The sequence below is a fragment of the Pseudomonas sp. NPDC099000 genome (genome assembly GCF_044759925.1).
In the GTDB taxonomy this organism is placed as follows: domain Bacteria; phylum Pseudomonadota; class Gammaproteobacteria; order Pseudomonadales; family Pseudomonadaceae; genus Aquipseudomonas.
In genome coordinates, this window is sequence record NZ_JBIWAF010000010.1 from 56,251 (window position 1) to 112,611 (window position 56,361).

The 56,361-nt window shown below is 60.5% G+C and carries 54 protein-coding genes and 1 pseudogene (2 of these 55 cut by a window edge); 25 read left to right on the plus strand and 30 right to left on the minus strand.

The window, feature by feature from the left end; all coding sequences use genetic code 11:
• A protein-coding gene (locus ACIQV9_RS14645) for an alpha/beta fold hydrolase (RefSeq protein WP_403102506.1) crosses the window boundary here: on the plus strand, window positions 1-348 show its 3' end. It extends 612 nt beyond the left edge of the window; 348 of the gene's 960 nt are visible here — the last part of the coding sequence; the start codon falls outside the window, past its left edge; the stop codon is at window positions 346-348.
• Between the two features lie 125 nt (window positions 349-473).
• Here ACIQV9_RS14645 and ACIQV9_RS14650 read toward each other — a convergent pair whose 3' ends face one another.
• The 3 genes from ACIQV9_RS14650 to ACIQV9_RS14660 form a co-directional block, all read right to left on the minus strand.
• On the minus strand, window positions 474-1,067 hold the full coding sequence (locus tag ACIQV9_RS14650; protein ID WP_403102508.1) for an HAD family hydrolase: 594 nt from the start codon (window positions 1,065-1,067) through the stop codon (window positions 474-476).
• On the minus strand, window positions 1,064-1,933 hold the full coding sequence (tesB, locus tag ACIQV9_RS14655; protein ID WP_403102510.1) for an acyl-CoA thioesterase II: 870 nt from the start codon (window positions 1,931-1,933) through the stop codon (window positions 1,064-1,066). The genes ACIQV9_RS14650 and tesB overlap by 4 nt, the downstream gene beginning before the upstream one ends.
• A 103-nt stretch (window positions 1,934-2,036) precedes the next feature.
• A complete protein-coding gene (locus ACIQV9_RS14660; protein WP_403102512.1) occupies window positions 2,037-2,606 on the minus strand; it encodes a GNAT family N-acetyltransferase in 570 nt (189 codons plus the stop codon).
• 75 nt (window positions 2,607-2,681) lie between these two features.
• Between ACIQV9_RS14660 and ACIQV9_RS14665 the strand changes: the two genes are divergently transcribed.
• Entirely contained in the window at window positions 2,682-3,602 is a 921-nt protein-coding gene (locus tag ACIQV9_RS14665) for a histone deacetylase (RefSeq protein WP_403102515.1), read from the plus strand.
• 280 nt (window positions 3,603-3,882) lie between these two features.
• A complete protein-coding gene (locus ACIQV9_RS14670; protein ID WP_403102518.1) occupies window positions 3,883-5,124 on the plus strand; it encodes a TIGR03862 family flavoprotein in 1,242 nt (413 codons plus the stop codon).
• A 111-nt stretch (window positions 5,125-5,235) separates the two neighbouring features.
• On the opposite strand, the gene ACIQV9_RS14675 is transcribed toward ACIQV9_RS14670, so the two are convergent.
• Complete coding sequence (locus tag ACIQV9_RS14675) at window positions 5,236-6,570, minus strand: DEAD/DEAH box helicase (RefSeq protein WP_403102521.1); 1,335 nt, start codon at window positions 6,568-6,570, stop codon at window positions 5,236-5,238.
• Between the two features lie 78 nt (window positions 6,571-6,648).
• The gene (yedA, locus tag ACIQV9_RS14680; protein ID WP_403102523.1) at window positions 6,649-7,575 is read right to left on the minus strand and encodes a drug/metabolite exporter YedA; all 927 of its coding nucleotides are present in this window, start codon (window positions 7,573-7,575) and stop codon (window positions 6,649-6,651) included.
• A 163-nt stretch (window positions 7,576-7,738) separates the two neighbouring features.
• Here yedA and ACIQV9_RS14685 point away from each other — a divergent pair, with 163 nt between their 5' ends.
• Window positions 7,739-8,194 carry an Lrp/AsnC family transcriptional regulator gene (locus ACIQV9_RS14685; protein ID WP_403102526.1) on the plus strand — a complete coding sequence of 152 codons (456 nt, stop codon included), beginning with the start codon at window positions 7,739-7,741 and terminating at the stop codon, window positions 8,192-8,194.
• Window positions 8,195-8,326: 132 nt separating this feature from the next.
• Here ACIQV9_RS14685 and ACIQV9_RS14690 read toward each other — a convergent pair whose 3' ends face one another.
• From ACIQV9_RS14690 to ACIQV9_RS14700, 3 genes are all read right to left on the minus strand, one after another.
• Window positions 8,327-8,938, minus strand: a complete 612-nt coding sequence (locus tag ACIQV9_RS14690) for a PolC-type DNA polymerase III (RefSeq protein WP_109635068.1) — start codon at window positions 8,936-8,938, stop codon at window positions 8,327-8,329.
• Window positions 8,939-8,960: 22 nt separating this feature from the next.
• Complete coding sequence (locus tag ACIQV9_RS14695; protein WP_010467410.1) at window positions 8,961-9,440, minus strand: NYN domain-containing protein; 480 nt, start codon at window positions 9,438-9,440, stop codon at window positions 8,961-8,963.
• A 141-nt stretch (window positions 9,441-9,581) separates the two neighbouring features.
• Window positions 9,582-10,334, minus strand: coding sequence for a DUF2076 domain-containing protein (locus ACIQV9_RS14700; protein ID WP_403102529.1), 753 nt, complete (start codon window positions 10,332-10,334; stop codon window positions 9,582-9,584).
• A gap of 177 nt (window positions 10,335-10,511) precedes the next feature.
• On the opposite strand from ACIQV9_RS14700, the gene ACIQV9_RS14705 reads away from it, so the two are divergent.
• Both ACIQV9_RS14705 and ACIQV9_RS14710 read left to right on the plus strand, forming a co-directional pair.
• Window positions 10,512-11,186 carry a YciC family protein gene (locus ACIQV9_RS14705; protein WP_403102532.1) on the plus strand — a complete coding sequence of 225 codons (675 nt, stop codon included), beginning with the start codon at window positions 10,512-10,514 and terminating at the stop codon, window positions 11,184-11,186.
• A 67-nt stretch (window positions 11,187-11,253) separates the two neighbouring features.
• Complete coding sequence (locus tag ACIQV9_RS14710) at window positions 11,254-12,330, plus strand: endonuclease/exonuclease/phosphatase family protein (RefSeq protein WP_403102534.1); 1,077 nt, start codon at window positions 11,254-11,256, stop codon at window positions 12,328-12,330.
• Window positions 12,331-12,452: 122 nt separating this feature from the next.
• On the opposite strand, the gene ACIQV9_RS14715 is transcribed toward ACIQV9_RS14710, so the two are convergent.
• The 5 genes from ACIQV9_RS14715 to ACIQV9_RS14735 form a co-directional block, all read right to left on the minus strand.
• Complete coding sequence (locus ACIQV9_RS14715) at window positions 12,453-13,289, minus strand: ABC transporter ATP-binding protein (RefSeq protein ID WP_403102537.1); 837 nt, start codon at window positions 13,287-13,289, stop codon at window positions 12,453-12,455.
• Window positions 13,277-14,080, minus strand: a complete 804-nt coding sequence (locus ACIQV9_RS14720) for an ABC transporter permease (RefSeq protein WP_010467403.1) — start codon at window positions 14,078-14,080, stop codon at window positions 13,277-13,279. The genes ACIQV9_RS14715 and ACIQV9_RS14720 overlap by 13 nt, the downstream gene beginning before the upstream one ends.
• A 9-nt stretch (window positions 14,081-14,089) precedes the next feature.
• Window positions 14,090-15,076, minus strand: a complete 987-nt coding sequence (locus ACIQV9_RS14725) for an ABC transporter substrate-binding protein (protein ID WP_403102540.1) — start codon at window positions 15,074-15,076, stop codon at window positions 14,090-14,092.
• Between the two features lie 395 nt (window positions 15,077-15,471).
• On the minus strand, window positions 15,472-16,842 hold the full coding sequence (locus tag ACIQV9_RS14730) for an aspartate aminotransferase family protein (protein ID WP_403102543.1): 1,371 nt from the start codon (window positions 16,840-16,842) through the stop codon (window positions 15,472-15,474).
• A 31-nt stretch (window positions 16,843-16,873) separates the two neighbouring features.
• Window positions 16,874-18,367 carry an aldehyde dehydrogenase gene (locus ACIQV9_RS14735; protein WP_403102546.1) on the minus strand — a complete coding sequence of 498 codons (1,494 nt, stop codon included), beginning with the start codon at window positions 18,365-18,367 and terminating at the stop codon, window positions 16,874-16,876.
• Between the two features lie 225 nt (window positions 18,368-18,592).
• Here ACIQV9_RS14735 and ACIQV9_RS14740 point away from each other — a divergent pair, with 225 nt between their 5' ends.
• Window positions 18,593-19,507, plus strand: a complete 915-nt coding sequence (locus tag ACIQV9_RS14740; RefSeq protein ID WP_109635083.1) for a LysR substrate-binding domain-containing protein — start codon at window positions 18,593-18,595, stop codon at window positions 19,505-19,507.
• A 170-nt stretch (window positions 19,508-19,677) separates the two neighbouring features.
• On the opposite strand, the gene hrpB is transcribed toward ACIQV9_RS14740, so the two are convergent.
• The 4 genes and pseudogenes from hrpB to ACIQV9_RS14760 all read right to left on the minus strand — a co-directional run.
• Window positions 19,678-22,194: an ATP-dependent helicase HrpB gene (gene hrpB, locus ACIQV9_RS14745; RefSeq protein WP_403102549.1), complete on the minus strand. Its 2,517-nt coding sequence runs from the start codon at window positions 22,192-22,194 to the stop codon at window positions 19,678-19,680.
• Between the two features lie 70 nt (window positions 22,195-22,264).
• Window positions 22,265-23,017, minus strand: coding sequence for a hypothetical protein (locus ACIQV9_RS14750; RefSeq protein ID WP_403102551.1), 753 nt, complete (start codon window positions 23,015-23,017; stop codon window positions 22,265-22,267).
• Window positions 23,011-24,012 carry a hypothetical protein gene (locus ACIQV9_RS14755; protein ID WP_403102554.1) on the minus strand — a complete coding sequence of 334 codons (1,002 nt, stop codon included), beginning with the start codon at window positions 24,010-24,012 and terminating at the stop codon, window positions 23,011-23,013. The genes ACIQV9_RS14750 and ACIQV9_RS14755 overlap by 7 nt, the downstream gene beginning before the upstream one ends.
• Before the next feature lie 91 nt (window positions 24,013-24,103).
• Window positions 24,104-24,181 (minus strand): annotated as a pseudogene (locus ACIQV9_RS14760) (ATP-dependent helicase); the annotation flags it as partial.
• 110 nt (window positions 24,182-24,291) lie between these two features.
• Here ACIQV9_RS14760 and ACIQV9_RS14765 point away from each other — a divergent pair.
• Both ACIQV9_RS14765 and ACIQV9_RS14770 read left to right on the plus strand, forming a co-directional pair.
• Window positions 24,292-24,711, plus strand: coding sequence for a polyribonucleotide nucleotidyltransferase (locus ACIQV9_RS14765; RefSeq protein ID WP_403102557.1), 420 nt, complete (start codon window positions 24,292-24,294; stop codon window positions 24,709-24,711).
• Between the two features lie 29 nt (window positions 24,712-24,740).
• On the plus strand, window positions 24,741-25,646 hold the full coding sequence (locus tag ACIQV9_RS14770; protein ID WP_403102560.1) for a cation diffusion facilitator family transporter: 906 nt from the start codon (window positions 24,741-24,743) through the stop codon (window positions 25,644-25,646).
• Here ACIQV9_RS14770 and ACIQV9_RS14775 read toward each other — a convergent pair.
• Window positions 25,631-26,647 carry a DUF6515 family protein gene (locus ACIQV9_RS14775; RefSeq protein ID WP_403102563.1) on the minus strand — a complete coding sequence of 339 codons (1,017 nt, stop codon included), beginning with the start codon at window positions 26,645-26,647 and terminating at the stop codon, window positions 25,631-25,633. The two genes, ACIQV9_RS14770 and ACIQV9_RS14775, sit on opposite strands and share 16 nt — an antisense overlap.
• Before the next feature lie 435 nt (window positions 26,648-27,082).
• Here ACIQV9_RS14775 and ACIQV9_RS14780 point away from each other — a divergent pair, with 435 nt between their 5' ends.
• On the plus strand, window positions 27,083-27,562 hold the full coding sequence (locus ACIQV9_RS14780; protein WP_403102566.1) for an Lrp/AsnC family transcriptional regulator: 480 nt from the start codon (window positions 27,083-27,085) through the stop codon (window positions 27,560-27,562).
• A 237-nt stretch (window positions 27,563-27,799) separates the two neighbouring features.
• Window positions 27,800-28,009: a DUF2788 domain-containing protein gene (locus tag ACIQV9_RS14785; RefSeq protein ID WP_283181783.1), complete on the plus strand. Its 210-nt coding sequence runs from the start codon at window positions 27,800-27,802 to the stop codon at window positions 28,007-28,009.
• Here the strand turns inward: ACIQV9_RS14785 and ACIQV9_RS14790 are convergent.
• The 4 genes from ACIQV9_RS14790 to ACIQV9_RS14805 all read right to left on the minus strand — a co-directional run bounded on the left by ACIQV9_RS14790 (window position 28,004) and on the right by ACIQV9_RS14805 (window position 34,503).
• Window positions 28,004-28,645 (minus strand): pseudouridine synthase, encoded by a 642-nt coding sequence (locus tag ACIQV9_RS14790; protein ID WP_403102570.1) that lies wholly within the window; start codon window positions 28,643-28,645, stop codon window positions 28,004-28,006. The two genes, ACIQV9_RS14785 and ACIQV9_RS14790, sit on opposite strands and share 6 nt — an antisense overlap.
• A gap of 70 nt (window positions 28,646-28,715) precedes the next feature.
• On the minus strand, window positions 28,716-30,215 hold the full coding sequence (gene amn / locus ACIQV9_RS14795) for an AMP nucleosidase (RefSeq protein ID WP_403102573.1): 1,500 nt from the start codon (window positions 30,213-30,215) through the stop codon (window positions 28,716-28,718).
• 180 nt (window positions 30,216-30,395) lie between these two features.
• Window positions 30,396-32,045, minus strand: a complete 1,650-nt coding sequence (locus ACIQV9_RS14800; protein ID WP_403102575.1) for an acyl-CoA dehydrogenase family protein — start codon at window positions 32,043-32,045, stop codon at window positions 30,396-30,398.
• A gap of 73 nt (window positions 32,046-32,118) precedes the next feature.
• Window positions 32,119-34,503 (minus strand): 7TM diverse intracellular signaling domain-containing protein, encoded by a 2,385-nt coding sequence (locus tag ACIQV9_RS14805; protein WP_403102578.1) that lies wholly within the window; start codon window positions 34,501-34,503, stop codon window positions 32,119-32,121.
• Between the two features lie 432 nt (window positions 34,504-34,935).
• Between ACIQV9_RS14805 and ACIQV9_RS14810 the strand changes: the two genes are divergently transcribed.
• The 4 genes from ACIQV9_RS14810 (at window position 34,936) to ACIQV9_RS14825 (ending at window position 38,468) form a co-directional block, all read left to right on the plus strand.
• A complete protein-coding gene (locus ACIQV9_RS14810; RefSeq protein WP_403102581.1) occupies window positions 34,936-35,733 on the plus strand; it encodes a hydroxymethylpyrimidine/phosphomethylpyrimidine kinase in 798 nt (265 codons plus the stop codon).
• A 32-nt stretch (window positions 35,734-35,765) separates the two neighbouring features.
• Window positions 35,766-36,389: a thiamine phosphate synthase gene (gene thiE / locus ACIQV9_RS14815; RefSeq protein ID WP_253432425.1), complete on the plus strand. Its 624-nt coding sequence runs from the start codon at window positions 35,766-35,768 to the stop codon at window positions 36,387-36,389.
• Between the two features lie 15 nt (window positions 36,390-36,404).
• Complete coding sequence (hemL, locus tag ACIQV9_RS14820; RefSeq protein ID WP_403102583.1) at window positions 36,405-37,688, plus strand: glutamate-1-semialdehyde 2,1-aminomutase; 1,284 nt, start codon at window positions 36,405-36,407, stop codon at window positions 37,686-37,688.
• A 225-nt stretch (window positions 37,689-37,913) separates the two neighbouring features.
• The gene (locus tag ACIQV9_RS14825; RefSeq protein ID WP_403102585.1) at window positions 37,914-38,468 is read left to right on the plus strand and encodes a tetratricopeptide repeat protein; all 555 of its coding nucleotides are present in this window, start codon (window positions 37,914-37,916) and stop codon (window positions 38,466-38,468) included.
• 126 nt (window positions 38,469-38,594) lie between these two features.
• Here ACIQV9_RS14825 and ACIQV9_RS14830 read toward each other — a convergent pair whose 3' ends face one another.
• Entirely contained in the window at window positions 38,595-38,924 is a 330-nt protein-coding gene (locus ACIQV9_RS14830; protein WP_007894425.1) for a DUF1820 family protein, read from the minus strand.
• Window positions 38,925-39,059: 135 nt separating this feature from the next.
• Here ACIQV9_RS14830 and miaB point away from each other — a divergent pair, with 135 nt between their 5' ends.
• The 5 genes from miaB to lnt all read left to right on the plus strand — a co-directional run bounded on the left by miaB (window position 39,060) and on the right by lnt (window position 44,463).
• The gene (gene miaB, locus ACIQV9_RS14835; RefSeq protein WP_033049358.1) at window positions 39,060-40,388 is read left to right on the plus strand and encodes a tRNA (N6-isopentenyl adenosine(37)-C2)-methylthiotransferase MiaB; all 1,329 of its coding nucleotides are present in this window, start codon (window positions 39,060-39,062) and stop codon (window positions 40,386-40,388) included.
• Window positions 40,389-40,594: 206 nt separating this feature from the next.
• On the plus strand, window positions 40,595-41,599 hold the full coding sequence (locus tag ACIQV9_RS14840; RefSeq protein WP_403102589.1) for a PhoH family protein: 1,005 nt from the start codon (window positions 40,595-40,597) through the stop codon (window positions 41,597-41,599).
• Window positions 41,592-42,086 (plus strand): rRNA maturation RNase YbeY, encoded by a 495-nt coding sequence (gene ybeY, locus ACIQV9_RS14845; protein WP_403102592.1) that lies wholly within the window; start codon window positions 41,592-41,594, stop codon window positions 42,084-42,086. Before ACIQV9_RS14840 ends, ybeY begins: the two co-directional genes overlap by 8 nt.
• 5 nt (window positions 42,087-42,091) lie before the next feature.
• Entirely contained in the window at window positions 42,092-42,931 is an 840-nt protein-coding gene (locus tag ACIQV9_RS14850; protein ID WP_109635113.1) for an HlyC/CorC family transporter, read from the plus strand.
• Between the two features lie 8 nt (window positions 42,932-42,939).
• A complete protein-coding gene (lnt, locus tag ACIQV9_RS14855) occupies window positions 42,940-44,463 on the plus strand; it encodes an apolipoprotein N-acyltransferase (RefSeq protein WP_403102596.1) in 1,524 nt (507 codons plus the stop codon).
• Window positions 44,464-44,594: 131 nt separating this feature from the next.
• On the opposite strand, the gene ACIQV9_RS14860 is transcribed toward lnt, so the two are convergent.
• Complete coding sequence (locus ACIQV9_RS14860; RefSeq protein ID WP_403102598.1) at window positions 44,595-45,362, minus strand: YdcF family protein; 768 nt, start codon at window positions 45,360-45,362, stop codon at window positions 44,595-44,597.
• A 104-nt stretch (window positions 45,363-45,466) separates the two neighbouring features.
• Complete coding sequence (locus ACIQV9_RS14865; RefSeq protein WP_010467377.1) at window positions 45,467-45,787, minus strand: hypothetical protein; 321 nt, start codon at window positions 45,785-45,787, stop codon at window positions 45,467-45,469.
• A 279-nt stretch (window positions 45,788-46,066) separates the two neighbouring features.
• Between ACIQV9_RS14865 and leuS the strand changes: the two genes are divergently transcribed.
• The 5 genes from leuS to ACIQV9_RS14890 all read left to right on the plus strand — a co-directional run bounded on the left by leuS (window position 46,067) and on the right by ACIQV9_RS14890 (window position 52,204).
• Complete coding sequence (leuS, locus tag ACIQV9_RS14870) at window positions 46,067-48,673, plus strand: leucine--tRNA ligase (protein ID WP_403102601.1); 2,607 nt, start codon at window positions 46,067-46,069, stop codon at window positions 48,671-48,673.
• Window positions 48,674-48,762: 89 nt separating this feature from the next.
• Window positions 48,763-49,368 carry an LPS assembly lipoprotein LptE gene (lptE, locus tag ACIQV9_RS14875; protein ID WP_403102603.1) on the plus strand — a complete coding sequence of 202 codons (606 nt, stop codon included), beginning with the start codon at window positions 48,763-48,765 and terminating at the stop codon, window positions 49,366-49,368.
• A 39-nt stretch (window positions 49,369-49,407) separates the two neighbouring features.
• A complete protein-coding gene (holA, locus tag ACIQV9_RS14880; RefSeq protein WP_403102606.1) occupies window positions 49,408-50,445 on the plus strand; it encodes a DNA polymerase III subunit delta in 1,038 nt (345 codons plus the stop codon).
• Window positions 50,446-50,654: 209 nt separating this feature from the next.
• Window positions 50,655-50,819, plus strand: a complete 165-nt coding sequence (gene arfA / locus ACIQV9_RS14885; protein ID WP_403102609.1) for an alternative ribosome rescue factor ArfA — start codon at window positions 50,655-50,657, stop codon at window positions 50,817-50,819.
• Window positions 50,820-50,881: 62 nt separating this feature from the next.
• Window positions 50,882-52,204 carry a lytic murein transglycosylase gene (locus tag ACIQV9_RS14890; protein ID WP_403102612.1) on the plus strand — a complete coding sequence of 441 codons (1,323 nt, stop codon included), beginning with the start codon at window positions 50,882-50,884 and terminating at the stop codon, window positions 52,202-52,204.
• A 122-nt stretch (window positions 52,205-52,326) separates the two neighbouring features.
• On the opposite strand, the gene ACIQV9_RS14895 is transcribed toward ACIQV9_RS14890, so the two are convergent.
• The 5 genes from ACIQV9_RS14895 to ACIQV9_RS14915 form a co-directional block, all read right to left on the minus strand.
• Window positions 52,327-53,277, minus strand: coding sequence for an LD-carboxypeptidase (locus tag ACIQV9_RS14895; protein ID WP_403102615.1), 951 nt, complete (start codon window positions 53,275-53,277; stop codon window positions 52,327-52,329).
• 162 nt (window positions 53,278-53,439) lie between these two features.
• Window positions 53,440-54,465, minus strand: coding sequence for a lipoyl synthase (gene lipA, locus ACIQV9_RS14900; protein ID WP_131063091.1), 1,026 nt, complete (start codon window positions 54,463-54,465; stop codon window positions 53,440-53,442).
• Between the two features lies 1 nt (window position 54,466).
• Complete coding sequence (gene lipB / locus ACIQV9_RS14905; protein WP_010467370.1) at window positions 54,467-55,114, minus strand: lipoyl(octanoyl) transferase LipB; 648 nt, start codon at window positions 55,112-55,114, stop codon at window positions 54,467-54,469.
• Window positions 55,114-55,389 carry a DUF493 domain-containing protein gene (locus tag ACIQV9_RS14910; RefSeq protein ID WP_054052426.1) on the minus strand — a complete coding sequence of 92 codons (276 nt, stop codon included), beginning with the start codon at window positions 55,387-55,389 and terminating at the stop codon, window positions 55,114-55,116. The genes lipB and ACIQV9_RS14910 overlap by 1 nt, the downstream gene beginning before the upstream one ends.
• Before the next feature lie 80 nt (window positions 55,390-55,469).
• Window positions 55,470-56,361, minus strand: the 3' portion of a protein-coding gene (locus ACIQV9_RS14915; RefSeq protein WP_403102620.1) for a D-alanyl-D-alanine carboxypeptidase family protein. It continues 266 nt past the right edge of the window; 892 of the gene's 1,158 nt are visible here — the last part of the coding sequence; its start codon lies beyond the right edge, outside the window — the gene reads right to left on this strand; the stop codon is at window positions 55,470-55,472.

The following is a 56,361-nucleotide window of genomic DNA, read 5'->3' on the forward strand; positions in this document are numbered from 1 at the left end:
GCGGCGTGTCCCGGTTTCAATCGCTGGAAATATGGGCTGACGGATTTACCGGTTTATGCCAGTGGGCAAACGGCACCGCAGATTGAAGGAAACTACGTCAAACGAGACGTGACTTACCTGCTTGGGCAGCAAGACACCGACCCGCAGCATCCGGCGCTGGACAAAGGTTGCGAGGCCCAAGCCCAGGGTGCGAATCGCCTGGCTCGCGGGCAGAAATTTTTCAATTACCTGCTGCGTCGCAACCCCAAAGGGGTGAATCAGCGGCTGGTTGAAGTGCCGGGGGTCGGGCATAACGGGGATGGGATGTTGACGTCGCCGGAGGGGCAGAAAGTGTTGTTTGGTCAGTGAGTTTTGTATTGCCTGATTTGACGCCATCGCGGGCAAGCCCGCTCCCACAGGGATCTTTGGTGAACACACAAATTTGTATTCCATAGAGAACCATTGGAGGAGCGGGCTTGCCCGCGAAGGGGCCCTCAAGCCGAGAGCATTTCCCGCAACACCCCACAATCCGCCGCATGCCAATCCGTCAGCTCCGGCCAAGGGTTATCCGGCAAGTTCACCAACACCGTCCGCGCCCCCGCTGCTCGACCGCAATCCAGATCAAAGCGGTAATCACCGACCATCACCATCTCGCTCGCAGGCACATTCCAGGCCTCGGCCAACTTCAGCAAACCACCGGGATGCGGTTTGGGCGGTGCTTCATCACGCCCCAGCACATCCTCCACGGCAAAGCAGTCCGCCAGGCCGATTGCCTCCAGGGTCACGTGCGCCAGCTCCCGGGCATTGCGCGTGAGGATGCCCAAGCGATAACCGCGCCCGGCCAATTCACGCACCAGCTCCACTGCGCCCGGTGCAGCTTTCGAGCCCAGCGCCAGATCACGTTCGTGTTCCAGCAGCCACGCATGTTTGGCTGCTGCTTCATCGGCCGGCAGCGCTGCGAGGTGGGTCAGGATGTCGTCTTCGGCCGGGATCGCCAATGCCACGCGAATCGCCGCGAAGTCATGCACGGCCACCGTCAGGGTGCCGTCCATGTCGAACACCCAATGCCGCACTTCGGCCAGGCTCATGCCCAATCCTTGCGGTGACGGATCAAGCCTTCCTGCGTCACCGAGGCCACCAGTTGCCCGGCGCGGTTGAACACACTGCCGCGGGAGAAACCGCGCGAGTTGCCCGCCCAGGGACTGTCCATCGCATACAGCAACCAGTCATCGGCGCGCAGATCCGCATGGAACCACAGCGCATGATCGAGGCTGGCGACCTGCATGTCTTTCTGCCAGACCGATTTGCCGTGGGGCTGCATCGAGGTGGTCAGCAGCCCGAAGTCCGACGCGTAGGCCAGCAGGTATTTGTGCAGCGCCGGGGAGTCGGCCAAAGCGCCGTCGGCGCGAAACCAGACATACTTCACCGGATCGGACGGCTGCGGGTTGTAGGGATCTTTCTCGGTGACCGGTCGGAATTCGATCGGTTTGGGGCATAGAAATTTTTCGCGCATGTGCTCGGGAATCAAGTGCGCGCGCTGCTGGGTGAGCTCCAGTTCCGAGGGCAGGTTTTCCGGGCCGACCACGGTCGGCATCTCGGCCTGGTGCTCGAAGCCTTTTTCGTCGTACTGGAACGAGGCGCTGCAGGTAAAGATCGGGTTGCCCTTCTGGATCGCCGTCACCCGGCGCGTACTGAAACTGCCGCCATCACGCACCCGATCAACCTGATACACAACGGGCAATGCAGAATCGCCCGGGCGCAGGAAATAGCCGTGCATCGAATGCACATGGCGCGCTTCTTCGACCGTCTGACTCGCCGCCGACAGCGACTGACCGATCACCTGACCGCCGAACAACTGACGAAAACCCAGGTCCTGACTACGGCCACGGAACAGGTTTTCTTCGATCGGTTCCAGGGTCAGCAAATCGACCAGATCATCCAACACTTGGCTCATTCAGACTCTCCTCACACAAAGCATGCCGCGCAGTCTTGGCTGCGGCGGTCGATTCAGTTTATGGCCAGGGCCCATGGGAGCCATTGTAAACGTCCGTGCCTGCTTATCCATGCAAGGTTTGCAGCCATTGTTCACGGGTGATGCGGTACAGCACATGGTGACGCAGGGGATGATCGGCCGCGAGCTTGGGATGTTCAAAATCATCGGCTGAATCATGGTGCATGCCGATCGCTTGCATGACTTTTTCCGAAGGCAGGTTGTCTTTGGCGGTAAACGACACGATTTCTTGCAGCGCCAACCGGTCAAACCCGCAGCGCAGAGCGGTCCACGCCGCTTCACTGGCATAACCCAGACCCCAATGCTCACGCGCCAGGCGCCAGCCGATTTCGGTCGCCGGGGTGAACGGCGCATCGAAACCGACCACGCCCAGGCCAGTGAAACCGATGAATGCCCCGCTGTCCTTGCGCTCCAGCGCCCAGAGGCCGAAGCCATGTTCGGCAAAATGCCCACGAATCCGTCCGATCAGCGAAGCACTTTCCAGACGACTCAACGGTGCCGGAAAATAGCGCATGACCTGTGGATCGGCACACATCGCCGCAAACTCAGGCAAATCCTCATCGCGCCACTGTCGCAACAACAATCGCGCGCTCTCGAGTTCCAGTATCGGCTCCATCGTGTCCTCCCCTTTCCATGCCGCAAGTCTACATCGCTGGTAGGATCCGTCCTTCATTCACCCATGAAATCACTCATGTCACTGCCGCTGATCTATCACGAAGACTACAGTCCCGAGTTCCCGGCGGATCACCGCTTCCCCATGGACAAGTTTCGCCTGCTGCGCGATCACCTGGTGGACAGCGGCCTGACCCGGGACGCCGACCTGCTGCGCCCGGAACTCTGCCCCCCGGAGATTCTCTCCCTCGCGCATGACGCTGCTTATATCGAACGTTACATGAGCGGCGAGTTGTCCCGCGAAGACCAGCGGCGTCTCGGCCTGCCCTGGAGCGAAGCACTGGCCCGGCGCACGGTGCGGGCGGTCGGCGGATCGTTGCTGGCGGCGGAACAGGCGCTGGAACACGGGCTGGCCTGTCATTTGGCCGGTGGCACCCATCACGCGCATTACGACTATCCGGCGGGTTTCTGCATCTTCAATGACCTGGCGGTGATCAGCCATTTCCTGCTGGAAAGCGGCCGTGTGAATCGGGTGCTGATCTTCGATTGCGACGTGCACCAGGGCGACGGGACTGCACGGATTCTGCACAACACCCCGGACGCGGTGACCGTTTCCCTGCACTGCGAAAAGAATTTTCCTGCACGCAAGGCTGAAAGCGACTGGGACATCCCCTTGCCCAAAGGTATGGGTGATGCCGATTACCTGAAGGTGGTGGACGACGCGCTGAGTTATTTGCTACCGCTCTACCAACCGGATCTGGTGTTGTATGACGCCGGCGTCGACGTGCACAAGGACGACGCCCTCGGTTACCTGAAGCTGACCGACGAAGGCGTTGCCGCTCGCGATGAAAGCGTGATGCGCCATTGCCTGGGGCGGGATATTCCGGTGGTCGGGGTGATTGGCGGCGGCTACAGCAAGGATCGCAAGGCCCTGGCGCGCCGCCACGGAATCCTGCATCACAGTGCGCAGCGGGTCTGGCAGTCATCAGGTTGTCATTGAGGTGTGAGTCTTTACCCACAATGCCTGTGGAACTGCCTGTGGATAACCTGAGTGAAAGGGTCTGCAGGCCAGACCGCATATAGAGTACAGAGCGGTGGTTGTTTTTTAACCAGCTTTCGAATCCACACACGCCCCTTGTGGGAGCGGGCTTGCCCGCGAAGAGGCCGGCAAATTCAACATCTTTGGTGACTGACACTCCGCTATCGCGGGCAAGCCCGCTCCCACAGTTATTGTGTACTGCTAGAATGCGCGGCTATTCCGCCACACCGCAGCGCTCATCATGACTCAGCCCAGCACTCCCCTCCCCCCTCACGTCGCCATCATCGGCGGCGGCCCCGCCGGTTTGATGGCGGCCGAAGTGCTGAGCCAGGCCGGAATCAAAGTCGATCTGTACGACGGCATGCCTTCGGTGGGGCGAAAATTCCTGCTGGCCGGCGTGGGTGGCATGAACATCACCCATTCCGAAGCCTACCCGGCGTTTCTCTCGCGCTATGCCGAACGCGCACCGCAGATTGCACCGCTGCTTCGTTCATTCGGCGCTGATGCGTTGTGCCAATGGATTCATGACCTGGGCATCGAAACCTTTGTCGGCAGCTCCGGGCGAGTCTTTCCTACAGACATGAAAGCCGCCCCCCTGTTGCGTGCATGGCTCAAACGCCTGCGAGACAGCGGCGTCGTTATCCACACCCGCCATCGCTGGCTCGGCTGGGATGACAGCGGTGGATTGCGCATCGACAGCCCCGAGGGCGAAACAATCATCAAGCCCGACGCCACCTTGCTGGCCCTCGGCGGCGGCAGCTGGTCACGCCTCGGTTCAGACGGCGCGTGGATGCTGCCACTGGAACAGCGCGGCGTAGGACTGATGCCTCTGCAACCGAGTAATTGCGGCTTCGAGGTGCAGGCCTGGAGCGACTTGATGGTCAGCAAATTCGCCGGTGCGCCGCTGAAAAACATCGCCATCGGCCTCAATGATGACGTGCCGCGCTTGGGCGAATGCGTGATCACCGCGACCGGGATCGAAGGCAGTTTGATCTACGCCCTCTCGGCGCCGATCCGCGAGGCCATCAACCAGCACGGCTCCGCGACCATTCACCTCGACCTGCTGCCGGGCCGGCCTGTGGATAAAGTTCAGGCGGCGCTGAGCAAACCGCGTGGCTCCCGCTCCATGTCCAAACACCTGCACAGCCAGCTCGGGATCGATGGGGTGAAAGCGGCGTTGTTGCGCGAACTCACGCCGGCGGAATGCTTCGCTGATCCGGCGCTGCTGGCCAAAGCGATCAAGGCGTTGCCTCTGACACTGGTGAAAACCCGCCCACTGGACGAGGCCATCAGCAGCGCGGGCGGCGTGATGTTCGAATCGATGGATGAGCGTTTGATGCTCAAGCAACTGCCCGGCGTGTTCTGCGCGGGGGAAATGCTCGATTGGGAAGCGCCGACGGGCGGCTATCTGCTGACCGCGTGTTTCGCCAGTGGGCGCGCGGCGGGGTTGGGGATGGTGGAGTGGTTGAAACACCGACACTGATCGTTCCGACGCTCCGCGTGGGAATGCAGCCATGGACGCTCTGCGTCCAGCGTGACGCGGAGCGTCACAAGAGGCGTTCCCACGCAGAGCGTGGGAACGATCTTTACGCGATCAAGGCTTACGCTTACGCGGTCCAGTATTAAACACCGGCACCTTTCGCACAGGCTTGATCGAAGGCTCCGGCGCCGAAGCATCACCGCTCTCCACCCACTTACCCAGGTTGCGTTTACCGCCACCGGAGGTCTTCGGCTTCTTCGGTTTTTTCGGCTTCTTCACCACCTGACCGCTGGCATCGGTATCCGGCACCCGGTGCTCAGGCTCGAAGTCATGTTCCATCTGCCGAGGCAATGTCTGACGGGTCAACGTCTCGATGGCCGACAGCAGATTCACTTCATCGGCGCAAACCAGCGAAATGGCCTGCCCGCTGGCACCCGCACGGCCGGTGCGACCGATCCGGTGGATGTAATCCTCCGCCACGATCGGCAGGTCGAAGTTGACCACCAAAGGCAGATCTTCGATGTCCAGACCACGGGCCGCAACGTCGGTGGCCACAAGAATCTGCACCTCACTGGCCTTGAACCGGTCCAGCGCACGCTGACGGGTTGCCTGCGGTTTGTCGCCGTGGATGCCGTCGGCGTTGATGCCCAGACCCTGGAGTTTTTCCACCAGCGCGTCCACGCCATTGCGGGTCTTGGCGAACACCAGCACCTGCTTCCACTTGCCCTTGCGCAGCAGGTGTATGAACAGCTCCGGCTTGCGCTTCTTGTCCACCGTCACCACCCACTGTTTAACGGTGTTGGCGGCGACGTTGCGCGGGCTGACTTCGATGCTCAGCGGATCGTTGAGCATTTGCCCGGCCAGCAAGCGGATCGCGTCGGAGAAAGTCGCGGAGAACAGCAGCGTCTGACGTTGCTTCGGCAGCACGCGGTAGATATTCCCCAGTTCCTCGGAGAAACCCAGATCAAGCATGCGATCCGCTTCGTCCAGAATCAGGGTTTGCAGCTGATTGAACTTGAGGGCCTTCTGGCGATACAGGTCGAGCAAACGACCCGGCGTTGCCACCAGCACGTCAACACCTTTGCGCAGTTTCATCATTTGCGGGTTGATGCTGACGCCGCCGTACACCGCGTAAGTGCTCAACGGCAGATTCTCGGCGTACTGACGCACGGCTTCGTGAACCTGTTCGGCCAATTCGCGGGTCGGCACCAGGATCAGTGCGCGCACCGAGTTAGACGCCACTTTCGGCCCTTCCATGGCCAGCAATTGCAGGAGCGGCAGCGCGAAGCCGGCGGTCTTGCCAGTCCCGGTCTGGGCGGCGGCCATCAGGTCGCGACCGGCCAGCACCGCCGGAATGGCTTGCGCCTGAACCGGCGTCGGGGTCTGGTAGCCGAGCGTCTCGAGAGAGCGCAGCAAGGGTTCGATCAGGCCAAGGGTGGCGAAAGTCATGGGATTACCGTAGGAAAATTCAGCGCGGGTTTTTCAAAACAAGTGTGCAAAACAAGATGCAATGGCGCGCAGTTTACCCTAATTCACGCTCGATTCTGTCTGCACCACGGCAGCCGGTCTTTCCGGAGCCCGGCGCCACTGCGGCAGACCGATCAACACCACGGCGCTGATAATCACCAACATGGCCAGCGCTTCTTCGATCCCGATGGTCTCGCCGACAAACACGATCCCCAGCAACACCGCGACCGCCGGGTTGACGTAGGCATAGCTGGTGGCCGCCGCCGGCCGCACGTTTTTCAACAGATACATATAAGCGTTGAAAGCGATGATCGAACCGAAGAAGGTCAGATAGGCCAGGGCCGCCCAGCCTTCGATCGGCGGCATGGCTTGCAGATGCTCGCCACTCAGCGCACTGCCGATCAGCAACACCACGCCACCCACCAGCATTTCCACGGCACTGGCCATGGCGCCCTGGGGCAGCGGCAAGTGTTTGCTCCAGACCGAACCGAAGGCCCAGGACGCTGCCGCGAATATCAGCAACACGGCACCCAGCGGGCTCGATTGCAAGTTGGAACCAAGGTTGAGCATGGCAATGCCGATCAGCCCGAGCACAATCCCGGCCCATTCGAGACGGGTATTACGCGCGCCCCAGAAATAACCGCAGAGCAAGGTAAACAGCGGCACCGTCGCCACCGCGAGCGCAGCAACCCCGGACGCGACCCCCGTGTGTTCAGCCACGCTGACCGCGCCGTTACCGCACGTCAGCAGCAAGATCCCAATGATCCCCGCGGCTTTCCACTGCGTCCAGGTCGGTGCCGGCGCCCCGCGCCAACGCAGGAACGCGTACATCAGCGTCCCGGCGATCACGAAACGAATACCGGCGAGCAGCAAGGGCGGCCAGTACTCCACGCCGATACGGATCACCAGGTAAGTCGAGCCCCAAATCACGTACAACGCAAAAAAGGCGGCGATCAACGGTAAGGGAAAACGACGTAAGCCAGGCATGGGCAGCTCGATGGCAGGACAATATGAACCGCTATTTTAGAAAGGCCAACGGCGAAAAATAAGTTACAAAACCTGTTTATAGCGCCGGTACACTTTTCAAAACACGGAGATCAGCGCTATAAACCGTGCTTTCGAAAGTCAGTCATTTTTCAGGTATACGACGATGGATAAATACGACCGCATGCTCCTCGGCGCCCTGCTGGAAAACGGTCGTGCGTCCTACGCCGACCTGGCGCGCAAGGTCAACCTGTCCGCCCCGGCCGTGGCCGAGCGCGTGGCCAAACTCGAAGCCTGCGGGGTGATCACCGGCTACCAGGCGAAAGTCGACATGGCCAAGCTTGGATTGCCGATCCAGTGCGTCATCGAACTGCGCCTGAACCAGCACGGAAATCAAAAGGCCTACGACGACCTGATCAAAATCCCACAATTGACGGAATGCCATCGGGTGACCGGGGATCCGTGCGTGATCATGCAAGCGGCGGTGGGCTCGATGCCGGAGCTGGAAGAGTTGATCAATCGTATTGCCAAGTTCGGGTTCAGCAAGACCTCGATTGTGCTGTCGAGCGCGATAGAGAAACGCGTGCCGTTGGGGCAACTGGAAGGGAATGGCAAAGTCTGATCAGATCGTTCCCACGCTCCGCGTGGGAACGCCTCACCGGACGCTCTGCGTCCGCTCTTGGGACGCAGAGCGTCCCGGGCTGCATTCCCACGCGGAGCGTGGGAACGATCAAACAGGGGTTTTGCGGTGTTTTCAGAACCCGCGATGCCGCTTGAGGTGTTCGTTGATCTTCGCCGCCGGCACTTTCTGCAAACTGACCAGCAGATCATGCGACAACTCGCGCAACCCATGCTTCTGCTGCAGCTCCTGAAGCAGATGCCCCGTCAGGTTGGCCGCCATCTCGGCATCGGCCATGGCCCGGTGAGCCTTGCCGGTGTTGGGCAGGCTGGCGAAGGTGGTGAGGGTGCCGAGTTTGTGGTTCGGCGCGGCGGGCATCAGGCGACGGGCGAGTAGCAGCGAGCAGGCGAAATTCTGCAGGCGGGTGCGTTTGATGCGGCTGAGTTCGAAGTCCCAGAATTTCTGGTCGAACGCGGCGTTGTGCGCCAGCAGCGGCGTGATGCCGACGAATTCGTTGACCTCGTTCATCACCTGCTCGGCCGAGGGCGCGGTGCGCAGCATGGCGTTGCTGATGCCGGTGAGTTGTTCGATGAAGGCGGGGACGCGCACGCCGGCGTTCATCAGGCTCTGGTAACGCTCGACGATGCGCCCCTGTTCAAGGATCACCACGGCAATTTCCGTGGCCCGGCAGCTGCTGCTCGGGGAGATCCCGGTGGTTTCAAAGTCGATGACTGCTATGCGTTCCAAACCTGTTTCAACTCCGTAAAAATCAATTCTTGAGCAACAACGCGCCTTCGATTGGCACGTAGCGGCTGGCGGCTCGGATCAGCGAGTTGGCCGTCAGGCCCGGCACGCCGTAGGCCACTGCCTGCACGCCGTGCTTGGTGATGATGCGCTCCAGCAGCATGTCGAAATCACCGTCGCCGGAGGCCAGCACCACTTCGTCGACATGATCGGCGGCGTCCATGATGTCGAGGGTGATGCCCACGTCCCAGTCGCCCTTGGCCGAGCCGTCGCTGCGCTGGATGTAGGGCTTGAGCTTCACGATGAAGCCGAGGTTGCGCAGGATCTGCTGGAATTGCTGCTGTTTGCTGTCGCCGCGATCGATCGCATAGGCATAAGCCTCGACGATCTCGCCCTGTTTGCTGATATCAGCCCACAACGCGGCGTAGTTGAAGTGGCAACCATAGGCCTGACGCACGGTGTAATAGAGGTTTTGAACGTCGGCGAACACTGCGATTTTTTTCACCGTGCATCCTCTTTGGCGCAGTTGCGCGCAGGCTGGGTCAGGCACCAGGCCCGAAAAGTGGCCCAGTATGCCAGCCTGAAGGATTGTTCCGCGAATAATCGGCCATGTGGCGAGGGAGCGTGCGCCCTCGCCACAGGTGAATCAGACGAAGGAATCGTCGTCACCGCCGAAGAACGATGAGTTGTCATCGCTGTAGTCGGCGTCGGTAAAGCCGCCCTGATCACTGGTGTTGTCAGCCACACGCTGATCGTCGCCCGAGCCGTTGTCACCGCTCTGATCGTTGACCTGAGCCGGTTCTTCCTTGATGACTTCGACGATTTCCTGAGGTTGCTGATTGCTGTGGAACAGGCTGCTGATGCCTTGCGCCAGCATCACGCCACCGGCCACACCGGCGGCAGTTTTCAGTGCACCGCCGAGGAAGCCGCCGCCAATCGCAGAAGCTTGCTGTTGCGGCGCGTAATTCTGCTGCGGCGGTGCAGTACCGAAGTTCTGCTGTGGCGGCTGCGAGTTGAACGACGGCCGCCCCGGCTCACGCCATCCGCCATTGGAGGACGGCGCGCTTTGCGTCGGAGCGGGATCACGGGAACCGCCACCGAAGATGCTCGACAGGAAACCACCGCTGGCAGGCGCCGACGGCTGAGCCTTGGTCGATTGCAGTTCGGCCTGCAATTGCTGGACCTGCTGAGCGAGTTGCTTGTTCTGTGCGTCGAGGCTTTTGATGGCCGCTTCCTGAACCAGAATCGCCTGGGTCATGAAATAGCCTGCTGCGGGTTGGCGAGTCAGGTGCTCCTTGATCCGCGCCTCAGCCTGGGCGTCGCGTGGCGCTGAGTCCGTTTCGGCCTGTTGCAGCCGGGAAAACAGTCCATCGATCAGGGTTTGTTCTTCGCTGTTCATGGCGACCTCGTAGATTGCCGGGAATATCGTCGCCCTCGTCCACTGTGGATAAGGTGCTCTCCAGTAATGGGGCTGATACAGGATGTTTCAATGACCTTTACCGAACGTTTACGTTTGCGCCCCAAAGGGCTTCATCGGTTAAAGTGGGCCACTGCTTCCAACCTGCGATACCGACTGATGAATTCGTTCGATGTACTGCGTGACTCTCTATATTTCTTCAAGCGCAATCTGGGCCAGATCGTGCGGTTGTGCCTGCCGCTGGTGATCTTCGAAGCGTTGCTGCAACAAGTGGTCGATCGCTCCACCGAGCCGGACAGTTTCCCCGGTATCAGCGTGATGGTCGGCTTGCTGGTCTATCCGCTGTACACCGCCGCACTGATCCTGTTTCTCGATGCCCGCAGCCGTGGCGAATCGCCAACCAACCGTGAATTGCTGTCGAGGTCGGCCTACCTGTGGCCGCGCTTCGCCCTGCTCACCGCCCTCAATACCTTGCTGATCCTGATCGGCCTGTCGCTGTATTTCCTGCCGGGCATCTGGCTGATGGTGACCCTGGCGTTTGGCGAGTACCTGCTGGTGCTGCGCGGCCTGGCCCCGTTGGCGGCGATGAAGGAAAGCCTGCGCCTGACCCGCGGCCATTTCCTGCGCATTCTGGTGTGCATCCTGTGTGTGATGGGCCCGCTGTGGGTACTCAAGGGCGCGACCCTTGCGATTTACCCGGAGCCGCAGAACCCGGTGATTTCGCTGCTGATCGACAGCGCCCACAGCTTCTTGCAACTGTTCACCAGCGTGGTGTTGTTCCGGTTGTTCATGCTGATTGCCGATACGCCTGAAAAAATTGATGGGCCGCTTTGACCCATGGGCTTAAGCCCGGCGCTCGGTTATGCTCGGGCTCATCTTTTGTAACGCTATAAGCCGAGCCATGACCCGTCTACTGCGCTACACCCTGCTGGGCCTGCTGATCGCGGCGGGCCTGATTGCCTTGTTGATTTACAACCTGACCTGGCGTCCCGGAGCCAAAGAAGCAGCACCGGTCGGCTGCAGCGCTCAGGCGCCTACGCTGGTACCCGGCCAGGCGCTGAAAGTGATGACCTGGAACGTCCAGTACCTGGCGGGCAAGCGCTACGTGTTCTGGAATGACCTGGCGCAAGGCGACGACGAAAGCCCCACCGCCGAAGACATGGCCTTCAGCCTCGATGAGGTGGCGCGGGTGATTCGCGACGAGCAACCGGACGTTGTGCTGTTGCAGGAACTGGATGACGGCGCCAAGGCCAGCGATTACCAGAACCAGTTCAAGTTGCTCCAGGAACGGGTCGCCGACCTTTACCCGTGCAGCGCTCACGCCTTCGACTGGAAAGCCGATTTTGTGCCGCTGCCGCACATCTTTGGCAGCGTCGGCCGGCAACTGGCAACCCTCAGCCGATACCAGATCGATCACGCCGAACGCCTGCAATTGCCGGTCGCGTCGGCCAACATCATCAGCCGTCAGTTCAAACCGAAAAACGCCCTGCTGGTGACTTACCTGCCGTTGAGTGACGGCGGACAGATCGCGGTGCTCAACACCCATCTGGACCGCGTCTTCCAACCTGATGAAACCCTGCAAGCCCAAGTGACCGCCGTGGCCAAGGTGCTCGACAAGCTTGAAAGCCGTGGCACCCCATGGTTGATCGGTGGCGACTTCAACCTGTTGCCGCTGGGCCAGTATCGACGCCTGCCCGACGAACAACGCACGCCCTACTCCGTCGACAGTGCCTTGCATGTGCTGTGGGACAAATACCCGATGATCCCGACCAACAACGAAGCCAGCGGGATCGACCGGGCGCGGTGGCTGACCCACTACCCGAATGACCCGGGCTTGAACGGCCCGGACCGGACGGTTGATTACCTGTTCTATAGCCCGCGGATCAAACGGGTCGAGGCCATGGTGAGGCAGGACGATACCTTGCGGATCTCCGATCATTTGCCGGTGGTCGCCCGTTTCCTTTTACCCGCCAACTAACGACGCACAACCTGTAGGAGTGAGCCTGCTCGCGATTGCGGTGTACCAGTTACATTGATGTCGACTGACACGACGCCATCGCGAGCAGGCTCACTCCTACAGGGATTGGTGTAAGGCCGGCATCAATGCTCCTCCTCCAGCTCATCGTGCAACAGCCCGAAGATCTTGCGCTTCATGTCGATAAACGAGCGCTCCATGACCATGTCCAGGTTGCGCGGGCGTTCGATCGGCACGTCCAGAATCTGCTTGATCCGCCCAGGTTTGGCGCCCATCACGTAAACCCGATCTCCCAACAGAATCGCCTCGTCGATATCGTGAGTCACGAACAACACGGTCTTCTTGCTGTTGCCCCAGACCCGCAACAACAGCTGCTGCATTTGCAGGCGCGTCTGGCTGTCGAGCGCGCCGAAGGGTTCGTCCATCAGCAGGATTTGCGGGTCATTGGCCAACGCCCGGGCAATCGCCACCCGCTGCATCATGCCGCCGGACAACTGCTTGGCGTAGTTGTCGGCGAACCCGGTCAGGCCCACTTCATTGACGTAGTAATCGACGATCTCCTTGCGCTGAGCGGCCGCCATGCCGCGCCGTTTTAGGCCGAACTCGACGTTCTGCCGCACCGTCAGCCACGGGAACAGCGTATAGCTCTGGAACACCATGCCGCGATCCGCACCCGGCCCTTGCACTTGCTGGCCGCCGACGTAGATTTCACCTTCCGTGGGCTCATTCAGACCCGCCGTGAGGTACAGCAAACTCGACTTGCCGCACCCCGAAGGCCCCACCAGCACGGCGAATTGTTGATCCGGCACTTCGAACGACACCTGCTCCAGCGCGGTGAACATACCGCCGTCAGGTTTCTGATAGCGCAGGCTGACCTTGTCCACTTGCAGCCGTGGCGCGGCCTGCACCGGGGCGGCCGTGGGTGTGATGAAACGCGGGTTGACGGCGCTTACTGAGCCCATGCGGCGATCCTCAGACGGAGAAAACGGAACAGTTGATCGGTGACCAGGCCTAGCAGGCCGATGATCGCGATGGCCAGGAAAATCACATCCACTTGAAAGCCGCGCATGGCTTTCAGGCTCAAGTAACCCAGACCACTGGAAGCCGCGACCAGCTCGGCGACCACCAGATAGGTCCAGGCCCAGCCCATGGTCACGCGCAAGGTGTCGAGCACACCCGGCAACGATGCCGGAGCGATCACATGCAGCACCGCATCGCGGCGGGTCGAACCCAAGGTGTAAGACGCGTTGATCAGGTCTTTGGAGATGCCTTTGGACACGTCCGCGATCATTACCAGTTGCTGGAAGAACACGCCGAAGATGATCACCGACACCCGCTGCTCCAGACCGATGCCGATCCACAGAATGAACAGCGGCACGAACGAGGTCACCGGCAGGTAACGGATGAAATTGACCATCGGTTCAAGGAAGGCCTGAACGATGCGGAAGCTGCCCATCAGCAACCCCAACGGCACCGCCACCAGCGACGAGACAATGAAACCGACCATCACCACTTCGAGACTGGCCCACACATGCAGGCCAAGGGTGCCGTCGCGGCTCAGGCGCACGGCGGCTTCGGCCACCGCGCCCGGTGTCGGCAGGAACATGCCCGGCACCACGCCGCCGTAAGACAACCCGGCCCACAGCCCGATCAACAACACCCAGGCCAGGCCGCTCGCGCTCCAGATCACCTGCACGGGCAGACCGGTCTTGGGCGTGATGCAGCGGCTCAGCCATGAATTGCGCTTGAACATGCGAACCTCCTAGAGCGGGCTGACGAAGCGGTTGTCGATCAGGTCGTCATTGCTGACGTTGTAGGGCTTGCCCTGCAATTCGCTGGCGGTTTCGTTCGCCAGTTTGATCAGCTGTGCGCTATCGCCCGGTTTGCCCGGCGAGCCCAGGAGTTTTTCACTCATGGCTTGATCGTAGAAGCGCACGCCTTGCGCGGCGGCGGCCAGCTCCTTCGGATCGGCGAGGTAACCGCCAACGCCCTTGGCCATGATTTTGTAGGCTTCTTCCGGATGGTCCTTGGTGTACTGAACCGCCTTGTACAGACCGGCCACCAACGCCTTGACGTCTTCCGGCTGTTTCTCGATGACCGTGCAGTTGAGCGCGACCACGTCGACAATCACTCCCGGCGTACTGCTGCTGTCGATCAGCACTTTGCCCTGCTGCTTGTTGCGGACCATCGACAGGTGCGGTTCCCACGTTACGGCCGCCGGCACACGACCGGCGATGAACGCGGTGGCGGCGTCGTCAGCCGTCATGTTCTGCACGGTGATGTCGCTCATGCTCATGCCGTGTTTTTTCAGCAGGTACGACAGCCAGAACTGCGAGGTCGACCCTTCGTTCACCGCCACGGCTTTGCCTTTCAGCTCCTGCAGACTTTTGACGTCCTTGCCGACCAGAACACCGTCGCCACCATGGCTGTCATCCAGTGCGGCCACCGCTTTGAAGCAGAATTGCGGACGGTACTTGAGCACTTCGTCGATGGTCGACGCCGAGCCCGACAATTCGCCCGAGGCTTGCGCGGCCATGTACATCGAAGCTTCTTCGACGACGGGCAATTCGACGTTCAAACCGTTTTCCTTGAAATAGCCCAGGTCCCGAGCCAGGTAGAGCGTGCCGTAACCGACCCACGTGGTGTGGCCGATAGAGAGGGTGCCGGCCTGGGCGCTGGTAGCGACCGTCGCGGCGATGGCGGTGACCGCCAGTGGATGTGCGAAACGGGTAAGCAAGGACTTGATCATGGAGCACTCCCAAAGCTGTTGATTTAGTTTTGTCATGGGCAGTACGGCCAGCGGCCTTGGAGAAGAGCTGCCACCTGAGGTCTCTGATGGACCTTTCGGTGAGCAGCGTTTGGCTGACTGGCGAAGTCGATGTTGGACCAGAGGCGGGGATAGGAAAATCAGGAAATATGTCGTTGGGAGTGATGAAAAAACTGGGTAGCGTGCGCCGTAAAAGGGCGGGATTGGCGGGGGTGCACGGGGTGGGTGCAAAACATGAAATGCGTGTTGAATCGGCAATAGCTTTCGCGGGCAAGCCTCGCTCCTACAGGGTTTATGTCGGCCTCAGAATTGGGCACGACACATAACCTGTAGGAGCGAGGCTTGCCCGCGAAGAGGCCAGCAAGAACTCTACAAGATCAAAGTCGGCCGTATTCCTGAGCCGTACGATCAACCGCTTTCAAGGTCTTGCCGACGAGTTCATCAACCTCTTCCCTACTGGCAATCAACGCCGGCGCCATGATCATCCGCCCCAACGTCGAGCGAATGATCACCCCTTCCTCAAAGCCGATCGTGCGGCAACGCCAGGCAATGTCGTTTTCATTGGCAAAGCGCTTGCGACTGGTTTTGTCTTCAGCCAATTGCAGCGCCGCCACCATGCCGACACCCTGAATATCGCCCACCAACGGGTGATTGCCGAACACCTCGCGCAAGCACTGTTGCAGGTACGGCCCGATGTCATCCTTGACCCGCGTTACCACGCCTTCATCGCGCAACGCCGTGAGGTTGGCGATGGCCACCGCCGCCGCCACCGGGTGCCCGGAGTAGGTCAAACCGTGGGCAAACACCCCGCCCTGCTCCACCAGTACCTGAGCCATTTTCTTCGACAGAATCAGACCGCCCATGGGGATGTAACCCGAGGTCAAACCCTTGGCGATCGACAGCGTGTCTGGCTCGAAACCGAAGTGCTCGTGGGCGAACCATTCGCCGGTGCGACCGAAGCCACCGATCACTTCATCGGCGCACAACAGCACGTCGTATTTACGGCAAATCCGCTGAATTTCCGGCCAGTAACTTTCGGGTGGGAAGATCATCCCGCCCGCGCCCTGGAACGGTTCGGCGATAAACCCGGCGACCTTGTCCGCGCCAAGCTCGAGAATCTTCGCTTCCAGTTGCTGCGCCGCCCGCAGGCCGAATTCCGCCGGGGTCAGGTTGCCCTCGTGGGCGAAAAAGTACGGCTCGTCGATGTGCTCAATGTCGGGAATCATGCCGCCCATTTCGTGCATGAACTTCATGCCACCGAGCGCCGTCGCCGCCAGTGTCGAGCCGTGGTAACCGTTCCAGCGACCGATCATGATTTTCTTCTCGGGCTTGCCGAGGATCGTCCAGTAACGGCGCACGGTGCGGATCAGCACTTCGTTGGCCTCGGAGCCTGAATTGGTGTAGATCGCGTGGCTGTAGTGCCCCGGCAACAGGCTGAACAGCAGCTCCGAGAGCTCGATCACCTGCGGGTGGGTGGTGTGGAAAAACATGTTGTAGTACGGCAACTGCTCCAGCTGCCGGGTCGCGGCGGCAGCCAGGTCCTTGCGCCCGTAACCGAGGTTGGTGCACCACAGCCCGGACATGCCGTCGAGGTAACGCCGACCATCGTTGTCCCACAGGTGCAGGCGCTCGCCACGGACCATCACCCGAGGCCCTTCATCGTTGAGCGCTTTTTGATCGACGAATGCGTGGATGTGGTGCGCAGCGTCGGCGGCCTGGTAGTCGCGGGTTTCACGTGGTGTGGTCATCGCCAGTTCTCCGTTTTGTTATGAGCGGCTGTTATGAGCGCAGCTGAAACCAAGTGGTCTTCAACTGGGTGTATTTATCGAATGAATGCAGCGACAGGTCGCGGCCGAAACCGGATTGTTTGCCGCCGCCGAAAGGCACGGTCACGTCCAGCGCATCGACGCTGTTGACCGACACCGTGCCCGCTCGCAATTGTCGCGCCACGCGGTGGGCGCGGTTGAGGTCGTCGGTCCACAGCGAGGCGGCCAATCCGTAGACGCTGTCGTTGGCCAGTTGCAAGGCGTGGGCCTCGTCATCGAACGCCGTGACCGCCAGCACCGGGCCGAACACTTCCTCGCGAAACAGCGGCATGTCCGGGCTCACGCCGGTAAATATCGTCGGCTGAATGAAGTTGTCGGAACCGTTGAAAATCGACTGTCGACCGCCACACACCTTGGTCGCGCCCAGGCGTTCGGACTGCTGGATGAACTTCATGATGCGCGCGGTCTGGCGGCTGTCGACAATCGCCCCGGCGCGGCTCGACGGGTCCAGCGGATCACCCGGTTGCCAGCGCTCGGCTTGTGTCTTGAGGCGTTCCACGAATTCGTCATGGATCGAACGCTGCACCAGCAAACGCGAATTGGCCGAGCAAACTTCGCCCTGATTGAAGAAGATCCCGAACGCGGCTTTCTCGGCGGCCAGGTCCAGGTCCTGGCAATCGGCGAACACCAGATTGGCGCTCTTGCCGCCGCACTCGAGCCACACCTGTTTCAGGTTCGATTGCGCGGAGTACTGCATAAAATATTTGCCCACTTCCGTGGAGCCGGTGAACACCAGGCAATCGACGTCCGGGTGCAAACCGAGGGCTTTGCCGGTCTGCTCGCCGAGGCCCGGCAGCACGTTCAGCACGCCGGGCGGCAGGCCGGCCTCCAGCGCCAGTTCAGCCAGCCGCAGGGCGGAAAACGGTGATTGCTCGGCGGGTTTGAGGATCACCGAATTGCCTGCGGCCAAGGCTGGCGCGAGTTTCCACGCGGCCATGTCCAGCGGGAAATTCCACGGCACCACGGCGGCGACCACACCCAGCGCTTCGCGGGTGATAGTCGCCAATACGTTCTGCGCACTCGGGGCAATCTGGTCGTAGAGTTTGTCGAGGCTTTCGGCGTACCAGCGAAACACCCCGGCCGCGCCCGGCACGTCGATGTTGTAGGCATCCATCACCGGCTTGCCCATGTTCAGCGAGTCGAGCAGCGCCAGTTCTTCGCGGTGGGTCATGATCAGATCCGCCAGACGCAGCAATACTTGCTTGCGTTCACCCGGCGAACGCGCCGACCAGGTTCCGGCCTCGAACACTCCCCGCGCATTGCTTACCGCCGCGTCCACCTCTTCAGCACCGCAAGCGGCCACGTCAGCCAGGCGCTGACCCGTGGCGGGGTTGATCGCCGTGAAGGTCTGCCCCGACTGCGCGGAACGGGGTTTGCCGTCGATCACGGCCAGATCGGGAAACCGCAGCGCAGCGGCTTTGTTTTGCCAATATGCAAGCTCGAACACGTTCAGATGCTCCAAGGGCTTTTCTTGTGTCTGGATGGTGGCCCAGGCCCGAGTCCAGTAAAAATAGTAAAAATGTCTTCGCAGACCATGAAAAAACTGGGCAGCCAATCTCCCCGGTTGTGCGGTATGTGGTTATTGTTCAAACACAACAACACCGTCGTCAGAACGGATGCAGTCGGCGCAAAAATTGCCTGGATGTCGAGTCCATCCACCCCGAGGTTTGCCGTGGCTGCCTACAACCTGCGTCAATTGAAATACTTCATCACCACCGTCGAATGCGGCAGCGTCGCCGAGGCCTCGCGCAAGCTGTACATCGCGCAGCCGGCGATCTCCACGGCGATCAAAGGCCTGGAGGACAGCTTCGGCGTGCAACTGCTGATCCGTCATCACGCCCAGGGCGTGTCCTTGACCCCCAGCGGCGCACGCTTCTACCGCAAGGCCCAGGAACTGTTGCGCATGGCCAAGGAGTTCGAACAGAACGCCCTCGCCGACAACGACGTGGTGGCCGGGCAAATCGATATCGGCTGCTTCGAAACGGTCGCGCCGCTGTACCTGCCGCAGTTGATTGCCGGGTTCTCGGCGCTGTATCCGGGGGTGAAAATCCGTATCCGCGACGGCGAACAGCAAGAGCTGGTGCAAGGTCTGACGTCGGGCACTTTCGACCTGGCGATCCTCTATGAACACGAGCTCGACGCCACCATTCAGACCGAACCGCTGATGCCGGCGCAACGGCCTTATGCGTTGCTGCCGGCGGACCATCGCTTCGCCCAGCTCAAGCAAGTGTCGCTGCGTGACCTGTGCCTGGAACCGATGATTCTGCTGGACGTGCAACCAAGCCGGACCTACTTCGTCAGCCTGTTCGAAGAACTGAACCTGTCGCCGAACATTGCTTTCAGTTCACCGTCGATCGAGATGGTGCGGGGGATGGTCGGGCAAGGGTTCGGCTTCTCGATCCTGGTGACGCGGCCGCATTCGGAATGCACTTACGACGGGAAGAAAGTGGTGTGTGTGGATATTGTCGAGGATGTCACTGGTTCAGGATTGGTGGCGGCGTGGCTCAAGCGCGGGCAGTTGACCAAACCTGCGCAGTTGTTTGCTGACTATTGCCGCGAACAATTGACGGCCAAGGCCGGAACCTGAGCCTGGTGGAATCCTGTGGCGAGGGGGCTTGCCCCCGTTCGGCTGCGCAGCAGTCGTAAAACCAGTGCATGCGGTGTAACTGACACACCTCGGTTGCAGATTTTGGGGCGGCTTCGCCACCCAACGGGGGCAAGCCCCCTCGCCACAGGGTTTGTGTTCAGCCCCTGGAGTTACTTGCGCGGTTTGATCCGCGCCGTCGCCTCAGCCACCAACGGATCATCCGGCCAATAGTGCTTCGGATAACGCCCCTTCAAATCCTTCTTCACCTCGGCATACGTGCTGCGCCAGAAGTTCGCCAAATCCTGCGTCACCTGCACCGGCCGCCGCGCCGGGGACAGCAGATGCAGCTTTACCACTTGCCGGCCCCCGGCAATGCGCGGGGTATCGGACAGGCCGAACAACTCCTGCAACCGCACCGCCAGAATCGGCGGCTGCTCACTGTAATCCAGACGAATCGAAGAACCCGACGGCACGCTCAGGTGATGCGGCGCCTGTTCATCCAGCCGTTGCGGCAGCGGCCATGGCAGCAGGTTGTGGACGATGCTCGACAGGTCCAGATTGGCGAAGTGGCTGAGCCGCGAGACTTTACCCAGGTACGGCATCAACCAGTGTTCGAGGCTTTTGAGTAGCGCGGCGTCGCTGACATCCGGCCACTCACTCTGCTCCTTACTGCCGAGGTCCAACTGACGCAACAACGCCACCCGCGCCTGCCACTGACGCAACTCCGGGGTCCACGGCAACAGTTCCAGACCTTTGCGTCGTACCAGATTCACCAGCGCCTGGCTGCGAGCGGTTTCGTCGAGGCCAGTCAGCGGTTCGCGGCTGAGGATCAATTCACCGACCTTGCGCTGACGTTCGGCGCGCAATACGCCTTCGCGCTCATCCCAATCCAGTTGATCGACCACGCGCACTTGCTCGGCCAGCACCGAATCGAACAACGCCGGATCAAAATCCGCCGCCAGATAAATCCGTTCCTCGCGTTGCCCCTGACGACTGCCCAGATCCGCAATCACCAACCACGCTTGCTTCATCAAACTGTCCGCTTCAGCGAACAACGCCGCACGGCCGTTCGCCAAGCGATATTCCGCGCCACCGGCCCGACGTTGCTGGGCGACGCGGTCGGGATAGGCCAACGCGAGCAGCGCGCCGAGCCAGCGCGGATGATCCGGATCGCTGACCGGCTCCGACGCTTTGCCGCGCAGGTAACCACGATACTGCCGCGCCAGTTGCCGGGCGCGTTGCACACCCCCCTGAGCACCGCGAGCCGCGCGCTCTTCGCCGGACAAAAGCACCAATCGGCTGTGCAAATCCGCTCCGGCGCCACGCAAAATGTCCCGTTCACCGAGCAATGCCGCGACATCGCAAGCCATGTCGGCTAAACCGAGCGCCTGACCGCGCAACAACAAATGCGCGATGCGCGGATGCGCCGGCAGTTCGGCCATGGCCTGACCGTGACGGGTCAGCGCTTCGCCATCCAATGCGCCCAGCCGATCAAGCAGGTCCTGAGCCTGTGCATAAGCGGCGGCGGGCGGTACGTCGAGCCACACCAATTGCGTCGGGGTCATGCCCCAGCGCCCGAGCTGCAAGGCCAGACCGGCGAGGTCGGCCGAGAGAATCTCCGCGCTGGCATAGGCCGCCAGTTGCTCGTGCTGATCCTGCGACCACAACCGATAACACACGCCCGGTTCCAGGCGCCCGGCCCGGCCGGCGCGTTGGGTGGCGCTGGCCTTGGAAATACGCTGGGTGTCGAGCCGGGTCATGCCGCTGCCGGGATCGAAACGCGGCACCCGCGCCAACCCGGCATCGATCACCACACGCACGCCGTCGATGGTCAGGCTGGTCTCGGCGATGTTAGTCGCCAGTACCACTTTGCGCTTGCCCGCCGGGGCCGGATCGATCGCCGCGCGTTGGGCGACGAGGTCCAGTTCACCGTGCAACGGGCAGAGCAGAACCTGGGGGCTCTCGCCCAACGCATCAGCCAATTGCTGATGCACGCGACGAATTTCTGCCTGCCCCGGCAGAAACACCAGCACGCTGCCGGTCTCATCATTCAAGGCTTCGAGAATCGTCTGCACCAGACGCGGCTCGATGAATTCACCGGGCTGGAACGGCCGGCCCCAGCGCATCGCCACCGGGTACATGCGGCCTTCACTGCGCAGGATCGGCGCATCATCGAGCAACCCGGCCAAGCGTTCGCCTTCGAGCGTTGCAGACATCAACAAGATTTTCAGCGGCTGATCGTCACGAAACAGCTCCCGGCCATTCAGGCTCAGGGCCAATGCCAGGTCTGCGTCGAGGCTACGCTCGTGGAATTCGTCGAAGATCAGCAGGCCAACACCTTCGAGTGCAGGGTCATCCTGCAAGCGTCGGGTGAGAATGCCCTCGGTGACCACTTCGATACGGGTCTTGGGGCCTACTTTGCTGTCCAGCCGAATGCGGTAACCGACCGTTTCACCGACCTTCTCGCCCAGCTCACTGGCCAGACGCTCCGCCGCCGCCCGCGCCGCCAAACGCCGCGGTTCAAGCATCAGAATGGTCTGCCCGGCCAGCCATGGCTCGTTGAGCAAGGCCAGCGGAACACGGGTGGTCTTACCGGCCCCCGGCGGTGCTTCGAGCACGGCTTCGTGGCGTGTAGCCAAGGCTTCACGCAGGGCGGGTAAAACTTCATCAATCGGCAAAGAAATCATGCTGGCTCCCAGACAAGCCGGGAAGTATAACGGCGAAGCTTCCAGCCCACTGCAACCGGACGATCAGAATCTAGATTTTGAAAGCTGTCCTTACGCGCTCCGCGACTTCAACCATAGTCACTCCGCGAAGTCCGATGGCTTTCATGTCCACATCCAGTGAGGGCATGACGTCCAGAAACTGCCGCAAATCCTCTGCGATGCTTTCGGGCAGATCAAACGCCGAATCCGCAGAAAGAAGGCGGGACAGCACAACAATGTCCTTCAGGTGTTTGCTGCTCTTGCGGCCAGCATTCGGCTCCGTGCACTCAGGGCGACTGAGGTTGGTCCATGCCTGTGCTTTAAGCGGGATCAGTCGATCGACTCCGATATAGGAAAGGTCTGCAGTGTCGTTGCGACCTTCGACTATGAACATGTAGTAATCCTCGTCGAGCAGAATCGCAGACAGATCGGAAACTTCACCGTCTACAGGGACAGGTGTCAGATGAGCGCCTTCTGGCAGCAATAAACCTTGAGGAACCCGTGAGAACAACTCTAGAAGCACGGGATAGCTTTCATCTGTGGGGTTACCAAATCTATAGCGCCTGGTCGGCCCATCAAGCTCGTGACGCTCCGTGTAACCGCCGCGCTTTACGAACTCCCAGAACTCGCTACCGAACACGTAATCCAAAGCTTCGATGATCAGGACGATATCCAGATCCCGGGTTGCCCGGAACGTGATGCCCGCGTCTTCAAGGGTCAGGCTGGCTGCGACACCGCCGATGAGTACATAACGATCCACATAGCCGGCGAAGGCTCCGCGAAAGGTATCCAGTCCTTTTACCATTCGATCTTCCCCATCATTTCATCCAGGCTGATCTGGACTCTGTCATCAACGTCATCCCTTAAGCTGAGGTAGAGAGACAGGGGGTCCACACTTTCTCCCGACACTGGAACACAGGTTTTGCCAAGAATGTGATCCGGAGAGTAACTCCAGATTTCGACCTCAAACGCGGGGTCATCAAATCGACCGACTTCTTTGCGGCCAGCTTCCCTGACCTCCACGTCCCACTCCTCTTTGGAAAACGCGATGATCGGTATCGGGGGCTCCCCGAGCATCGACGTTTTGCTGAGCGCAGACAGACCAGCCGCTCTCTGCACCAAAGGGGACCAATCAGAGTACGTCACCCGTTTCACCGGGTTTTGCAACGCTGGAAGGGCCTTTTTCCAGATAACTTCAGGCGCCGCTACAAAGCGCCAGCGAGGTGGTTTGTCATTCGAGGCGGGCTCTATCAATCCAAACGATTGAAACTCTTTCATCGCTCTGGACATTGTCATTTTCGAGTACACCTCGCCCCCCACCAGGTCTCCACCTCGAAAGGTAAAACCCTTGTCCCACCCTTGAGTGATGGCCGCGATAAGCAATGCCTGGCTCGCCGGGCCCATGACTTGTTTATCGACTTGCCTGCTGCGAAAAAACTCTCGCAGATCCATTCCAAGCTGTGGAGCGAAGAGTTGATTGCCGGGCACTACAAACTGCACCTCAGACTCGATGAGGCGTTTTCGTTCATATGATTTGAGTGCACCGGTCGCATAGAGGATCGGATGATCCACCATTTTTTGCAGAACTTCGATGTGCTTGCGGATCGTCGCAACGTTTTCGAAAGGCTCGTGAGCAAGCAATACGAGGCATTGCCGGTCGTAGAGCGTCACGATGTCGAAGGCGTATTCGTCCAAGAGGTAAAAGGGCAAACCCTTGGTTTTCCCCCAGCGCTTGATCTCGGGTTTAGTCCCGAAAATCGATTCGAAGTAATCTTGAACGTCTTGCCTGCTGGTCTTCATACTTCGGCGCCTGATAACACGTTTAAGGCACAGTAACAGTACGAATGTTACTGTTCAATAATTGCGTTACAAGCCTACAGGATCAGTGTACTTCGAGCACAGCTTCGCGGCGTGTCGCCAAGGCTTCACGCAGCGCGGGTAAAACTTCATCAATCGGCAGAGAAATCATGCTGGCTCCAAAACAGAGCCGCGAGTATAACGGCGAACTGCTTGGCGTTAATCACAGTCCTAATTCATATAGACGCCCCTTCGTTTACCAGATGACCCAGGAGATTTCCTATGCGTGTTCCCTTTCGCCTGATTGGCGGTGTTTTGGTCGCCACCCTGCTCACCCAGGTGACCGCTTGCGGATCTATTTTCTACCCTGATCGTCGGGGGCAAATTGACGGCAAGATCGACCCGGCCATTGCAGCGCTGGATGCCGTGGGCCTGCTGTTCTACATCATCCCCGGCCTGATCGCGTTTGCCGTCGACTTCGCCACCGGGGCGATTTACTTCGAGCCTGGCCACACGGCCCAGGTCGCCCCGGAAAAACTCAAGGAAGCGATCGGTGCTGACGGCAAGGTCGATAACCACAAGCTGCAGACCATTCTCGAAACCGAGCTGGGCCGCAGCTTCCCGCTGGACGACCCACGCCTGATCCAGCAAAAGGGCAGCGCTCAGCAACTGGCCATGTTCGGCCTGCAACCCGCCGCGTAATCCGTGCACGTAAAGGAACGGCCACCCCTATGATTTCCAGCTCCGAACACGCCCGCCTGCTGCGGCTGGCGACCCGTGCCTCGGTGGCGGTGGCGTGTACGCTGATCGTCGCCAAAGCCATCGCCTGGTGGCTGAGCGGTTCGGTGAGCATGCTCGCCGGGTTGACCGACTCGGCGCTCGACGGCGTCACCTCCTTGCTTAATTTGCTGGCGGTGCATTACGCCTTGCGCCCGGCCGATGACGATCACCGTTACGGGCATGGCAAGGCCGAGTCGCTGGCGGGCATGGCTCAAGCGCTGTTCATTGGCGGCAGTGCGGTGCTGATTGCCTTGCAGGCGATCGAGCGGCTGAAACATCCGGAACCGGTGGGCGCGCCGTGGATCAGCATCGGGGTGATTGTGTTTTCCCTGGCGCTGACCCTGGCGTTGCTGATGTTGCAACATCGGGTGGTCAAGGCCACCGGTTCCAACGCGGTGCGCGCCGACGCCCTGCACTACCGCTCGGACATGCTGCTCAATGGCAGCATTCTGGTGGCGCTGGTGTTGGCCGGGTTTGGCTGGCATCAGGTCGACCCTTGGTTCGGCCTTGGAATCGCCGGGTATATTTTCTGGAGCGCCATTCAGATCGCCCGGGAAAGTTTTACGGTGCTGATGGATGAAGAACTGCCGCCGGATGTGAGCCAGCACATGCTCGAACTGGCCTGCGGCGTCCCGGGTGTTTTGGGCGCGCATGACCTGCGCACGCGGATTTCCGGCAACCAGTGGTTCGTGCAATTGCACCTGGAATTACCGGGGGACCTGACCCTGTCAGTCGCTCACGGCATCAGCGATCAGGCCGCCGATGCGATTCACGCCGCCTACCCGCGAGCCGAAGTGTTGGTGCACGCCGACCCGCAGGAAGTCGTGCTGGCCGCCAGGACTCAGAAGGAAACCTGATAACCGCGACTGCTCAGGCAACTGCCCTGGGCCTGACGGTAGGCTTGTACCACCGACGGGTCTGGCTGGTAGGTGGCCGTCCGTGGATTGAAGCCACTTTGCTGCACCGCGTATTGATAACACTCGAAACCGTCCTGATTGACCTGTTCCGGCGACTGACCGTTGGCCGGATACGCCTCCACGTCGTAGCTATTACTGACCGGCTGCGGCTGCGCTTGCACCGGCGGCTCGACCACCACGTAATCCTGGGTGTTTTCCTGATAGGCGTAATAGGAACCGGCCGCCAGGAACAGCAGCGCCCCGCCGATCCACACCTCACGCGCGTAGTCAGGCAAGTAGCTGACTCGAATCCCGCGAGGCGGTTGAACCACCACATAACGCGGGCCTTGCGGGCGATACCAGTAGCCGCCGGAATAGAAATAATCCCGACCGCCATAAGGCACGCGGTAGTCACGGTCCGGGAAGCGGTCGATCACATGACCCGGGCGATATTGCGGGCCGGGGCCCCAGCCATTACCGTGCCCATCCGGACGACCCGCCCAACGGCGATCATCGGGACGCGGGCCATTGTTCTGCCAATGCTGGTTGTAATTGTTGCGCTGTGGATTGTCCTGATAGTAACCACGCTGTGGCTGCTGGGTCTGGCGCACGGTGTCAGGCCGCCCCTGAATCGGCAGGTCATTGGCCGGCAGCTGAGGTGGCGGTGGCGGTGATCGAACCGGATTGTTGTAGTTGGGCGGCTGACGGTTCTGCCACTGGCCGTTGTTCTGATTCTGGCCGTTGTGCTCGAACTGGCGGCTGTTGTCGCCACGAATGATGTCGTTGTTCTGCGGGCGCGGCTGATTATTGCCGCCATGCCCCTGATTGTTGCCCTGATGGCCGTCCGATCCACGCTGCCCGTCATCGGGGCCACGGTTTTGCTGATCATCGGCCAGCGATTGCGCAGTGACACTGACACACAGCAAACCAACACCGGCCAAACGCCAGATGCGCGACTTCATGCTTTTCCTCACTGCGGGTTAGGGCCTGTACGTAAGACTGGGAAAGTACAGGGCGGTTCTGCAACAGGTTATCAGTCGCGCAACTTATTTATTGAGGGCAGTCCTCAAATTCCAGGCAAAAGAAAAGGGAGACCCGTCGGCCTCCCTTTGAGAACTTCGTCCGTGCTCGACGCTTATGACGTCGGCTCACCTCACGCCGTCTTCTGGACAGTGTGTAGCTCGGGGGCCGGCACATCCCCGGTGGGGGTGGCGGCCGCCGCTGGCCTGATTGGGCGAGCGGCTGTGGACTGTTTGTCCGAGCAGTGATTCTGGTGATAAGAATAGGCCGCAGGCGCCGGCAGAGGATTGCGAAGATTGCTCAATTAAACATCACTTGCGCAATTTTTAACCCTGGATAGATAATCTGCCGCAATAGTTATGACAAAGGCCTGATTGATGAGCAAACTCGACCGATACGACTTGAGCATTTTGGCGGAATTGCAGCGCGACGCGCGCATCTCCAACCAGGAGCTGGCCGAACGCATCGGCCTGTCGCCTTCGCCTTGCTCGCGCCGGGTCAAGCAACTGGAAGACGACGGCTACATCACCCGCCAGGTGGCGTTGCTGGACCGCAAGATGCTCGGTTTGAGCCTCACGGCTTACGTGCTGATCGGCATGGACCGACATACGCCGGAGCGTTTCGAGAACTTTGAAGCCGCGATCCGCACGTTGCCGCAGGTGCTGGAATGCAGTTTGGTCACGGGGATGGATGCGGATTATCAGCTCAAGGTTGTGGTGCCGGACATGGACCACTACCAGAAATTGTTGCTGGGGCATTTGACCCGGATTGAAGGGGTGACGAGCGTGCGGTCGAGTTTTGTGTTGAATCAGGTGTTGAACAGCACTGAGTTGCCGCTTACTCATCTGCGCGGCTGAACCATTCCCCGCGCTGATCGTTCCCACGCTCTGCGTGGGAATGCCGCCATGGACGCTCCGCGTCCGCTGTGGATCGTGACGCAGAGCGTCACAGGATGCATTCCCACGCAGAGCGTGGGAACGATCACTATCAGGGCGACGAATAGCTGCGACACACTGCCGCAGGTCAATCCTCGACCACTCCCCCATGCCGTATACTCCAGCGCCTTTTAGCCCCGTCCGCGCTGGAGATGTTCGATGGATCCTGCAGTATTCGAAGAGTGGATGATGACCGGCCTGGTCAGCATCCTGATCATTTTCATGGGTTTCATCGTTTGGGACCTGGCGAAGAAGTCCAAGGCCGGGCGCTTTGGCTCGTTCATTCTGTTTTCCGTACTCGGCCTGGGCGTGGCCGCGTTCGTGATCAAAAGCGTGGTGATCGGCCTGATCGAATCCGGCTCGTTATAAACGCGCCGGCACTTCCTTCCACTGGCCCTGATCAAGCCCTTCGATCGACCAGTCGCCGATTTTGACCCGCACCAGGCGCAACGTCGGCAAGCCGACCGCCGCGGTCATGCGCCGTACCTGACGGTTGCGCCCCTCGCGAATCACCAATTCCAGCCAGCTGGTTGGCACACTTTTGCGAAAGCGCACCGGGGGATTGCGTGGCCACAACTCGGGTTCATCCAGTTGCCGCGCCTCGGCAGGCAAGGTCATGCCGTCGTTGAGTTCGACGCCGTCACGCAAGCGCTGCAACTGCTCGGCGCTCGGTTCGCCCTCCACTTGCACCCAATAAGTCTTGGCCAGCTTGTATTTCGGGTCGGCGATCCGCGCTTGCAGCTGGCCATCGTTGGTCAGCAGCAGCAAACCTTCGCTATCACGGTCCAGCCGTCCTGCCGGGTAAATCCCGGGAATCTCGATGTAATCCTTGAGCGTCGCCCGCCCTTCGCCGTCGCTGAACTGCGTCAGCACATCGAACGGTTTGTTGAACAGGATCAGCTTCGGCTCGGCCGGCGGTGCTTTGGCGACACGGCGCGGGGCTGAGGAGGATGGCGTTGGCTTTGCGCCAGGGCGGCGGGAAACGGGACGTTGGGGACGAGACATGGGAAAAGGAACATCTAACGGTCAGGGCTGCCAATGCTAGTGCCCTGACCGTTAAATGACCATCTCGCAATCAGCGGAACGGCGGCTCGTCGAAGCTACGCAGTTTGCGCGAATGCAGCGAGTTGAGTTCGGTGCGCAATAGATCCACCGCCTCGATGCCGATCTTCAAGTGCTGGCTGACCGCGCGCTCATAGAAGGCGTTGGCCGAACCTGGCAGCTTGATTTCGCTGTGCAGCGGTTTGTCCGAGACGCAGAGCAACGTGCCATAGGGCACCCGCAAGCGATAGCCCTGGGCCGCGATGGTGCCGCTTTCCATGTCCACCGCCACGGCGCGAGACAGGTTGATCAGCGGACGCTCCTGAGCCCAGCGCAATTCCCAGTTACGGTCGTCGTAGGTCAGCACGGTGCCGGTGCGCAGGCGTTTCTTCAGTTCGTCGCCTTTCTCGCCGGTGATGTTGGCGGCCGCTTGCTGCAACGCCATCTGCACTTCGGCCAGGGCTGGAATCGGAATATTCGGCGGCACCACCCGATCGAGAATCCCGTCACGACGCATATAAGCGTGAGCCAGCACGTAGTCGCCAATGGTCTGCGACTGACGCAGACCGCCACAGTGACCAATCATCAGCCAGCAATGTGGACGCAGCACTGCCAAATGGTCGGTGATGTTCTTGGCGTTGGAAGGGCCGACGCCGATATTCACCAATGTCACGCCATGGCCATCGCTGGCAATCAGGTGATAGGCCGGCATCTGATAGCGGTGCCAGACCACACCGGCGGCAATCGCCGAGGCTTCGCCGTGGTCCATGCTCTTTTCGATGATCACGTTGCCCGGCAGGACCATGCGCACGAAACGCGGATCGCTGCGCAACTGTTCCAGGCCATGGACGATGAACTGGTCAACGTAGCGGTGGTAGTTGGTCAGCAGAATCCATGGCTGCACATGACGCCAGTCGCTGCCGGTGTAATGCACCAGACGGCGCAGGGAGAAATCCACCCGTGCAGCATCGAACAGGGCCAGGGGCAGGGGGTCGGTGTTTTCCCAATCGTACAGACCATCGGCAATGCCGTCGGTGGCAGCGGACAGGTCGGTACTCGGGAACACCCGCGCCAGCGTGGCAGCGGTGACGCCGGAACCGGCCAGCTCATCGCCCTGCTCGACCACGTACGGATAAGGAATGTTTTGCTGGCTGATGCCGACTTCCACCGTGACGGTGAAGTCGTGCATCAACGGCACCAGTTGTTCCAGCAAGTATTTACGGAAGGCCGCCGGATGAGTGACGGTGACGCTGTAGGTCCCTGGCAACTGAACCTTGGCGTAGGCGCGAGTAGTCTGTGGGACTTCGCCCTGGCAGTGGTAGGTCAGACGCAGTTCGGGATAACGAAACATCGCACGCTGTTCAGCGTCCGGTTCGACTCGGTCCTTGAGATAACGCTTGAGCGCCTGGTTCAGCGCGGTGGTTGCACGATTGTGCAAGAGCGCAAGCCGGTCCACGGCTTGCTCGGCGGTTTGAACGACAATAAAAGCTTCGGTCACGATCAGCATCCTGTGTTCTGACTTGCAGAGCTTCATCTTGCCTGCATCGTCGCTTCACGGGAACAGTGGCGTGTTGGCTATATGTCACTGATAGCCCCTGTAGGAGTGAGCCTGCTCGCGATAACGGCTTGTCAGTCACATAGATGTTGGATGTGCCAACGCTATCGCGAGCAGGCTCACTCCTACAGGGGTTCTGTGTGGTTCATGCCATCGTGGTCAGAATCCTTGTGGAGTCGAGCGGGCGACGATCGCTTCAACATCCAGCCCACGCGGCAACGCGCCATACACCCGACCGGCCGAACCGAGGCGGCTGGCGATAAAGGCATCGCTGACCGCCGAGTTGCCGGCCTCCAGCAATAACTTGGCCTGAAGTCCCAACGCGATGTCTTCAGTCAGCTGCCGCGCGCGGTATTGAATGTCGCTGGTGTCCTTGAACGCCGTCTGCAACTGGCTGATGTGCGCAGCCAGGCGCTTATCGCCGTGACCATCGCCCAATTCGCTGAACAATACATCGAGCACGCCCGGTTCCTTCGACAATGCGCGCAATACGTCCAGACATTGCACGTTGCCGGAACCTTCCCACGTCGAATTGACCGGCGCCTCACGGTACAGGCGCGGGAGGATGCTTTCCTCGACATAGCCCGCGCCGCCCATGCATTCGGCGGCTTCGTTGATCATTGCGGGGGCGCGCTTGCAGATCCAGTACTTGCCCACCGCCGTCACCAGTCGGGCGAATTTGGCTTCATGGCTGTCATCCAGATGATCCAGCGCCTTGCCCATGCGCAGGCTCAAGGCCAGGGCCGCTTCGCTTTCCAGCGCCAGATCGGCAAGTACGTTCTGCATCAACGGCTGTTCGCTGAGCAACTTGCCGCCGACCATGCGATGAGCGCAGTGATGGCTGGCCTGGGTCAGCGCCTGACGCATCAGCGAGCTGGAACCGACCATGCAATCGAAGCGGGTCATCGCGACCATCTCGATGATGGTTGGAACACCGCGCCCTTCTTCGCCGACCATCCACGCCAATGCACCGCGAAATTCCACCTCGCTGGACGCGTTGGAGCTGTTGCCGAGTTTGTTCTTCAGGCGCTGGATGTAGAACTGATTGCGTGTGTCGTCCGGGCGATGCCGTGGCAACAGAAAACAGGTCAAACCCTTGTCGGTCTGCGCCAACGTCAGGAAGGCATCACACATCGGCGCGGAACAGAACCACTTGTGACCCACCAACTCATAGGCCTGGCCCGGGCCGCTGGCGCCAACCGGGTAGGCCTTGGTGGTGTTGGCCCTCACGTCGGTGCCGCCCTGTTTCTCGGTCATCGCCATGCCAATGGTGACACCGGCCTTGTGCGCTATGCCGACATTGCGTGGGTCGTATTCGGTCGAGAGGATTTTCGGCAGCCACTGCTTGGCCAGATCCGGTTGCAGGCGCATCGCCGGGACGCTGGCGAACGTCATGGTCAGCGGGCAACCACTGCCGGCTTCGGCCTGACTGTGCAAATACGTCATGGACGCGCGAGCCACATGGGCGCCGGACTGCGGATGAGCCCAAGGCAACGAGCTCAAACCGTGTTCGACCGCCGTGCGCATCAACTCGTGATACGCCGGGTGAAATTCCACCAGGTCGATGCGATGGCCGTAACGGTCATGGCTGACGAACACCGGTTTGTTCTGATTGGCCAGGAACCCTGCTTCCATCAGCGGCCCGCCGGCCAGTGCGCCATACGCGTCGATCCGCGACTCGGCCCAACCGGCCCCGAAACGCCGCGACCACTCCTGTAAAGGCAGATCGATGCGATAGAGGTTAGTGCCGTCCAGCGACGGTGGCTGGTTGGTGACTTCGTGGGTTTCGGCGAACTGATGCAGGTTCATGACGGGGCTCCTTTGGTCAGCCAAGGACTTCAGTTAAGCACCGCCCCTTGACCGAACAAAGTGTCATACCCGCCTAAATGTCGGCGCTTTCGCCTTGCCCCGGACAGAGCACCCGCCGATAGAGCGCCGCTTGCAGATCCTCGAATTTCACCGGTTTGCTCAGGTAATCGATCAAGGCTCCAGTCGGGCAGCGCTCCCGATCGGCGCTCACGGCAATCACAAACACCGGCAAGTCGGCACAGCCCGGCAAGGCGCGGATCTGGCAACAAAGGGCGGTGCCATCCAGCGTCGGCAACTGACAATCGAGCAGCACCGCATCGAAGGTTTCACGCTGCAGGAGATCAAGCGCGGCAGCGCCGCCGTCGGTAGCGCGCACCCGGAACCCGAGCTTGAGCAACATGCCACGCATCACCAATTGATTGATGCTGTTGTCATCCACCAGCAGCACCGTGCAGTCCTGGGGCAATCGAAGACGCGCAAACTCGCGTGTCATCAAGGGCACTGCCGGACGCTCGACCACGGTCAGTTCGAACTCGACATCCAACTGGAAACGGCTACCGCTGCCGGGCTCGGATCGATGGGTCAGGCGCCCGCCGAGCAATTCGACCAGTTGCCGGCAGATCGCCAGCCCTACGCCCAGGCCACCGTATTCACGGGTCATCGAGCCGTCGAGCTGGAAGAAGCGCTGATACATCGTCGCCTCTCCCAGATCGGTGAAGCCGATACCGGTGTCGATCACCGCAAACGACAACGACACCCGACCGCTTTCCACCGGTTTGCCCGTCACGCGCAGGGCCAACCCGCCGACCCGGGTAAATTTGATGGCGTTGTCCAACAAGCATTCCAGGCATTGCGCCAGCTTGGCGCTGTCGCCGTTCAAGCGATCCGGCAAACCCGGCGTCACTTCCACTTTGAAATCCAGAGACTTGCTTGAAGCATTGCCTTCGAACTGGACGCGCAAGGTCTCGACGACGCCGCGCAGGCTGAACGTTGCCGGGCTGACCTTGAGCTTGCCGGCCTGCAATTCCGTCAGGGTCAGGATGCCGTTGACCATGCGCATCATGTCCCGCGCGGAACCGGCGGCGGTTTGCTGGTATTGCTCCAGTTCCGGGTCCATCTCGATGGTCTGCATCAATTCAAGCGAACCGATCACACCGTTCATGGGCGTGCGCAGTTCGTGGGTCAGGGTGGCGAGGAATTCGTCCTTGAGCTTGTTACTGTGGGCCAGTTGCTGGTTCAGCACTTCGAGCTTCTGACCGGCATCGAACAGCGTCTGCGCCTGCTGCTCGCGCATGGCATTGATGCGGTCGGCCAGGGCCAGGGACAGCAACGCCACTTCAATGGCCGAACCGATCTGGCTGGAATACATGGTCAGGAACACGTTCGGCAGGTAACCCAACACCATCATGGTGTTGACGATGCCACCGAGCAGGAAAGCCGACCAGGCAATGATGAAATACCGCGCCACCCGCAGGCCACGCAGCCAGGCGCACAGCCCAGCGATGAAGATCACCACGGTGAAGACCAGCGCCAAGGCTGTCGCCAGACGCAAGGCCAGGGCGTAGCTGGCCATCAACGACAACCCGACAACCACCGCACTGAACGCCACCAGCGCCAACAGTAAACGGTCGAGCCAGCGACTGTGGCTGGCCGTCTGCAGGAAGCTGCGGGCGAACTGGCTGCCGAACAGTCCAGCGCAACCGATGAAGAACGGCGTCGCGGCGTTGGCCCACCACGGGTTGTCCGGCCAGAAATACTCCACGGCTGCGCCGTTCACCGACAGTTGATACAGGCCGAACGAGGCGATGTAGAAAATGTAATAGAGGTAACTGGTGTCGCGCACGCTGAGGTAGATGAACAAGTTGTAGACCAGCATCCCCAACAACACCCCATAAATCAGCCCCAGCACATAAAGGCGAACCGGCTGTTCTTCGAGGTAAGCGGTGCTCGACCACAAGGTGACGGGCGCCTGGATCGACCCTTGGCTTTGCAGGCGCAGGTACACGGTCTGCGCCTGGTCAGGGGTGAAGTTCAGATCGAACAGGTAGTTGTTCTGGCGGAGCTCGCGACTGGCGAACGGCAACGCATCGCCTGTTTGCCGGGCCAATCGGAAGTCACCGCCCGCCTCGGGCAAGTAGAGATCGAGGTGATCGAGGGGCGGATAGGCCAGTTCCAGCAGCCAGGTCCGTTGCGCCGCCGGGTTGGTCGGGCGGTAATGCAGATCGATTTTCAGCCAGAACACCGAACGTGAATAACCGGCGTTGAGGGTGGCTTTATCGTGGGCTTTGAAGTTTCCGGCCGCGGCTTGCGCACGGACATCGGCGATAGTCGCCTGACCGCCCGCGTCTTCGTACACCTGCAGGGTTCGGCCCAAGGGAAGGCTCTGGGTGAATTCATCGAACTCGACGGCGCTCGCCATGAGGGGCAAGCACAACAGCAACATCATCAAATAGCGCATTTAAGCCCCAGCGTGGCCTGTCCGGTTATCTCAGGAAGCCCCTCATTCCCTTTGAGTAGACGTAAAACCGGTATTACCTGTTATTGGTTTGGATCCACTCTAGCATAGCCGTTGATGGCCATTGAGCACCATTGAAATTTTTCCTGCAAAGGCTCTAGCACGGGCGTTCCAGCGGCATTATTAAGGTAGATCTGTTTAAACGCTCAACTCATGGCAATACCGAACCCCTGTGGCAAGGGGGCTTGTCGGATCGCCGCATCGCCCCGCTGGGGTGCGGAGCGCCCCCCTCTGCATTCGGTCGTGAACACTGCATCGCTAGGTTTCACGACTGCTGCGCAGCCGAACGGGGGCAAGCCCCCTCGCCACAATGTATCGGCAGACCCGCTGACCACTGCACCCGAAAATCGATGTTTGGTGGTAAGCTCGCGCACCATGAATATCTACAGCTCTCGCCCCGTTGTCCTCTGTCTCTCCGGCCACGACCCAAGTGGTGGCGCCGGCTTGCAGGCAGATATCGAAGCCCTGCTCGCCCAGGGTTGTCATGCGGCCCCGGCCGTCACCGCCCTGACCGTGCAAGACACGGTCAACGTCACTGACTTTCGCGTGCTCGACCGCGAGTGGGTGCTGGCCCAGGCCAATGCCGTACTCAACGATTCCGAAGTCGCCGCCGTGAAACTGGGCATGCTCGGTTCCCTGGAGATGGTCGACACCGTCGTCGAACTGCTCTCGGCGCACCCGCATTTGCCGGTGGTCTGCGACCCGGTGCTGCGTGCCGGCGGCGGCGGACGACTGGGCAAGGATGAAGTCGGCTACGCCATGCGCGAACGCCTGCTGCCCCTGTCCATCATCGCCACCCCCAACCTTCCCGAAGCCCGCATCCTCGCCGAATTGCCCGAAGGCACCGCGGACGAGTGCGCTGAAAAACTCCTGCCGTTCGTCAAACACCTGCTGATCACCGGCGGTCATGGCGACGAACACGAAATCCACAATCGCCTGTACAGCCGCGATGGCCACCGCGAAACCTTTACCTGCCAACGCTTGCCCGGCAGTTATCACGGTTCCGGTTGCACCCTGGCCAGCGCCCTGGCCGGACGCCTGGCCCAGGGTGAAAACCTCGCCAGCGCCGTACAGACCGCGCTTAACTACACTTGGCGTACCCTGCGTGACGCGGAGCAACTGGGCAAAGGCCAGTTCGTGCCGCGTCGCCTGCCGCTGGATTTCTGTTCGTAAACTTCTATTCGCACTGCGGTGAGGCTTGTCCGATGAAACTACGTGGCCTGTACGCCATTACCGACAGCCAGTTGCTGGCCGGTAAATTTCTCTCGTACGTGGAGGCGGCGCTGGAAGGCGGCGTCACCTTGCTGCAATACCGCGACAAGAGCAGCGACGAGGCCCGACGGTTGCGCGAGGCCGAAGCCCTGCGCGATCTGTGCGACCGCTACAAGACTCATCTGATCATCAACGACGACGCCGAACTGGCCGCTCGCCTGAACGTCGGCGTGCACCTGGGCCAGACCGATGGCCCGCTGACACCGGCCCGTGCGCTGCTCGGTCGTCAGGCGATCATCGGTTCAACCTGCCACGCGCAACTCGAACTCGCCGAACAAGCGGCCAAGGAAGGCGCGAGCTATGTCGCCTTCGGTCGCTTCTTCAATTCCAACACCAAACCCGGCGCACCGACGTGCAGCCTTGAACTGCTCGACCAGGCCCGCAGCAAACTGCACCTGCCGATCTGCGCGATTGGCGGCATCACCCTGGACAACGCCGCGCCGCTGGTGGCCCACGGGGTCGATCTGCTGGCGGTGGTGCATGGTCTGTTTGGCGCCGAGAGCACCGCTGAAGTGACGCGCCGTGCCCGCGCCTTTAATGAATTACTGAAAATCTGATTTGAGAGCCCGATCATGTCTCGTTCCGAAACCCTGTTTGCCAATGCCCAGAAACACATCCCCGGTGGCGTGAACTCGCCGGTTCGCGCGTTCAAAAGCGTGGGCGGTACACCTTTGTTCTTCAAACACGCCGAAGGCGCCTACGTCACCGACGAAGACGACAAGCGTTATGTTGACTACGTCGGTTCCTGGGGCCCGATGATTCTCGGCCACAGCCATCCGGACGTGCTGGACGCGGTGCGTAAACAACTGGAGCACGGCTTGTCCTACGGCGCCCCGACCGCGATGGAAACCGAGATGGCCGACCTGGTCTGCTCGATCGTGCCGTCGATGGAAATGGTGCGCATGGTCAGCTCCGGCACCGAAGCGACCATGAGCGCCATCCGTCTGGCCCGTGGTTTCACCGGCCGCGACAGCATCATCAAGTTTGAAGGCTGCTACCACGGTCACTCCGACAGCCTGCTGGTCAAGGCCGGTTCCGGCGCGTTGACCCAAGGCGTGCCGAGCTCGGCCGGCGTACCGGCGGATTTCGCCAAGCACACCCTGACTCTGCCGTTCAATGACATCGACGCGGTCGAAGCAATGCTCGCCGATGTCGGCCAGGACGTGGCCTGCATCATCGTCGAGCCGGTGGCCGGCAACATGAACTGCGTTCCACCGGCGCCAGGTTTCCTCGAAGGCCTGCGGACCCTGTGCGACAAGCACGGCGTGGTGCTGATTTTCGACGAAGTGATGACCGGTTTCCGTGTTGCCCTCGGCGGCGCACAAGCGCACTTCGGCGTGACGCCGGATCTGAGCACCTTCGGCAAGATCATCGGTGGCGGCATGCCGGTCGGCTGCTTCGGCGGCAAGCGCGAAATCATGTCGCACATCGCGCCACTGGGCCCGGTGTATCAGGCTGGCACCTTGTCGGGTAACCCGCTGGCGATGGCGGCAGGTCTGACCACTCTGCGCCTGATCAGCCGTCCCGGTTTCCACGACGAGCTGAGCGACTACACCAGCCGCTTGCTCGATGGCCTGCAACAGCGTGCCGATGCCGCGGGCATTCCGTTCGTGACCACGCAGGCCGGCGGTATGTTTGGTCTGTACTTCAGCGGTGCCGACGACATCGTGACCTTCGATGATGTGATGGCCAGTGACGCAGCATTGTTCGGTCGCTTCTTCCACTTGATGCTCGAAGGTGGCGTGTACCTGGCGCCGAGCGCTTTCGAAGCCGGCTTCACCTCGATCGCTCATGGCGAAACCGAGTTGAAACTGACGCTGGATGCCGCCGAGCGTGCATTTGCTGCATTGAGATAAACGTTGTGCCGCTGACGTTGGCGACTGCCAGCGTCAGCTTTCACCTGGATTCCCCCCTTATTCCTGTGCTTTTGCCAATAATCCCTCGTAAATGGGGCGATATTTTCCCCGCGCAGCAGAAAAACGAGTAAAGACTTTGTAAGGTTGGCCCTGCTTATTTCATAATGCGCGCTTATTGGATCCCCTCGATGGGTCCGCGCGCCCTTCAGAGGTAAGTCGATTCCCATGAACCGCACCGGCCGCGCCCTTGCACTGGGCTGCCTGTTGCTCCTTCAGCCCCTGCTCGCGCTCGCACAAGCAGGCGGCAACTCGTTGTTAATCCCAGCGATGGGTCGCTGCACCCTCAATACTCAGCCGCAAGATCTGACGCAAGCGCTCGCTGCCTGTCAGAAAGCGTCGGATGAAGGGGATGCACAAGCGCAATACGAGTTGGGTGAGTTCTACTACGACGGCAAAAACACCCCGCGCGACCTCAATAAAGCCCTGGGCTATTTCGAAAAGGCTTCGCTGCAAGGCCACGCCCAGGCGCAATTCAAACTCGGCACCATGTTCTTTCACGGCGAAGGCGTGCCGGCCAATAACGTTCAGGCGTATATCGTGCTGAAAATGGCCGCGGTCAACGGCGCTGAAGATGCGTTGGACACGGCGGATGAAGTCGCCGAGAAGATGCCGCGCGAAGATCTGGAAGTCGCTACCCAGGTGCTGGGGCAAATCTTCCGTAAATATTTGATGGAATTGCAGAGCGCCGACGGGCGTACGCCGTTTTCGCCACTGCCCTGATTAGCCCGATCCGATAGTTCCCACGCTCTGCGTGGGAATTCATCCCGTGACGCTCCGCGTCACCGACGCAGAGCGTCGAAGGCGGCATTCCCACGCAGAGCGTGGGAACGATCAGTCTGAATCTGCTTACTTCTCAGGCATCGGCATCGGAAACGGCATGACATTGCCGACCGCACCGCGGGCTTCGCTGATTTTCGGTGTGCCGAGGCGTTCCACTTCGTCGATGCGCACAATCGAATGCATCGGCACGAAACTGCGCACAACGCCTTCAAATTGAGCTTTCAACTTCTCTTCGCTCGGGTCGACGACCACTTGCGTGCGCTCGCCAAAGACGAACTCTTCCACTTCCAGAAAGCCCCACAGATCACTTTGATAGATCTGCTTGGCATACATTTCGTACACCTGGCCCTGGTTGAGGAAAATCACCTTGTAGATTGGGGCTTCACGTTTGGTCATGGCGGGCGGGCAACACATCGGGGGATAAAAATGAGGGCGCGAACTATAGCATAGCCGCCGGACGCACAGCGGTAGGAACCTAGAGACATGTTCCCTATAATGCGCGGTTCTTTGAATCACGTGATGACTGTATCCATGGCCAAGAAGCTTTACATCGAAACCCACGGTTGCCAGATGAACGAGTACGACAGCTCGCGCATGGTCGATCTGCTGGGCGAACATCAGGCCCTGGAAGTCACCGCTCGAGCTGAAGATGCCGACGTGATCCTGCTCAATACCTGCTCGATCCGCGAACGCGCCCAGGACCGGGTGTATTCCCAACTGGGCCGCTGGCGCGAACTGAAACTGGCCAACCCGGACATGGTGATTGCCGTCGGCGGTTGCGTAGCCAGCCAGGAAGGCGCCGCCATCCGCGATCGCGCACCGTATGTCGACGTGGTCTTCGGCCCGCAAACCCTGCACCGCCTCCCGGAAATGATCGACGCCGCCCGCGCCACCAAGCTGCCGCAAGTCGACGTCTCGTTCCCGGAAATCGAAAAATTCGACCATTTGCCCGAGCCACGTATCGATGGCCCGAGCGCTTATGTGTCGGTCATGGAAGGGTGCAGCAAGTACTGCACGTTCTGCGTGGTGCCTTATACCCGCGGTGAAGAAGTCAGCCGTCCGTTCGACGATGTGATTGCCGAGATCATCCATCTGGCCGAAAACGGCGTGCGCGAAGTGACGTTGCTGGGGCAGAACGTCAACGGCTATCGCGGGACCACCCACGACGGACGCCTGGCCGATCTCGCCGAGCTGATCCGCGTGGTGGCCGCCGTCGATGGCATCGATCGGATTCGCTACACCACCTCGCACCCGCTGGAGTTCTCCGACAGCCTGATTCAGGCCCACGCCGACGTGCCGGAACTGGTGAAACACCTGCACTTGCCAGTGCAATCGGGTTCGGACCGCATTCTCTCGGCGATGAAACGCAACCACACCGCGCTGGAATACAAATCCAAACTGCGCAAGCTGCGTGCTGCTGTCCCAGGGATCTGCATCAGTTCGGACTTCATCGTCGGCTTCCCGGGCGAGACCGAGAAAGACTTCGAACAGACCATGAAGCTGATCGAAGACGTCGGTTTCGACTTCTCCTACTCGTTCGTCTACAGCCAGCGCCCGGGCACCCCGGCTGCGGATCTGGCCGATGAAACGCCGGAAGAACTGAAAAAAGAACGGCTGAACGCGCTGCAACATCGCTTGAACCAGCAAGGTTTCGAGATCAGCCGACAAATGGTCGGCTCGATCCAGCGGATCCTGGTCACCGATTATTCGAAAAAAGACCCCGGCGAGCTGCAAGGCCGGACCGAGAATAACCGTATCGTCAACTTCCGCTGCGACAATCCGACCTTGATCGGCCAGTTCGCCGACGTGCACATCGACGCCGCGCAGCCGCACTCGCTGCGGGGCTCGCTGATCCAGTAACACCGCATGACTTGTAGGAGCGAGGCTTGCCCGCGAAGGCGGACTGACACTCACAGCATGAGTCGTCTGAAATTCCGCCTTCGCGAGCAAGCTTCGCTCCTACAGGGACGGTGTTTGGCGCTGGATTATTTAAGAGCTTTCGCACCCAGCCCACTGGCGTTATCCTTGATTTCATCTTAATTGCCCCAGGGCGGCTAAATACGACCTTGAACGCACCCATAGAACCACATCGTTTTATCCTCGAGCCCTTTGAGGCCCGTCGCTTCGCCAATCTGTGCGGGCAATTCGACGAGCATCTGCGCTTGATCGAACAGCGCCTGACCATCGAGATCCGCAATCGCGGAAACCAGTTCGAGCTGATCGGCGAGCCCAAACACACCACCTCCGCGGAAAACCTCCTGCGCCGTCTGTACCGGGAAACCAAAGGTACCGAGCTGTCGCCGGACATGGTTCACCTGTTCCTGCAGGAGTCGGCCGTCGAAGAGCTGGACAACGTCTCCCCGTCCGAACCTTCCGTCGCCCTGCGCACCAAGAAAGGCATGATTCGCCCTCGCGGCTTGAATCAACTGCGCTACGTGAAGGAAATCCTCGGTAACGACATCAATTTCGGCATCGGCCCGGCCGGTACCGGCAAGACCTATCTGGCCGTTGCCTGCGCGGTAGACGCGCTGGAACGCGAGCAGATTCGTCGCATCCTGCTGGTGCGTCCTGCAGTTGAAGCGGGCGAAAAGCTCGGCTTCCTGCCTGGCGACCTGTCGCAGAAGATCGACCCGTACCTGCGCCCGCTCTACGACGCACTCTACGAGATGCTCGGCTTCGAACACGTCGCCAAGTTGATCGAACGCCAGGTGATCGAAGTTGCGCCACTGGCCTACATGCGCGGTCGCACGCTGAACAACAGTTTCATCATCCTCGACGAGAGCCAGAACACTACCGTCGAACAGATGAAGATGTTCCTGACCCGTATCGGCTTCGGCTCCACGGCCGTCATCACCGGTGACATCACCCAGGTCGACCTGCCGAAAGGCACCAAGTCCGGGCTGCACCATGTGATCGAAGTGCTCAAAGACGTGCCGGGCATCAGCTTCACCCATTTCATGCCCAAGGACGTTGTGCGCCATCCTCTGGTGCAGCGCATCGTCGAAGCCTATGAGCGCTTCGAGAATCGCGTGGCAGACGAAACGCCAAAGGACAGTCGCCGCGATGCTTGAGCTTGATCTGCAACTGGCTACCCCAGCGCCTGCCCCGAGCGAAGCCGAGTTCCGCCAATGGTGCGAACTGGCCCTGCGCCAGCGCACCGCCGACTCTGAAATGACCATTCGTTTGGTCGATGAAGAGGAAGGTCGCGAGCTGAACCACACCTGGCGGCAGAAGGATTACGCCACCAATGTCCTGTCGTTTCCTGCCGATGTGCCTGACGAGTTTCTCGACATTCCGCTGCTGGGCGATCTGGTGATCTGCGTGGCGGTGGTCGAGCGCGAAGCCGCCGAGCAAGGCAAGGAACTAAAGGCCCATTGGGCGCATCTGGTGATTCACGGTTGTTTGCATCTGCTGGGTTACGACCATATAGATGACGACGAAGCCGAAGAAATGGAAGCACTGGAACGAACGTTGCTTGCCGAGTTGGGCTACCCCGACCCTTATGCAGACGACGAAACAGACACAACCCCTACCGTGACAACAAAGGATTCAGAGTAATCGCTATGAGCGAAGATCGATCGAGCAACGGGCAAAAGTCTTGGCTGGGTAAGCTCACCCAGGCTTTTGCCCACGAGCCGAAGAACCGCCAGGAGCTGCTGGAGCTGCTGCGCGACGCACACCAGAACAAACTGTTGGACAGCGAAGCCCTGGCCATCGTCGAAGGCGCCATCCAGGTGGCTGACCTGCAAGTACGGGACATCATGGTCCCGCGCTCGCAGATGATCAGCATCAAGGCGACCCAGACACCTCGCGAGTTCCTGCCTGCCGTGGTCGACTCGGCCCACTCCCGCTACCCGGTCATCGGCGAAAGCCACGATGACGTGATGGGCGTGTTGCTGGCCAAGGACTTGCTGCCATTGATCCTCAAGGAGAATGGCGACAGCTTCAACATCAAGGATCTGCTGCGCCCGGCCACCTTCGTGCCCGAGTCCAAGCGTCTGAACGTGCTGCTGCGTGAATTCCGCGCCAACCACAACCACATGGCCATCGTCATTGACGAATACGGCGGCGTGGCGGGTCTGGTGACCATCGAAGACGTGCTGGAACAGATCGTCGGCGACATCGAAGACGAGCACGACGTCGAAGAAGACAGCTACATCAAGCCTCTTCCAAGCGGTGACTTCCTGATCAAGGCCCTGACACCGATCGAGAACTTCAACGAGTTCTTCGACAGCGAATTCTCCAACGACGAGTTCGACACCGTTGGCGGCCTGGTGATGAGCGCGTTCGGGCACTTGCCAAAACGCAACGAAATCACTGAAATCGGCCCTTACCGCTTCCGCATCCTGAACGCCGACAGCCGTCGGATTCACTTGCTTCGCCTGACGCCCATTGCCCGTTAAGGATTGACATGCTCCGCGTAACCCGCCCCGGCTGGCCCGGTAACCTGCTGGCCGTGGCGGCCGGTGCACTCACCACCCTGGCCCTGGCGCCGTTCGATATCTGGCCGTTGGCGTTGCTGGCGGTCGGCTTCTTCTATGCCGGTTTGCGCGAACTGAGTCCCCGTCAGGCCTTGGGCCGTGGCTGGTGTTTCGGTTTCGGCCTGTTTGGCGCCGGCACCAGCTGGATCTATTACAGCATTCACCACTTCGGCGGTGCTTCGGTGCTGCTGGCCGGCTTCCTGATGCTGATTTTCACGGCGGCGATTGCCTGGTTCTTCGCCCTGCCCGCCTGGATCTGGGCGCGCTGGCTGCGTCGCAACGAAGCGCCGCTGGCGGATGCCTTGGCGTTTGCCGCGCTGTGGGTCGGCCAGGAAGCCTTTCGCGGCTGGTTCCTCACCGGTTTTCCGTGGCTCTACTCCGGTTACAGCCAGCTCGATGGCCCGTTGGCGGGGCTCGCCCCCGTCGGCGGGATGTGGCTGATTTCCTTCACCCTGGCCCTGACGGCTGCGCTGATCTACAACGCAATGCGCCTGGTGCGCACGGGCCGTAAAGGTTTCATTGCAGTAGGCGTGTTTCTGCTGGTCGGCCCCTGGGTGGCCGGCATGGCGCTGAAAGAACACGCTTGGACCAGCCCGGCGGGCCCGGCGCTGAGCGTCGCCGCCCTTCAGGGCAATATCGAACAAAGCATGAAGTGGGACCCGGCGCAGCTCAACGCGCAGCTGGCGCTGTACCGCGACATGAGTTTCAGCTCCAAACGGGTCGACTTGCTGATCTGGCCGGAAACGGCCGTCCCGGTGCTCAAGGAGTCCGCCGAGGGCTACCTGAATATGATGGGGAATTTCGCCGCCGAGCGTAAATCTGCACTGATTACCGGCGTACCGATCCGCCAGGAAGTCCACCACGAGAAGCGCTTCTTCAACGGCATCACCGTCCTCGGTGAAGGCGACGGCACTTATCTCAAGCAGAAGCTGGTGCCGTTTGGCGAATACGTTCCGTTGCAGGACGTGCTGCGTGGGCTGATCGCGTTCTTTGACCTGCCGATGTCCGACTTTGCCCGTGGCCCGGCCGACCAGGCGATGCTGCAAGCCAAGGGCTATCAGATTGCGCCGTTCATCTGCTACGAAGTGGTCTACCCGGAATTCGCCGCCAGCCTGGCGGCCCGCAGTGATTTGCTGCTGACCATCAGCAACGACACCTGGTTCGGCACCTCCATCGGTCCGCTGCAACATTTGCAGATGGCGCAGATGCGCGCGCTGGAGGCAGGCCGCTGGATGATTCGCGCCACCAACAACGGCGTGACCGGCCTGATCAACCCGTTCGGGCAGATCACGGTGCAGATCCCGCAGTTCGAACGCGGCATCCTGTACGGCGAAGTCGTGCCGATGCACAACCTGACGCCTTACCTGGAATGGCGCTCGTGGCCGTTGATCATCGTTTGTGTGCTGTTGTTTGTCTGGGCGCTGGTGGCGAACCGGATGGCCAAAACCGTCTAATGATCGTTCCCACGCTCTGCGTGGGAATGCCGCCAGGGACGCTCCGCGTTCCGCTGTTGACGCTGTGACGCAGAGCGTCACGGGATGCGTTCCCACGCAGAGCGTGGGAACGATCAATCACAGGTGATCCATCACTTCTGTCGGTAAAACATCGAATACCCGATCTGCCCCACCGCCTCATTCAACAACTGCCCGCTCTGCCAGATCGATTTGAATTCCGGCATCCAGCCGCCCAGCGGCCGGGCATTGTCCACGCCTAAGAAACCCACCGGTGCCGGCACCACTTCAAATCCCGCCTGCTGAAAACTCCAGACTGATCGCGGCATGTGCCAGGCCTGAGTTACAACCACCACCCGCTTGATTCCCTGCGGCAGCAACACCTCGGCGCTGAACTGCGCGTTCTCCCACGTCGTGCGGCTGCGTCCTTCCTGCCAACGCACGGTGACGCCGAAATCATCGTGCAACGAATCCGCCATCAATTTCGCTTCAGTGGGTGGCGTGCCGTAATGCAGGCCGCCGCTAGTGAGAATGGGCAACCCGGAAGCCTTGGCCAGGCGTGCTGCATACCGTTCGCGCTCCAGACCTATGCCCGTTGGCTGATCAGCCCCCCAGGCAATATCACCACGCTCACGCCCGGAACCCAACAGTACAATCGCATCCGCGCGCTGGCCCAGGGTGGCCCATTCCTCGCGCGCCAGTGGCGGCTCACTTTCCAAGGCCTTGGCGCCCCACTGCACCACCACCGGCAAACTCATTAACAAGAAGCCGCCGAAACCCAAGGCAAAGCACACGCCCGCAAGCCTCGGCCTTGAGCGGCGCAACCACCACGCAAGGATCAGCAGCAGCAAAAGAATGCCGGGCGGCAACAGAAGTTGTTTCACGAAATAACGAAAAGGCATCGAGCATCTCCATAAGATGCCCGAAGCCTAAGTGGGTTGACGCAATGCGACAACAAATGCGGAAGGACTATGCTTTAAAAAACATGGGTAATGGCTTGCAGCCGTTATTTGAATTGCAGAGACCGGACCTTTTCCGCGTCCCTGCCAGGTGCCTTGTCCTTGAGCCAGATGATCTTGGCCGAACGTGGTGCGTCGAGTTGCTTCACTGCTGCAGACAAGCATCCGTGCGTCTCACGTTCACTGCGGTCAAGATAGGCTTTGACCAGTGCAAACTCTGCGGGGCTCAACCCACGCAGTTCCAGCTCCAAGGGACGCTCATCGCGTAGCCGGTCAGCGGTTTTTGCAGCGTCCAAGGCCATCCCAAGACGATCGATCAGTCTTTCGTACAGCTGCGGTTTCGTGACTTTTTGCTGTGACTCAACCATCCCTCACCTCATTGAAGATAAGACTCGCTCCCCATTTAGAGCTTAGCTTCCATCAACAAACCGGCTGGATGCCGCGACCAACGGCCCTCGCGGCGATTTTCGCAAGACGCGCGGCAGTAATCAGGGTTTCCCTCGGTAGAGTGCGGTCATGTATGCTACGGCGCTTCCTGTAACTCCACTTCCAGCTCGTTCGGGCACCGAAACGCCAATTTGGCGTGGTCACCGTCCAACGTTGCATTGAAGAGGATTAGGCCACCCCTATTCAGTTCAAAAGTAGCCATGCACGAACAATATCAGCCCCGTGAAATCGAAGCCGCCGCCCAGTCGTTCTGGGACGAGCAAAAGTCCTTTGAAGTCAGTGAACAGCCAGGCAAGGAGACGTTCTACTGCCTGTCGATGTTCCCTTACCCCAGCGGCAAGCTACACATGGGGCACGTGCGCAACTACACCATCGGCGACGTGATCTCCCGCTACCAGCGCATGCAAGGCAAGAACGTCCTGCAACCCATGGGTTGGGACGCCTTCGGCATGCCGGCGGAAAACGCCGCGATGAAAAACAACGTAGCGCCCGCCAAGTGGACCTACGAAAACATCGCCTACATGAAAACCCAGCTGCGCAGCCTGGGCCTGGCGGTGGACTGGTCCCGCGAGGTGACCACCTGCAAGCCCGATTACTACCGCTGGGAACAATGGCTGTTCACTCGCCTGTTCGAAAAAGGCGTGATTTACAAAAAAAGCGGCACCGTGAACTGGGACCCGGTCGACCAGACCGTTCTGGCCAACGAACAGGTGATCGACGGTCGCGGCTGGCGTTCCGGCGCGCTGATCGAAAAGCGCGAAATCCCGATGTACTACTTCAAGATCACCGCCTATGCGGATGAGCTGCTGTCGAGCCTCGACGATCTGCCGGGCTGGCCTGAACAGGTCAAGACCATGCAGCGCAACTGGATCGGCAAATCCCGCGGCATGGAAGTGCAGTTCCCGTACAACGTCGATTCCATCGGCGAAACCGGCGCGCTGAAAGTCTTCACCACCCGTCCGGACACCCTGATGGGCGCAACCTACGTCGCCGTGGCCGCCGAACACCCGCTGGCCACCCTGGCCGCACAGAACAACCCCGAGCTGCAAGCGTTCATCGCTGAATGCAAGGGCGGCAGCGTTGCCGAAGCCGACGTCGCCACCCAAGAGAAAAAAGGCCTGCCGACCTCGCTGTTCGTCGAGCACCCGCTGACCGGTGAGAAACTCCCGGTGTGGGTCGCCAACTATGTGCTGGTGCACTACGGCGATGGCGCGGTCATGGCTGTACCGGCTCACGACGAACGCGATTTCGAGTTCGCCACCAAGTACGACCTGCCGATCAAGTCCGTGGTGCGCACCAGTTCCGGTGACACCAACCCGGCTCCATGGCAGGACGCTTACGGTGAGCACGGCACGCTGATCAACTCCGGCGAATTCGACGGTCTGGACTTCGCAGGCGCGTTCGACGCCATTGAAGTCGCGCTGATCAAGAAAAACCTCGGCGCCTCGCGCACCCAGTTCCGCCTGCGCGACTGGGGCATCAGCCGTCAGCGCTACTGGGGCTGCCCGATCCCGATCATCCACTGCACCACCTGCGGTGATGTGCCGGTCCCGGAAGATCAACTGCCTGTCGTACTTCCCGAAGACGTGGTGCCGGATGGCGCCGGCTCGCCATTGGCGCGCATGCCTGAGTTCTACGAGTGCGCTTGCCCGAAATGCGGCGCACCGGCCAAGCGTGAAACCGACACCATGGACACCTTCGTCGAGTCCTCGTGGTACTACGCCCGTTACGCCTCGCCGCACTATGAAGGTGGCCTGGTAGAAAAAACCGCAGCCGACCACTGGTTGCCAGTGGATCAATACATCGGCGGTATCGAACACGCCATTCTTCACCTGCTGTACGCGCGCTTCTTCCACAAGCTGATGCGCGACGAAGGCCTGGTGAGCTCCAACGAGCCGTTCAAGAACCTGCTGACCCAAGGCATGGTGATCGCCGAGACTTACTATCGTCGCGAAGCCAACGGTGCCTACACCTGGTTCAACCCGGCGGACGTCGAACTCGAACGCGACAGCAAGGCCAAGGTCATCAGCGCCAAGCTGATCGCGGACGGCCTGCCGGTGGAAATCGGCGGCACCGAGAAGATGGCCAAGTCGAAGAACAACGGCGTCGACCCACAGTCGATGATCGACCAGTTCGGTGCAGACACCTGCCGTCTGTTCATGATGTTCGCCTCGCCACCTGACATGAGCGCGGAATGGTCCGATTCCGGCGTCGAGGGTTCGCACCGCTTCCTCAAGCGCGTCTGGCGTCTGGCTCAAGCGCACGTCACTCAGGGCTTGCCGGGCAAACTGGACGTCGCCAGCCTGAACGACGAGCAGAAAGCCATCCGCCGTTCGATCCACCTGGCCATCAAGCAGGCCAGCCACGACGTCGGCCAGAACCACAAATTCAACACCGCCATCGCCCAGGTGATGACGCTGATGAACGTGCTGGAAAAAGCCGCGCAAGACACCGAACAGGATCGCGCACTGGTTCACGACGGTCTGGAAGCCGTGACGTTGCTGCTGGCTCCGATCACCCCGCACATCAGCCACGAGCTGTGGCATCAACTGGGTCACGCTGGCCCGGTGATCGACGCCGGTTGGCCGGTGGTGGACGAAACCGCGCTGGTGCAGGACAGCCTGACGCTGGTTATCCAGGTCAACGGCAAGCTGCGCGGCCAGATCGAAATGCCGGCCACCGCGACTCGCGAAGAAGTCGAAGCCGCTGCCCGGGTCAACGAGAACGTGCTGCGCTTCGTCGACGGCCTGACTATTCGTAAAGTGATTGTAGTGCCCGGGAAACTGGTCAATATCGTCGCCAGCTAAAATTGGATCAGGCGCCAGGTGAGCCTGGCGCCGAGTAAAACCTTTCGGGCCGCACGATCGGCCCACATGGTTTCAAGGGGAGCAACAAGATGATCAAACGCAATTTGCTGGTGATGGGCCTCGCGGTCCTGTTGAGCGCCTGCGGTTTCCAGCTGCGCGGCACCGGCACCAATGAAATAGCGATCAAGGAGCTCGATCTGAGCGCCCGCAACGCCTATGGCGAAACCGTGACGCAATTGCGTCAGGTACTGCAAAGCAGCGGCGTCAAGGTTTACACCGGAGCGCCGTACAAACTGGTGCTGACCGATGAACAGGAAAGCCAGCGCATCCTCAGCTACGCCGGTGCCGGCCGTACTGGCGAATATCAGGTGAGCACCGTGCTGAGCTATGACATCCGGGGTGCGCAAGGCCTGCCGCTGCTGAGCGACAAGCTCGAAGTGCAGAAGATCTTTATCCACGACGGCAACAACCTGGTGGGTTCCGACCAGGAAGCCAATACCGCCCGCACAGAATCCCGTCGCGAGTTGGTTCAACGCATGATGTTGCGCCTGTCACAGCTCACTCCGACTCAGTTGGACCAGCTGCAACAAACCGCCGACGCCAAGGCCAAAGCCGAAGCCCAGGCACTGGAAGCGGCGCAGAAAGCTGAAGCGGAAACCCCGCGCCAGTCGCCCATCGAAATCCCGCAGCAATAAGACTTACGGGGCGCCCAGGCGCCCCGTTCGCCCTCTCTTATGAAGCTCGCCCCCGCCCAACTCGCCAAGCACCTGCAAGGCACCCTCGCGCCGGTCTACATCATCAGTGGCGATGACCCGTTGCTGTGCCAGGAAGCCGCCGACGCGATTCGTGCCGCCGCTCGCCAACAGGGCTTCGACGAACGCCAGGTCTTCGCTGCCGACGCCAGTTTCGACTGGGGAACGTTGCTGCAAGCCGGCGCAAGCATGTCGTTGTTCGCCGAAAAGCGCCTGCTGGAACTGCGCTTGCCTTCCGGCAAACCCGGTGACAAAGGCGCCGCTGCATTCATCGAGTACTGCTCGCGCCCGGCCGAAGACACGGTGCTATTGATCAGCCTGCCCAAGCTGGACGGCAGTGCGCAGAAAACCAAGTGGGGCAAGGCGCTGGTCGAAGGACAGCAGACGCAGTTCGTGCAGATCTGGCCGGTGGATGCCAACCAGTTACCGAGCTGGATTCGTCAACGGCTATCCCAGGCCGGGCTTTCCGCCAGCCAGGACGCCGTGGAACTGATTGCCGCGCGGGTCGAGGGCAACCTGCTGGCCGCCGCCCAGGAAATCGAAAAGCTCAAACTGATGGCCGAAGGTGGCCAGATCACCGTTGAAACCGTGCAAGCGGCGGTGGCCGACAGTGCGCGCTTCGATGTGTTTGGCCTGACCGACGCGATTCTCAACGGCGAAGCCGCCCATGCCCTGCGCATCCTCGAAGGGCTGCGCGGTGAAGGCGTCGAGCCACCGGTGATTCTCTGGGCGCTGGCCCGTGAGCTGCGCCTGTTGGCCAACCTTTCGCTGCAATACAGCCAGGGTGTGCCACTGGACAAAGCCTTCAGCCAGGCCCGACCGCCGGTCTGGGACAAGCGCAAACCCCTGATGAGCAAAGCCCTGCAACGCTACCCGGCGCAACGCTGGGCGCAGTTGTTGCTGGAAGCGCAGCGTATCGATGCGCAGATCAAGGGCCAGGCTGCCGGGTCGCCGTGGATGAGTTTGAGTCGGTTGTCGTTGTTGATGGCGGGCCAGAGATTGTCGTTGCCTGCCGAGTGACATTTTTGACCGCATAACGGCCATTCGCGGTCAAGCCTCGCTCCTACAGGCCAGAGTCGACCCGCCATTATGTGGACGCTCCAACCTGTAGGAGCGAGGCTTGCCCGCGAAGGCGCCCGAAAGGTCCTACACAATGTGGGGACTAGACAGAACCCCAACTTCGGCAGATTATTTCCCCCGCAAAATCCACTCAATCGAGAGATCCGATCATGAGCAAAAAGCCATCGAAGCATGGCCCCAACAAGGCCAAATCCATCATCGCCCAGTCACTGTTCCGCAGCCGTCAGGAACGAGCCGGCAAGGGCAAAGGCAGCTACCGCCGCGAAGCCTTCCAGTCTGATAGCTGGGAGGCTTCTTACTTTCTGGCGGCCTGAAAGGCAAGCAATCGCTCAACATGTTAAGGTCTGCACCTGATTCGTATTCCCTGGACCTGTGCATGCCCCTTTGTCTTTCCCGTCGTTGGCCCCTGCGCCAACTGATCGCTGCCTCCAGCCTCATTTTGCTTGTCGCCTGTGCGGAAAAACCGACCGCCGCCGACGCCCAGCCGCTTCAGACCCTTCCCGTCGCGACAGCCCCTGCGGTCATTCCGCCCGTGGTGCCGACCGGTGAAAACCTCGACATCCAGCCCACCCAGACCTTCGCCGAATGGCAGGCGGGCTTTCGCAAAGATGCGCTGGCCGCCGGCATCCGCGCCGATCTGTTCGACCGCGCCTTCGCCAATATCATCCTGGACAACAGCGTGATCCGCGCCGATCGTAGCCAACCCGAATTCTCCCGCCCGGTGTGGGAATACCTTGACGGCGCCCTGTCGCCGCTGCGGGTACGCAAAGGTCAGGCGCTGGTCAGCGAATACGCCGACATCCTGCAAAGCATCGAACAGCGCTACGGCGTCGACCGCCAGGCATTGGTGTCGGTGTGGGGCATGGAGAGTAACTTCGGCCAGTTCCAGGGCAACAAGTCAGTGATCAACTCCCTGGCGACCCTGGCCTACGAAGGCCGGCGTCCGGGCTTTGCTCATGCGCAACTGATCGCCGCCCTGCAAATCCTGCAACAAGGCGATATCGAACCGGAGAAAATGCTCGGTTCCTGGGCCGGCGCCATGGGCCAGACCCAGTTCATCCCGACCACCTACAACACCCACGCCGTGGATTTCGACGGTGACGGCCGCCGCGACATCTGGGGCAGCCCGGCCGATGCCTTGGCCTCGACGGCGCACTATCTGCAAAGCTCTGGCTGGCAGAGAGGCCAGCCATGGGGCTTTGAAGTGCAGTTGCCGGGGAGCTTCAATTACGTCCTTGCCGACGGCACGATTCGCAAGAGCGTCGCCGAATGGCAACAGTTGGGTGTCTCTCTGCCTAATGGCGCCCAGGTTCCGGCGGGCTCCGAACACCTGTCCGCCGCCCTGCTGCTGCCGGCCGGTTATCGTGGCCCGGCTTTCCTGGTGCTCGACAACTTCCGCGCGATCCTCAAGTACAACAACTCGTCGTCTTATGCATTGGCGGTGAGCCTGTTGTCCGAGCGTTTCAATGGTGGGGGCCTGATCAACGGCGCTTGGCCAAAAGATGATTTGCCGTTGAGCCGCACCGAGCGGATCGAACTGCAAAGCCTGCTGAGCGCGCAGAACTACGATGCGGGCACTGCTGACGGGATCATCGGCGCGAATACTCGCAAGGCGATCCGCAGTGCCCAGCAGTCGTTTGGCTGGCCGGCGGACGGGTATCCGACGCACAAGCTGCTTGAAGGCCTGCGGAACCGTTAAAAGCTTCGCGGGCAAGTCGGATCGCCGCACCGCTCGCTCCTACAGGATCACACCATCCTGCAGGAGCGAGCGGTGCGACGATTCGACTTGCTCGCGAAGACTGACTGTCAGGCGACAACTGTCTACCGTTTGACCACCACATCCTGCTCCAACATCAATTCCTTCTTCCCCGCATCCAGTCGAACCAACGCGCCCATCGGTAACGTCAGGTTCGGATCGCAATGCCCGCTGCGCCATCCGGCCAGCACCGGAATCCGCAACGGCTCGAATGTCTGCTTGAGCAATCGCTCGAGCGCCACAACATCAACCCCCGCCACATCCCCCACCAAAACTCCGCGCAACTTGCCCAGCGTGCCGGCCAGGCGCAGGTGAGTCAGCAAGCGGTCGATGCGATACAGCGGTTCGTTGATGTCCTCGATAAAAAGAATGACGCCTTCAGCCTCCATCTCATACGGCGTGCCAATGGTCGCGGCAATCATCGACAGATTGCCCCCCAGCAAACGCCCGTGAGCGATGCCTGGCTCGATCGTGGTCAGCGGCCAGGCAACCGGGTGCGAAAGCACACTGCCCGCTTTCACCTGCCCTCTGAGCATGTTGAAAAACGAAGACTCCGTCGGCTTTTGCTTCTCGCCCAGCAAATCGGCATTGAGCAGCGGACCATGAAAGGTCACGAAACCGGCGTAACGGCTGATCGCCACGTGCAGCGCAGTGATGTCGCTGTAGCCGATGAACGGCTTGGCGTTGTTTTGCAGTAACTCGAAATCGATGCGATCGAGCAGACGCGGCGTACCGTAACCGCCACGCAGGCAAATGATCGCGTCGACTTCCGTGTCGGCGAACGCCGCGTGCAAATCATTGAGCCGCATATCGTCGCTGCCGGCCAGGTAGCCATCCTGTTCGTACACCCCGGGAAACACCCGCAGCGCATAACCGCGAGCGCGCATCCAGGCAACGGCTTTATCAGTGTCCAGCCCGGCAGGACCGGCGGGCGCAATCACGCCGATCAGCCCTTGCGAAGGCAAGGCCGGAACGGCGGAGTGAGGAAACAGCGTGTGAGTGGGTCGAACGGTCATCCATGAATCTCCCTGCGCGAAAAGCTTCAGCACACAGTAGTCAGGAACGGGGACAAACAGAAGAGGATCAATCGCCCCGCAGGTTGCAGGAAAAGACGGTAGCGGCCGTAGGCACGGCCAATAAAAACGCCCGCAAGGCTGAAAAGCCTTGCGGGCGTTTTATTACAGAGACGACATCAATTCAGCTTTGACCAGCTTCGCCTGCTCGTCGGCGTGATACGAGGAACGTACCAGCGGGCCGGAAGCGACGTTCTTGAAGCCCATCTTGTAACCTTCCTCGGCGAACCAGGCGAAAACGTCCGGGTGCACGAAGCGCTGGACCGGCAAGTGGCTGCGGGACGGTTGCAGGTATTGGCCCAGAGTCAGCATGTCGATGTCGTGTTCGCGCATGCGCTTCATGACTTCGATGACTTCTTCGTCGGTTTCGCCCAGGCCCAGCATCAAACCGGACTTGGTCGGAATGTGCGGCATCATCTGCTTGAAGCGTTGCAGCAGGGTCAGCGACCACTGGTAATCCGAACCCGGACGCGCAGCCTTGTACAGGCGCGGCACGGTTTCCAGGTTGTGGTTGAACACATCCGGCGGCTCGGCGGCGGTGATTTCCAGTGCAACGTCCATACGGCCACGGTAGTCCGGGACCAGGGTTTCGAGCTGCACGTTTGGCGACAGCTTGCGGATCTCGCGGATGCAATCGGCAAAGTGCTGGGCACCGCCGTCACGCAGGTCGTCGCGGTCCACCGAGGTGATCACCACGTATTTCAGCTTCAGGTCGGCGATGGCGATGGCCAGGCTTTCCGGCTCGTTGACGTCCAGTGGCTTCGGACGACCGTGGCCTACGTCGCAGAACGGGCAGCGACGGGTGCAGATGTCGCCCATAATCATGAACGTGGCCGTGCCGCCGGAGAAGCACTCGCCGAGGTTCGGGCAGGACGCTTCTTCGCACACGCTGTGCAGCTTGTGTTTGCGCAGCAGAGCCTTGATGCGATCGACTTCCGGGGAAACCGGGATGCGCACGCGGATCCAGTCAGGTTTCTTCGGCAGTTCGGTGGTCGGAATGATCTTTACCGGGATGCGTGCAACCTTCTCGGCGCCGCGCAGCTTGACGCCGGCTTCAACCTTGGCACGCGGGGCCGGACGCTCGGTAACATCCAGCGTCGGGATCATGGTTTGCACTGCATCAGTAGTCATATCAGTCGATTCCGCCCGTTAGGGTCGTCTGCTCAGCATAGTCGAGGTGTTTGACGAGCTGCGCGCGCAGCCGGGCACTTACCTCGGCAAATTCAATCGATCCTGCGTGATCGCTCAGCTGGGTCATCGCCAGCCCGGCGTAGCCGCAGGGATTAATCCGTCGAAACGGTTCCAGGTTCATGTCCACGTTCAGGGCCAGGCCATGAAAGGAGCAACCGTGGCGGATCCGCAGACCCAGGGACGCGATTTTCGCCCCGTTGACGTAGACACCCGGCGCATCAGGCTTGGCTGCTGCGGTCACGCCGTAGCTGGCCAGCAGCTCGATCAGGCAGTGCTCCATGCGGGTGACCAGGTCACGCACGCCGAAACCCAGTTTGCGCACGTCGAGCAACAGATAGGCCACCAACTGGCCCGGCCCGTGGTAAGTCACCTGACCACCGCGATCGACCTGCACCACCGGGATATCCCCCGGCAGCAGCAAGTGCTCGGCCTTGCCGGCCTGGCCCTGGGTGAACACCGGCGGGTGTTCAACCAGCCAGATCTCGTCCGCGGCATTGCTGCCGCGTTCGTTGGTGAAGCGTTGCATGGCATGCCAGACCGGCTCGTAAGCCATCTGGCCGAGCTCGCGAAAACCCAGCGTGCCAGACATCACAGCACCATGTGCACGAAACCGGTAGCCCGCAGTTCGCTGTTGATGTCGTACAGCTGGTCTTGACCGGTGGCGATGATGTGCAACTGGATGGTGGTGTACTTGCCGTTGCTGCTCTGGCGTTCGTCCACCTTTTCATCGTTGATCGTTGCGTGTTTCTTAACGATATCGATGATCTTTTGCTTGATGTCCACAATGGTGTCGCCGATCACTTTGATCGGGTAATCATTGGCAGGAAATTCGATCTTTGGCGCCTTTACTTCGGTATCTGTCATGGCGTAACGGCCTCGTAAGCCGTGGCAACGGACATGGCCCCGCTCCGGATTGGAACGGGGCCATGCAAGTCCACACTAATTCAGTTGAACAAGCCGTAGAAGAATAGACGGATGCTATCCCACATGCGGCGGAAGATACCACCCTCCTCGACAGCGTCCAGGGCGATCAGGTCGGCGCTGTGCACCACTTTGTCGTCCAGTTTCACTTCGACTTTACCGATTACGTCGCCCTTGGCGATTGGCGCAACCAGTTGCGGGTTCATGGTCATGCTGGCGGCAAGCTTTTTCAGCTGGCCTTTTGGCAGGGTCATGGTCAGGTCTTGAGCCAGGCCGGCCTTGACTTGATTGGTGCTGCCTTTCCAGACAGGAGCCTGAGCCAGCTCGGCGCCTTTCTGATAGAAGGTCTGGGTTTCGAAGAAGCGGAAACCGTAGGTCAGCAGCTTCTGGGTTTCGGAAGCACGGGCCACTTCGCTGTTGGTGCCGAACACCACGGCGATCAGACGCATGCCATCACGGACGGCCGAAGACACCATGCAGTAGCCGGCTTCGTCGGTGTGACCGGTTTTCAGACCGTCGACGGTCTTGTCACGCCACAGCAGCAGGTTGCGGTTAGGTTGCTTGATGCCGTTCCAGAAGAACTCTTTCTGCGAGTAGATCGCATAGTGAGCCGGGTCTTCATGGATGATCGCGCGAGCCAGCACGGCCATGTCGTGAGCCGACGAGTAGTGCTCGGGGTTCGGCAGACCGGTCGGGTTCATGAAGTGGCTGTTGGTCATGCCCAGGTCGGCCACGGTTTTGTTCATCATGTCGGCGAATGCGTCTTCGCTGCCGGCGATGTGCTCGGAGAGCGCAACACTGGCGTCGTTGCCCGACTGAATGATGATGCCGTGCAGCAGGTCGCTGACAGTGACTTGCGAGCCGACCTTGATGAACATCCGCGAACCGCCGGTACGCCAGGCGTTTTCGCTGACG

Coding starts and splice junctions, on each gene's coding strand:
- ACIQV9_RS14650 (WP_403102508.1), bottom strand. CDS start 1,067: ATGAGCCTGGCCGAAGTGCGGCATTGGGTGTTCGACATGGACGGCACC.
- tesB (WP_403102510.1), bottom strand. CDS start 1,933: ATGAGCCAAGTGTTGGATGATCTGGTCGATTTGCTGACCCTGGAACCG.
- ACIQV9_RS14660 (WP_403102512.1), bottom strand. CDS start 2,606: ATGGAGCCGATACTGGAACTCGAGAGCGCGCGATTGTTGTTGCGACAG.
- ACIQV9_RS14665 (WP_403102515.1), top strand. CDS start 2,682: ATGTCACTGCCGCTGATCTATCACGAAGACTACAGTCCCGAGTTCCCG.
- ACIQV9_RS14670 (WP_403102518.1), top strand. CDS start 3,883: ATGACTCAGCCCAGCACTCCCCTCCCCCCTCACGTCGCCATCATCGGC.
- ACIQV9_RS14675 (WP_403102521.1), bottom strand. CDS start 6,570: ATGACTTTCGCCACCCTTGGCCTGATCGAACCCTTGCTGCGCTCTCTC.
- yedA (WP_403102523.1), bottom strand. CDS start 7,575: ATGCCTGGCTTACGTCGTTTTCCCTTACCGTTGATCGCCGCCTTTTTT.
- ACIQV9_RS14685 (WP_403102526.1), top strand. CDS start 7,739: ATGGATAAATACGACCGCATGCTCCTCGGCGCCCTGCTGGAAAACGGT.
- ACIQV9_RS14700 (WP_403102529.1), bottom strand. CDS start 10,334: ATGAACAGCGAAGAACAAACCCTGATCGATGGACTGTTTTCCCGGCTG.
- ACIQV9_RS14705 (WP_403102532.1), top strand. CDS start 10,512: ATGAATTCGTTCGATGTACTGCGTGACTCTCTATATTTCTTCAAGCGC.
- ACIQV9_RS14710 (WP_403102534.1), top strand. CDS start 11,254: ATGACCCGTCTACTGCGCTACACCCTGCTGGGCCTGCTGATCGCGGCG.
- ACIQV9_RS14715 (WP_403102537.1), bottom strand. CDS start 13,289: ATGGGCTCAGTAAGCGCCGTCAACCCGCGTTTCATCACACCCACGGCC.
- ACIQV9_RS14720 (WP_010467403.1), bottom strand. CDS start 14,080: ATGTTCAAGCGCAATTCATGGCTGAGCCGCTGCATCACGCCCAAGACC.
- ACIQV9_RS14725 (WP_403102540.1), bottom strand. CDS start 15,076: ATGATCAAGTCCTTGCTTACCCGTTTCGCACATCCACTGGCGGTCACC.
- ACIQV9_RS14730 (WP_403102543.1), bottom strand. CDS start 16,842: ATGACCACACCACGTGAAACCCGCGACTACCAGGCCGCCGACGCTGCG.
- hrpB (WP_403102549.1), bottom strand. CDS start 22,194: ATGATTTCTTTGCCGATTGATGAAGTTTTACCCGCCCTGCGTGAAGCC.
- ACIQV9_RS14750 (WP_403102551.1), bottom strand. CDS start 23,017: ATGGTAAAAGGACTGGATACCTTTCGCGGAGCCTTCGCCGGCTATGTG.
- ACIQV9_RS14755 (WP_403102554.1), bottom strand. CDS start 24,012: ATGAAGACCAGCAGGCAAGACGTTCAAGATTACTTCGAATCGATTTTC.
- ACIQV9_RS14765 (WP_403102557.1), top strand. CDS start 24,292: ATGCGTGTTCCCTTTCGCCTGATTGGCGGTGTTTTGGTCGCCACCCTG.
- ACIQV9_RS14770 (WP_403102560.1), top strand. CDS start 24,741: ATGATTTCCAGCTCCGAACACGCCCGCCTGCTGCGGCTGGCGACCCGT.
- ACIQV9_RS14775 (WP_403102563.1), bottom strand. CDS start 26,647: ATGAAGTCGCGCATCTGGCGTTTGGCCGGTGTTGGTTTGCTGTGTGTC.
- ACIQV9_RS14780 (WP_403102566.1), top strand. CDS start 27,083: ATGAGCAAACTCGACCGATACGACTTGAGCATTTTGGCGGAATTGCAG.
- ACIQV9_RS14785 (WP_283181783.1), top strand. CDS start 27,800: ATGGATCCTGCAGTATTCGAAGAGTGGATGATGACCGGCCTGGTCAGC.
- ACIQV9_RS14790 (WP_403102570.1), bottom strand. CDS start 28,645: ATGTCTCGTCCCCAACGTCCCGTTTCCCGCCGCCCTGGCGCAAAGCCA.
- amn (WP_403102573.1), bottom strand. CDS start 30,215: ATGAAGCTCTGCAAGTCAGAACACAGGATGCTGATCGTGACCGAAGCT.
- ACIQV9_RS14800 (WP_403102575.1), bottom strand. CDS start 32,045: ATGAACCTGCATCAGTTCGCCGAAACCCACGAAGTCACCAACCAGCCA.
- ACIQV9_RS14805 (WP_403102578.1), bottom strand. CDS start 34,503: ATGCGCTATTTGATGATGTTGCTGTTGTGCTTGCCCCTCATGGCGAGC.
- ACIQV9_RS14810 (WP_403102581.1), top strand. CDS start 34,936: ATGAATATCTACAGCTCTCGCCCCGTTGTCCTCTGTCTCTCCGGCCAC.
- thiE (WP_253432425.1), top strand. CDS start 35,766: ATGAAACTACGTGGCCTGTACGCCATTACCGACAGCCAGTTGCTGGCC.
- hemL (WP_403102583.1), top strand. CDS start 36,405: ATGTCTCGTTCCGAAACCCTGTTTGCCAATGCCCAGAAACACATCCCC.
- ACIQV9_RS14825 (WP_403102585.1), top strand. CDS start 37,914: ATGAACCGCACCGGCCGCGCCCTTGCACTGGGCTGCCTGTTGCTCCTT.
- ACIQV9_RS14830 (WP_007894425.1), bottom strand. CDS start 38,924: ATGACCAAACGTGAAGCCCCAATCTACAAGGTGATTTTCCTCAACCAG.
- miaB (WP_033049358.1), top strand. CDS start 39,060: ATGGCCAAGAAGCTTTACATCGAAACCCACGGTTGCCAGATGAACGAG.
- ybeY (WP_403102592.1), top strand. CDS start 41,592: ATGCTTGAGCTTGATCTGCAACTGGCTACCCCAGCGCCTGCCCCGAGC.
- ACIQV9_RS14850 (WP_109635113.1), top strand. CDS start 42,092: ATGAGCGAAGATCGATCGAGCAACGGGCAAAAGTCTTGGCTGGGTAAG.
- lnt (WP_403102596.1), top strand. CDS start 42,940: ATGCTCCGCGTAACCCGCCCCGGCTGGCCCGGTAACCTGCTGGCCGTG.
- ACIQV9_RS14860 (WP_403102598.1), bottom strand. CDS start 45,362: ATGCCTTTTCGTTATTTCGTGAAACAACTTCTGTTGCCGCCCGGCATT.
- ACIQV9_RS14865 (WP_010467377.1), bottom strand. CDS start 45,787: ATGGTTGAGTCACAGCAAAAAGTCACGAAACCGCAGCTGTACGAAAGA.
- leuS (WP_403102601.1), top strand. CDS start 46,067: ATGCACGAACAATATCAGCCCCGTGAAATCGAAGCCGCCGCCCAGTCG.
- lptE (WP_403102603.1), top strand. CDS start 48,763: ATGATCAAACGCAATTTGCTGGTGATGGGCCTCGCGGTCCTGTTGAGC.
- holA (WP_403102606.1), top strand. CDS start 49,408: ATGAAGCTCGCCCCCGCCCAACTCGCCAAGCACCTGCAAGGCACCCTC.
- arfA (WP_403102609.1), top strand. CDS start 50,655: ATGAGCAAAAAGCCATCGAAGCATGGCCCCAACAAGGCCAAATCCATC.
- ACIQV9_RS14890 (WP_403102612.1), top strand. CDS start 50,882: ATGCCCCTTTGTCTTTCCCGTCGTTGGCCCCTGCGCCAACTGATCGCT.
- ACIQV9_RS14895 (WP_403102615.1), bottom strand. CDS start 53,277: ATGACCGTTCGACCCACTCACACGCTGTTTCCTCACTCCGCCGTTCCG.
- lipA (WP_131063091.1), bottom strand. CDS start 54,465: ATGACTACTGATGCAGTGCAAACCATGATCCCGACGCTGGATGTTACC.
- lipB (WP_010467370.1), bottom strand. CDS start 55,114: ATGTCTGGCACGCTGGGTTTTCGCGAGCTCGGCCAGATGGCTTACGAG.
- ACIQV9_RS14910 (WP_054052426.1), bottom strand. CDS start 55,389: ATGACAGATACCGAAGTAAAGGCGCCAAAGATCGAATTTCCTGCCAAT.